Annotated in this window: 46 protein-coding genes and 1 pseudogene (1 of these 47 cut by a window edge); 25 read left to right on the top strand and 22 right to left on the bottom strand. The window is 69.6% G+C overall.

Translation table 11 applies throughout. From position 1 onward, the window contains the following. Nucleotides 1-352 precede the first annotated feature (352 nt). Nucleotides 353-988 (bottom strand): helix-turn-helix domain-containing protein, encoded by a 636-nt coding sequence (locus ABZ855_RS32850; protein ID WP_360813126.1) that lies wholly within the window; start codon nucleotides 986-988, stop codon nucleotides 353-355. A gap of 50 nt (nucleotides 989-1,038) precedes the next feature. Here ABZ855_RS32850 and ABZ855_RS32855 point away from each other — a divergent pair, with 50 nt between their 5' ends. After that, entirely contained in the window at nucleotides 1,039-2,262 is a 1,224-nt protein-coding gene (locus ABZ855_RS32855; protein ID WP_360813260.1) for a saccharopine dehydrogenase NADP-binding domain-containing protein, read from the top strand. Nucleotides 2,263-2,408: 146 nt separating this feature from the next. Continuing rightward, nucleotides 2,409-3,821 (top strand): dihydrolipoyl dehydrogenase, encoded by a 1,413-nt coding sequence (gene lpdA, locus ABZ855_RS32860; RefSeq protein WP_360813128.1) that lies wholly within the window; start codon nucleotides 2,409-2,411, stop codon nucleotides 3,819-3,821. A gap of 66 nt (nucleotides 3,822-3,887) precedes the next feature. Here lpdA and ABZ855_RS32865 read toward each other — a convergent pair whose 3' ends face one another. Next, entirely contained in the window at nucleotides 3,888-4,769 is an 882-nt protein-coding gene (locus ABZ855_RS32865; RefSeq protein ID WP_360813130.1) for a LysR substrate-binding domain-containing protein, read from the bottom strand. Nucleotides 4,770-4,840: 71 nt separating this feature from the next. Here ABZ855_RS32865 and ABZ855_RS32870 point away from each other — a divergent pair, with 71 nt between their 5' ends. The 4 genes from ABZ855_RS32870 (at nucleotide 4,841) to ABZ855_RS32885 (ending at nucleotide 9,745) form a co-directional block, all read left to right on the top strand. Next, nucleotides 4,841-6,046, top strand: a complete 1,206-nt coding sequence (locus ABZ855_RS32870; protein ID WP_360813132.1) for a thiolase family protein — start codon at nucleotides 4,841-4,843, stop codon at nucleotides 6,044-6,046. After that, nucleotides 6,043-6,738, top strand: a complete 696-nt coding sequence (locus tag ABZ855_RS32875) for a 3-oxoacid CoA-transferase subunit A (protein ID WP_360813134.1) — start codon at nucleotides 6,043-6,045, stop codon at nucleotides 6,736-6,738. The genes ABZ855_RS32870 and ABZ855_RS32875 overlap by 4 nt, the downstream gene beginning before the upstream one ends. Further along, nucleotides 6,735-7,418 (top strand): 3-oxoacid CoA-transferase subunit B, encoded by a 684-nt coding sequence (locus ABZ855_RS32880; protein WP_360813136.1) that lies wholly within the window; start codon nucleotides 6,735-6,737, stop codon nucleotides 7,416-7,418. Before ABZ855_RS32875 ends, ABZ855_RS32880 begins: the two co-directional genes overlap by 4 nt. 131 nt (nucleotides 7,419-7,549) lie before the next feature. Continuing rightward, nucleotides 7,550-9,745 carry a DUF4157 domain-containing protein gene (locus tag ABZ855_RS32885; RefSeq protein WP_360813138.1) on the top strand — a complete coding sequence of 732 codons (2,196 nt, stop codon included), beginning with the start codon at nucleotides 7,550-7,552 and terminating at the stop codon, nucleotides 9,743-9,745. Nucleotides 9,746-9,764: 19 nt separating this feature from the next. Here the strand turns inward: ABZ855_RS32885 and ABZ855_RS32890 are convergent, their stop codons facing one another. Continuing rightward, the gene (locus ABZ855_RS32890; RefSeq protein ID WP_360813140.1) at nucleotides 9,765-11,087 is read right to left on the bottom strand and encodes a HEAT repeat domain-containing protein; all 1,323 of its coding nucleotides are present in this window, start codon (nucleotides 11,085-11,087) and stop codon (nucleotides 9,765-9,767) included. A 222-nt stretch (nucleotides 11,088-11,309) separates the two neighbouring features. On the opposite strand from ABZ855_RS32890, the gene ABZ855_RS32895 reads away from it, so the two are divergent. Further along, nucleotides 11,310-12,449 carry a hypothetical protein gene (locus ABZ855_RS32895; RefSeq protein WP_360813142.1) on the top strand — a complete coding sequence of 380 codons (1,140 nt, stop codon included), beginning with the start codon at nucleotides 11,310-11,312 and terminating at the stop codon, nucleotides 12,447-12,449. A gap of 101 nt (nucleotides 12,450-12,550) precedes the next feature. Here ABZ855_RS32895 and ABZ855_RS32900 read toward each other — a convergent pair whose 3' ends face one another. Continuing rightward, nucleotides 12,551-13,519: an RIO1 family regulatory kinase/ATPase gene (locus ABZ855_RS32900; protein ID WP_360813144.1), complete on the bottom strand. Its 969-nt coding sequence runs from the start codon at nucleotides 13,517-13,519 to the stop codon at nucleotides 12,551-12,553. 264 nt (nucleotides 13,520-13,783) lie between these two features. Here ABZ855_RS32900 and ABZ855_RS32905 point away from each other — a divergent pair. Then, nucleotides 13,784-13,933, top strand: a pseudogene (locus tag ABZ855_RS32905) (VOC family protein); the annotation flags it as partial. 113 nt (nucleotides 13,934-14,046) lie between these two features. Here the strand turns inward: ABZ855_RS32905 and ABZ855_RS32910 are convergent. Beyond that, complete coding sequence (locus tag ABZ855_RS32910; RefSeq protein WP_360813146.1) at nucleotides 14,047-15,165, bottom strand: acyl-CoA desaturase; 1,119 nt, start codon at nucleotides 15,163-15,165, stop codon at nucleotides 14,047-14,049. Between the two features lie 7 nt (nucleotides 15,166-15,172). Then, a complete protein-coding gene (locus ABZ855_RS32915; protein WP_360813148.1) occupies nucleotides 15,173-16,228 on the bottom strand; it encodes a ferredoxin reductase in 1,056 nt (351 codons plus the stop codon). Nucleotides 16,229-16,314: 86 nt separating this feature from the next. Between ABZ855_RS32915 and ABZ855_RS32920 the strand changes: the two genes are divergently transcribed. Beyond that, nucleotides 16,315-17,454: a helix-turn-helix domain-containing protein gene (locus ABZ855_RS32920; protein WP_360813150.1), complete on the top strand. Its 1,140-nt coding sequence runs from the start codon at nucleotides 16,315-16,317 to the stop codon at nucleotides 17,452-17,454. A gap of 563 nt (nucleotides 17,455-18,017) precedes the next feature. Further along, nucleotides 18,018-19,796 carry a S8 family serine peptidase gene (locus ABZ855_RS32925; RefSeq protein ID WP_360813152.1) on the top strand — a complete coding sequence of 593 codons (1,779 nt, stop codon included), beginning with the start codon at nucleotides 18,018-18,020 and terminating at the stop codon, nucleotides 19,794-19,796. A 93-nt stretch (nucleotides 19,797-19,889) separates the two neighbouring features. Here ABZ855_RS32925 and ABZ855_RS32930 read toward each other — a convergent pair whose 3' ends face one another. Together ABZ855_RS32930 and ABZ855_RS32935 are read right to left on the bottom strand one after the other, a co-directional pair. After that, nucleotides 19,890-20,276 (bottom strand): hypothetical protein, encoded by a 387-nt coding sequence (locus ABZ855_RS32930; RefSeq protein WP_360813154.1) that lies wholly within the window; start codon nucleotides 20,274-20,276, stop codon nucleotides 19,890-19,892. Nucleotides 20,277-20,281: 5 nt separating this feature from the next. After that, nucleotides 20,282-20,770 (bottom strand): hypothetical protein, encoded by a 489-nt coding sequence (locus ABZ855_RS32935; protein WP_360813156.1) that lies wholly within the window; start codon nucleotides 20,768-20,770, stop codon nucleotides 20,282-20,284. Nucleotides 20,771-21,318: 548 nt separating this feature from the next. Here ABZ855_RS32935 and ABZ855_RS32940 point away from each other — a divergent pair. Next, nucleotides 21,319-21,786 (top strand): hypothetical protein, encoded by a 468-nt coding sequence (locus tag ABZ855_RS32940; RefSeq protein ID WP_360813158.1) that lies wholly within the window; start codon nucleotides 21,319-21,321, stop codon nucleotides 21,784-21,786. A 246-nt stretch (nucleotides 21,787-22,032) separates the two neighbouring features. Here ABZ855_RS32940 and ABZ855_RS32945 read toward each other — a convergent pair whose 3' ends face one another. Then, on the bottom strand, nucleotides 22,033-22,941 hold the full coding sequence (locus ABZ855_RS32945; protein ID WP_360813160.1) for an RNA polymerase sigma-70 factor: 909 nt from the start codon (nucleotides 22,939-22,941) through the stop codon (nucleotides 22,033-22,035). Between the two features lie 72 nt (nucleotides 22,942-23,013). Then, nucleotides 23,014-24,189 (bottom strand): FAD-dependent oxidoreductase, encoded by a 1,176-nt coding sequence (locus tag ABZ855_RS32950; protein ID WP_360813162.1) that lies wholly within the window; start codon nucleotides 24,187-24,189, stop codon nucleotides 23,014-23,016. A gap of 621 nt (nucleotides 24,190-24,810) precedes the next feature. Here ABZ855_RS32950 and ABZ855_RS32955 point away from each other — a divergent pair. Beyond that, entirely contained in the window at nucleotides 24,811-25,572 is a 762-nt protein-coding gene (locus ABZ855_RS32955) for a beta-glucanase (RefSeq protein ID WP_360813164.1), read from the top strand. Between the two features lie 284 nt (nucleotides 25,573-25,856). On the opposite strand, the gene ABZ855_RS32960 is transcribed toward ABZ855_RS32955, so the two are convergent. Continuing rightward, nucleotides 25,857-27,389, bottom strand: coding sequence for a hypothetical protein (locus ABZ855_RS32960; RefSeq protein WP_360813166.1), 1,533 nt, complete (start codon nucleotides 27,387-27,389; stop codon nucleotides 25,857-25,859). 479 nt (nucleotides 27,390-27,868) lie between these two features. Further along, nucleotides 27,869-28,822 carry an alpha/beta hydrolase gene (locus ABZ855_RS32965; protein ID WP_360813168.1) on the bottom strand — a complete coding sequence of 318 codons (954 nt, stop codon included), beginning with the start codon at nucleotides 28,820-28,822 and terminating at the stop codon, nucleotides 27,869-27,871. A 544-nt stretch (nucleotides 28,823-29,366) separates the two neighbouring features. Between ABZ855_RS32965 and ABZ855_RS32970 the strand changes: the two genes are divergently transcribed. From ABZ855_RS32970 to ABZ855_RS32985, 4 genes are all read left to right on the top strand, one after another. Next, on the top strand, nucleotides 29,367-30,011 hold the full coding sequence (locus ABZ855_RS32970; protein WP_360813170.1) for a (2Fe-2S)-binding protein: 645 nt from the start codon (nucleotides 29,367-29,369) through the stop codon (nucleotides 30,009-30,011). 13 nt (nucleotides 30,012-30,024) lie between these two features. Beyond that, nucleotides 30,025-31,005, top strand: a complete 981-nt coding sequence (locus ABZ855_RS32975; RefSeq protein WP_360813172.1) for a xanthine dehydrogenase family protein subunit M — start codon at nucleotides 30,025-30,027, stop codon at nucleotides 31,003-31,005. Further along, nucleotides 31,002-33,197 carry a xanthine dehydrogenase family protein molybdopterin-binding subunit gene (locus tag ABZ855_RS32980; protein WP_360813174.1) on the top strand — a complete coding sequence of 732 codons (2,196 nt, stop codon included), beginning with the start codon at nucleotides 31,002-31,004 and terminating at the stop codon, nucleotides 33,195-33,197. Before ABZ855_RS32975 ends, ABZ855_RS32980 begins: the two co-directional genes overlap by 4 nt. Nucleotides 33,198-33,313: 116 nt before the next feature. Beyond that, nucleotides 33,314-34,495 (top strand): XdhC/CoxI family protein, encoded by a 1,182-nt coding sequence (locus ABZ855_RS32985; protein ID WP_360813176.1) that lies wholly within the window; start codon nucleotides 33,314-33,316, stop codon nucleotides 34,493-34,495. Here ABZ855_RS32985 and ABZ855_RS32990 read toward each other — a convergent pair. Further along, the gene (locus tag ABZ855_RS32990) at nucleotides 34,468-35,136 is read right to left on the bottom strand and encodes a TetR/AcrR family transcriptional regulator (protein WP_360813178.1); all 669 of its coding nucleotides are present in this window, start codon (nucleotides 35,134-35,136) and stop codon (nucleotides 34,468-34,470) included. The genes ABZ855_RS32985 and ABZ855_RS32990 overlap by 28 nt on opposite strands. A gap of 328 nt (nucleotides 35,137-35,464) precedes the next feature. Between ABZ855_RS32990 and ABZ855_RS32995 the strand changes: the two genes are divergently transcribed. From ABZ855_RS32995 to ABZ855_RS33005, 3 genes are read left to right on the top strand one after another with little or no spacing between them, the layout of a single operon-like run. Beyond that, nucleotides 35,465-36,928, top strand: a complete 1,464-nt coding sequence (locus ABZ855_RS32995) for an APC family permease (RefSeq protein ID WP_360813180.1) — start codon at nucleotides 35,465-35,467, stop codon at nucleotides 36,926-36,928. 28 nt (nucleotides 36,929-36,956) lie between these two features. Beyond that, nucleotides 36,957-38,597 carry an amidohydrolase gene (locus ABZ855_RS33000; RefSeq protein ID WP_360813182.1) on the top strand — a complete coding sequence of 547 codons (1,641 nt, stop codon included), beginning with the start codon at nucleotides 36,957-36,959 and terminating at the stop codon, nucleotides 38,595-38,597. Nucleotides 38,598-38,642: 45 nt separating this feature from the next. Further along, nucleotides 38,643-39,764, top strand: a complete 1,122-nt coding sequence (locus ABZ855_RS33005; RefSeq protein WP_360813184.1) for an aromatic ring-hydroxylating dioxygenase subunit alpha — start codon at nucleotides 38,643-38,645, stop codon at nucleotides 39,762-39,764. A 139-nt stretch (nucleotides 39,765-39,903) separates the two neighbouring features. Here the strand turns inward: ABZ855_RS33005 and ABZ855_RS33010 are convergent, their stop codons facing one another. Both ABZ855_RS33010 and ABZ855_RS33015 read right to left on the bottom strand, forming a co-directional pair. Further along, nucleotides 39,904-40,479, bottom strand: coding sequence for an NADAR family protein (locus ABZ855_RS33010; RefSeq protein ID WP_360813186.1), 576 nt, complete (start codon nucleotides 40,477-40,479; stop codon nucleotides 39,904-39,906). Continuing rightward, entirely contained in the window at nucleotides 40,479-41,075 is a 597-nt protein-coding gene (locus tag ABZ855_RS33015; RefSeq protein WP_360813188.1) for an NUDIX hydrolase, read from the bottom strand. Before ABZ855_RS33015 ends, ABZ855_RS33010 begins: the two co-directional genes overlap by 1 nt. A gap of 1,068 nt (nucleotides 41,076-42,143) precedes the next feature. Between ABZ855_RS33015 and ABZ855_RS33020 the strand changes: the two genes are divergently transcribed. Continuing rightward, a complete protein-coding gene (locus tag ABZ855_RS33020; protein ID WP_360813190.1) occupies nucleotides 42,144-42,539 on the top strand; it encodes a hypothetical protein in 396 nt (131 codons plus the stop codon). A 268-nt stretch (nucleotides 42,540-42,807) separates the two neighbouring features. Here ABZ855_RS33020 and ABZ855_RS33025 read toward each other — a convergent pair whose 3' ends face one another. Beyond that, on the bottom strand, nucleotides 42,808-43,563 hold the full coding sequence (locus ABZ855_RS33025; protein ID WP_360813192.1) for a class I SAM-dependent methyltransferase: 756 nt from the start codon (nucleotides 43,561-43,563) through the stop codon (nucleotides 42,808-42,810). 74 nt (nucleotides 43,564-43,637) lie between these two features. On the opposite strand from ABZ855_RS33025, the gene ABZ855_RS33030 reads away from it, so the two are divergent. Both ABZ855_RS33030 and ABZ855_RS33035 read left to right on the top strand, forming a co-directional pair. Then, the gene (locus ABZ855_RS33030; RefSeq protein WP_360813194.1) at nucleotides 43,638-43,853 is read left to right on the top strand and encodes a hypothetical protein; all 216 of its coding nucleotides are present in this window, start codon (nucleotides 43,638-43,640) and stop codon (nucleotides 43,851-43,853) included. A 97-nt stretch (nucleotides 43,854-43,950) separates the two neighbouring features. Beyond that, on the top strand, nucleotides 43,951-45,282 hold the full coding sequence (locus tag ABZ855_RS33035; RefSeq protein WP_360813196.1) for a DUF6348 family protein: 1,332 nt from the start codon (nucleotides 43,951-43,953) through the stop codon (nucleotides 45,280-45,282). A gap of 207 nt (nucleotides 45,283-45,489) precedes the next feature. On the opposite strand, the gene ABZ855_RS33040 is transcribed toward ABZ855_RS33035, so the two are convergent. Genes ABZ855_RS33040 through ABZ855_RS33060 form a run of 5 tightly spaced genes read right to left on the bottom strand, consistent with a single transcriptional unit; the run spans nucleotide 45,490 to nucleotide 51,354 of the window. Further along, nucleotides 45,490-46,353, bottom strand: coding sequence for a dioxygenase (locus ABZ855_RS33040; protein WP_360813198.1), 864 nt, complete (start codon nucleotides 46,351-46,353; stop codon nucleotides 45,490-45,492). Between the two features lie 7 nt (nucleotides 46,354-46,360). After that, nucleotides 46,361-47,497, bottom strand: a complete 1,137-nt coding sequence (locus tag ABZ855_RS33045; protein ID WP_360813200.1) for a maleylacetate reductase — start codon at nucleotides 47,495-47,497, stop codon at nucleotides 46,361-46,363. Continuing rightward, the gene (locus tag ABZ855_RS33050) at nucleotides 47,494-48,786 is read right to left on the bottom strand and encodes an MFS transporter (RefSeq protein WP_360813202.1); all 1,293 of its coding nucleotides are present in this window, start codon (nucleotides 48,784-48,786) and stop codon (nucleotides 47,494-47,496) included. Before ABZ855_RS33050 ends, ABZ855_RS33045 begins: the two co-directional genes overlap by 4 nt. Next, nucleotides 48,783-50,333: a bifunctional 3-(3-hydroxy-phenyl)propionate/3-hydroxycinnamic acid hydroxylase gene (locus ABZ855_RS33055; RefSeq protein WP_360813204.1), complete on the bottom strand. Its 1,551-nt coding sequence runs from the start codon at nucleotides 50,331-50,333 to the stop codon at nucleotides 48,783-48,785. The genes ABZ855_RS33050 and ABZ855_RS33055 overlap by 4 nt, the downstream gene beginning before the upstream one ends. Nucleotides 50,334-50,349: 16 nt before the next feature. Continuing rightward, complete coding sequence (locus ABZ855_RS33060; protein WP_360813206.1) at nucleotides 50,350-51,354, bottom strand: amidohydrolase family protein; 1,005 nt, start codon at nucleotides 51,352-51,354, stop codon at nucleotides 50,350-50,352. 354 nt (nucleotides 51,355-51,708) lie between these two features. Between ABZ855_RS33060 and ABZ855_RS33065 the strand changes: the two genes are divergently transcribed. Then, entirely contained in the window at nucleotides 51,709-52,491 is a 783-nt protein-coding gene (locus ABZ855_RS33065) for an IclR family transcriptional regulator (RefSeq protein WP_360813208.1), read from the top strand. Nucleotides 52,492-52,529: 38 nt separating this feature from the next. On the opposite strand, the gene ABZ855_RS33070 is transcribed toward ABZ855_RS33065, so the two are convergent. Beyond that, nucleotides 52,530-53,339 carry a PaaX family transcriptional regulator C-terminal domain-containing protein gene (locus tag ABZ855_RS33070; protein WP_360813209.1) on the bottom strand — a complete coding sequence of 270 codons (810 nt, stop codon included), beginning with the start codon at nucleotides 53,337-53,339 and terminating at the stop codon, nucleotides 52,530-52,532. A 183-nt stretch (nucleotides 53,340-53,522) separates the two neighbouring features. On the opposite strand from ABZ855_RS33070, the gene ABZ855_RS33075 reads away from it, so the two are divergent. After that, nucleotides 53,523-55,040: an FAD-dependent monooxygenase gene (locus tag ABZ855_RS33075; RefSeq protein ID WP_360813211.1), complete on the top strand. Its 1,518-nt coding sequence runs from the start codon at nucleotides 53,523-53,525 to the stop codon at nucleotides 55,038-55,040. Further along, nucleotides 55,037-57,015, top strand: the 5' portion of a protein-coding gene (locus tag ABZ855_RS33080; protein ID WP_360813212.1) for an acetate--CoA ligase family protein. The gene runs 136 nt beyond the window's last position; only the first 1,979 of its 2,115 coding nucleotides appear in the window; it begins with the start codon at nucleotides 55,037-55,039; its stop codon lies beyond the right edge, outside the window. The genes ABZ855_RS33075 and ABZ855_RS33080 overlap by 4 nt, the downstream gene beginning before the upstream one ends.

Genomic DNA, 57,015 nt, shown 5'->3' on the forward strand with positions numbered 1-57,015 from the left:
GGGGTGGTCGACCGCGCCCGGGCGGGCTCAGCCGCGGAGGCTGCCGTCGGCCTCGGCCGTCGGGCCCGGCATCGGCAGGGTGATGGGACGGAAGGTCCTGGTCAGGGCGTCCTCGCTGCGCGGTAGGGAGTGGCCGTAGGTCCGAGGTGAACGGCCCAGCTGGGGGTGGTCGACCGCGCCCGGGCGGGCTCAGCCGCGGAGGCTGCCGTCGGCCTCGGCCGTCGGGCCCGGCATCGGCAGGGTGATGGGACGGAAGGTTCCTGGTCAGGGCGTCCTCGCTGCGCGGTAGGGAGTGGCCGTAGGTCCGAGGCGAACGGCCAAGTTGGGGGCGGTCGACCGCGCCCGGGCGGGCTCAGCCGCGGAGGCTGCCGCCGGCCTCGGCCGCCAGGCCCGACATCATCAGGGTGATCGCACGGAACGTCATGGTCAGGGCGTCCTCCCTGTCCGGTGCGGCGGCGATGATCTGGTTGCCCTCGCACAGGCCGGCCAGCAGCAGCCGGGCGACCGTGGTGATGGGCACCTCGGGTCGCAGTTCACCGCGTTCGGCCAGCGCGGTCAGCAGCCGTTCGATCGGTGGCTGGGCGACGGTGTCGTTGATGTGCCGGTACAGGCCGCCCAGGACCGAGGGTGCCTGAACCATCAGTTCCCGGTGCAGAGGGTCGTCGATGGTCCGCCTCAGGAAGGCGTGCGTGAGGTCGTCCACCGCGTCCATGGCGGGCACGCCGGGTGCCGCGGCACAGATCGTTTCGCGCGTCGCGTCGCCCAGGACGCCGACCTGCTCAAGCAGCTCGGTGTAGAGCTCGGCGAACATCGCCTTCTTGTCCGGGAAGTGGTGGTAGAAGGTGCCCTTGCTCACCAGCGCCGCCCCGGTGATCGCCTCGACCGACGTCTCGGCGAACCCGTTGTCCACGAACAGCTTCCGAGCGGCCGTCACCAGGTCCGCCCGGGTCTGCTCCGCGTACATCTGTCGTCGGTTTGGCCCTCGCATGCGCACCATCGTATATTCGATGACCTGAGGTCAGTGAATGACTCGAAGTCATTCGATGGACGTCGGACAGTGTCCTCCGGAAGACAGGCGAAGCCGTGGAGAAGCGCAGGATCGTGCTGCTGGGCGCGACGGGGTACACCGGGCAACGTGTGCTCCGGGAATTGCTCGCGCGAGGGGAGAAGCCGACCTTGGTCGGGCGGAGCCGGACCAGGATGCTGGCCCTGGCCGACCGCTTCGAGGCGGACCTGCCGGTGGCCGAGGTCGACGTCACGTCGACGGCCGACCTCACGCGCCTCCTGGAGCCCACCGATGTCGTGCTCTCCACGATCGGGCCCTTCATGCGGCTCGGCATGGCCACGGCCACGGCCGCCGCGCGGGCGGGGGCACACTATTTCGACTCGACGGGGGAGGGGAACTTCGCCCGCCGCGTGCTTTTCGAGCTGGACGCCGTCGCGTCCGTCCGTGGCGCGACCCTCGTGCCCGCGTTCGGGTACGACTACGTGCCGGGCAACCTCGCCGGCGCCCTCGCCCTGACCCGGGCGGGCGAGCGGGCACGCCACGTCGAGGCCGGCTATTTCATCACCCGTTCCGGACACGGGGACGAGCTGCTCTACCGCAGCACCCTGCGCGACTCCTTCACCCTGACCACGGGAGGCACCCGTCAGACGCTCGTCGGTGCGGCGGCCGAGGACGGGTTCGCCTTCCGCAGCCCGCGCCCCTGGGCCGCCGCCCGGGTGGTCGACGAGCGCACGGGCAAGCGGGTGCGGACCTTCCACTACGGCGGCGTGAAACGAACGGCGATGACCGTCCCGGGCACGGAGCATCTGGGACTGCCGGAGGTCTTCCCGCAGCTGGAGAGCGTCGAGGTGGGCCTCGGCTGGTTCGGGCGGTGGACCCGCCCGGTACAGCTCGCCGCCACGATCCAGGCACCCCTGCTGCGCTCGGCGAGGGTACGGGCGGCGCTGGCACGCTGGTCCGAGAAGCTCCCGGGATCGCAGCGCGAGCCCGACACCGACGGCCGTTCCCTGGTGATCGCCGTCGCCCGCGACGGCCACGGCCGGCCCCTGGCCGTGACGGCACTCACCGGACCCGATCCGTACGAGATGACGGGAGCGCTCCTGGCCTGGGGAGCCGTCCACGCGGCCAGCCCGGATACCGTCCTCAAGCCCGGTGCGCACGGCCCCGTCGCCGCTTTCGGGCTAGAGACCCTCAAGCTCGGCGCCGCCGAGGCCGGAGTGCACGAAGTCGACGGGGCGGCGGCCCACCGCCGATGATGGCTGAACGGGCATAGATCACGGCGCCGGGGCGCTGAAACGAACGCCCGGAGAACCGTTGTGCAGTTGGTTAACAGAGATTGTTCGATCGGGAGCGGGCCGGCCCCTCGCCGGGACCGGCCGCCCCAGCGGAAAGGAAGCCGTCCATGGACGAGCAGGGTGAGCGCTTCGACGTCGTCGTTCTCGGTGCGGGTCCCGGCGGGTACGTAGCCGCCATCCGGGCCGCCCAACTGGGCAAGCGCGTAGCGGTCGTCGAGGAGAAGTACTGGGGCGGCGTCTGTCTGAACGTGGGCTGTATCCCCACCAAGGCCCTGCTGCGCAACGCCGAGCTCGCGCACATCTTCACGCGCGAGGCGAAGACCTTCGGCATCAAGGTGGACGGGGAGGTCTCCTTCGACTATGGCGAGGCCTTCAGCCGCAGCCGGAAGGTCGCGGACGGCCGGGTCAAGGGCGTCCACTATCTGATGAAGAAGAACAAGATCACGGAGGTCAGCGGTCGCGGCACCTTCCTCGACCCGCACACCCTCCAGGTGGCCGACTACGAGGGCAACACCCGCACCATCGGCTTCGAGCACTGCATCATCGCCGCCGGAGCGACTCCCAAGCTGCTGCCCGGCACCCGCCGCACGTCGCGTGTGGTGACGTTCGAGGAGCAGATCCTCGCCGACGACCTCCCCCAGTCGATCGTGATCGCGGGTGCCGGGGCCATCGGTGTCGAGTTCGCCTACATCCTGCGCAACTACGGCGTGCAGGTCACCATCGTCGAGTTCCTGGACCGGATCGCCCCGCTGGAGGACGCCGAGGTCTCCGCCGAACTGGCCAAGCAGTACCGGAAGTTGGGCATCGACGTCCTCACCTCGACCCGCGTCGAGTCGATCGACGAGTCCGGCCCGCAGGTCCGGGTCACCGTCACCGGCAAGGACGGCGCCCAGCAGGTCCTGGAGGCCGACAAGGTCCTGCAGGCCATCGGCTTCGCCCCGAACATCACCGGCTACGGCCTGGAGAACACCGGCGTACGTGTCACCGAGCGCGGCGCGATCGACGTCGACGGCCGCTGCCGTACGTCCGTCCCGCACATCTACGCCATCGGCGACGTCACCGCGAAGCTGATGCTCGCCCACGCCGCCGAGGCGATGGGCATGGTCGCCGCCGAGACGATCGCGGACGCGGAGACCATGGAACTGGACTACGTGATGATCCCGCGCTCCACCTTCTGCCAGCCGCAGATCGCCAGCTTCGGCTACACCGAGGCGCAGGCGAGGGAGAAGGGCTACGACGTCCAGATCGCCAAGTTCCCCTTCACCGCGAACGCGAAGGCCCACGGCCTGGGCGACGCGACCGGCTTCGTGAAGCTGATCAGCGACGCCAAGTACGGCGAGCTCCTGGGCGGCCACCTCATCGGCCCGGACGTCACCGAACTCCTCCCCGAGCTGACCCTGGCCCAGCAGTGGGACCTCACGGTCCACGAACTCGCCCGCAACGTCCACGCCCACCCCACTCTCGGCGAAGCGGTCAAGGAAGCGCTCCACGGCCTCGCCGGCCACATGATCAACATGTAGCGCGAGGCCCCGGCCCCCGTGCGCACGGGGGCCGGGCGCCGGTGCCTCCTCACTGACGGCGATGTCTCACACCGTCGCGCGGATGATCCCCACGGTTCGGGCCAGGTGGGGCTCCGCACGGTCCGCGCGGTGGGCGACCGCCAGCTCCACGCGGGCGTCCGCCCCGGTCAGGGGGAGGTAGGCGACCCCGTCGAGCGCGAGCGCGGTCACGGGTTCGGGTACGACCGCTACGCCGAGTCCGCCGGCCACGAGCGTGACCAGCGTCGAGGTCTCGCCGACCTCGTGCCGGATGTGCGGCTCGACACCGGCGTCACGCAGGAGGCCCAGGACGACGTCGTACATCACCGACCGGCGGTCGGCGGAGTGCACGATCAGATCCGCACCCGCGAGGTCCGCGGCGCGCAGTCGTTTCCGGCGGGCCAGCGGATGGTCCACCGGTACGGCGACGACGAGCCGGTCCCGCCGCAGGGTGTGCACCGTGAGGGAGAGGTCGGCCGCGGGCGGACGCAGCAGCGCGACGTCGATCGCGCCGGTGCGCAGCGCCTCGACCTGGTCGGGCGCGAGCATCTCGCCGCGGAAGGCGAAGTCGACGCCGGGAAGCTCCTCCGAGAGCCGTCGGGAGAGCGCGGGCAGAAGGCTGTACGTCGCCGATCCCACGCACCCGATCGCGAGATGGCCGACCGTACCGGCGGCGACCCGGCGTGCGTGATGGGTGGCCTCGTCGATGTCGGCGAGGATCGCGCGCGCCCGCTCCAGGTACGCCCGCCCGGCCTCGGTGAGGTCGACGCGCCGGGTGGTTCGATGGAGCAGATCGACCCCGAGCTCGGCCTCCAGCTGGCGGATCTGCTGGGAGAGCGGCGGCTGGGCCATGTGGAGCCGCTCGGCGGCGCGACCGAAGTGGAGCTCCTCGGCCACCGCCACGAAGTACCGCAGGTGACGCAGATCCATATGTCGTCCGTATCAATCGGCGCAGATATGTGTACTTCAGAATATTGTGGCCCGGGGCTAGCGTCGTTGTCATGAGTGCTTTCATCTACGCCGCGACGCGAACCCCGTTCGGCCGCTTCAACGGCGCGCTGGCCGGTGTCCGACCCGACGACCTCGCCGCTGCCGCGATCACCTCGACGCTCGCCGGGGTCCCGGAACTGGACCCCGCCGCGATCGACGACGTGGTGTGGGGCAACGCCAACGGCGCCGGCGAGGAGAACCGCAACGTCGGCCGGATGGCCGCGCTGCTCGCCGGGCTCCCGGTGAGCGTGCCCGGCACCACGGTCAACCGGCTGTGCGGATCGAGCCTCGACGCGGCGATGGCGGCGAGCCGGACGATCGAGTCCGGCGACGCCGAGGTGGTGCTGACCGGCGGTGTGGAGTCGATGACACGGGCGCCTTGGGTGCTGCCCAAGTCGGCCAAGCCGTTCCCGGCCGGCGATGTCACCGCGGTCTCGACCACGCTCGGCTGGCGCCTGGTCAACCCACGCATGCCGAAGGAGTGGACGGTCGCCCTTGGCGAGGCCAACGAACAGCTCCAGGACCGCTTCGGGATCTCCCGCGAGCGCCAGGACGAGTTCGCCGCCCGCTCCCACCGACTCGCCCACGAGGCATGGGAATCGGGCTTCTACGACGATCTGGTGACACCGGTCGAAGGCGTCGCCCTGACCCGCGACGAGAGCATCCGAGCCGGATCCACACCCGACGTGCTCGCCGGTCTCAAGACCTCCTTCCGTACGCCGGAGCAGGGCGGCACGATCACGGCGGGCAACGCCAGCCCGCTCAACGACGGTGCGTCGGCGGTGCTGTTGGGCAGTGAGCGGGCCGCCGCCACGATCGGGGCCGAGCCGGTCGCCCGTATCGCTGGTCGCGGCGTGATGGCACTGGAGCCGCAGGCCTTCGGCTATGCCCCGGTCGAGGCCGCGAACCGTGCGCTGGCCAGGGCCGGGATCGGCTGGGACCAGGTGGGCGCGGTCGAGCTCAACGAGGCCTTCGCCGTCCAGTCGCTGGCCTGCGTCGACGCGTGGAAGATCGACCCGGGCATCGTGAACCAGAAGGGCGGTGCCATCGCGATCGGGCACCCGCTGGGCGCCTCGGGCGGCCGGATCCTCGCCACCCTCGCCAAGGTGCTGCGCGAGACAGGGCAGCGCTACGGCGTCGCCGCGATCTGCATCGGGGTCGGTCAGGGCCTGGCCGTCGTACTCGAGAACTGCGATGTCACCGGGGCGGGCCGATGAGCAGGGCGGAGATCGTCGAGAGCGCTGATGCGGCGGTCGCCGGGATCCAGGACGGCTCCACCGTCCTCGTCGGGGGCTTCGGCCTGGCCGGAATGCCGTTCGATCTGATCGACGCGCTCATCCGGCAGGGCGCGAAGGACCTCACCATCGTGTCCAACAACGCCGGCAACGGCGAGGTCGGACTGGCCGCGCTGCTGGCCGCCGGCCGGGTGCGCAAGGTGCTCTGCTCCTTTCCTCGACAGGCCGACTCGTATGTCTTCGACGGCCTCTACCGCGAGGGGAAGGTCGAGCTCGAAGTCGTGCCACAAGGCAACCTCGCCGAACGGCTGCGCGCGGCCGGCGCCGGCATCGGCGCGTTCTACTGCCCGACCGCGGTCGGCACACCGCTGGCCGAGGGCAAGGAGGAGCGGGAGATCGACGGCCGCAAGTACCTGCTGGAGTACCCCATCAAGGGCGACTACGCGCTGATCGGCGCGCATACGGCGGACACCCTGGGCAACCTCGTCTACCGCAGGACCGCCCGCAACTTCGGACCGGTCATGGCCACGGCCGCGACGACGACCGTCGTCCAGGTGGACAAGGTCGTCGAGCCCGGGACGCTCGACCCCGAGGCCGTCGTCACCCCGTCCATCTACGTCGACCGGGTCGTCCAGGTGAAGGCCCGTCACTACACCGTCCAGGGGGCACGATGACCACCACGTCGAGCGATCGCGCACACGCCGGGGCACCGACGAGCGCCGACCATCAGTTCTCCATGGACGAACTGGCCGCCGTCATCGCACGCGACATCCCGTCCGGTTCCTTCGTCAACCTCGGCATCGGACAGCCCACCAAGATCGCCGACCATCTGCCGGCCGGCTCCGGAGTGGTACTGCACACCGAGAACGGCATGCTCAACATGGGCCCGAAGGCCGAGGGCGACGAGGTCGACCCCGACCTGACCAACGCCGGCAAGGTACCGGTGACCGAGCTGCCGGGGGCGTCGTACTTCCATCACGCGGACTCCTTCGCGATGATGCGCGGCGGACACCTCGACGTCTGCGTCCTCGGGGCGTACCAGGTCGCTGTCAACGGCGACCTCGCCAACTGGCACACCGGCAGGCCCGACGACATCCCCGCCGTCGGCGGGGCCATGGACCTCGCCATCGGCGCCAAGGACGTCTACGTGATGATGACGCTCTTCACCCGCTCCGGTGAGCCCAAGCTCGTACCCCACTGCACCTACCCGCTCACCGGCGTGGGCTGCGTCAGCCGTGTCTACACGGACTGGGGCGTCTTCGACGTCGGCGCCGACGGCATGCGCATCCGGGAGACGTACGGCATCAGCGCCCGCGAACTCGCCGAGCGCCTGGGTATGGCGGACCTCGGCTGATCCGCGACTGACCGTTCGGGCAACGTGCGTTGGCCCGTGGTCCGGTCACTTTGCCCTTCCCTCCCGGCGGTTCCTGGGGCAGAGTCGCGTTCTGAGGCGATGTAAGAGATCTCGTTCGAACGGAATCCTCCATGCGGCGTACCACGGAGTCTCGACGGAACACGGCCCCCGACCGCGAACAGACCAAGCCACAGACCTCCGTTCGCAGCCCCGGCACGATTCCCGCCACGACCGCCACGACCGCCACCGGGCGCCGCAGACCGCTCCGGGCCGGTTCGCCCGGTGCCCTGCAACCAGCGATCGGGAACGCGGCCGTCGCACGCATGATCGCGCGCGAACAGGATGGCGTGGGCGCCGACCAGGGCCACAGCGCCGTGCAGGCTCTCGGAGGCGGTGACGCGAGCCGGCCCGGTGCCGTGCGGGAGGCAGCGAGAACGGCCGGGCGTGGCGGCAGCCGACTGCCGGACGGTGTCCGTACGACCATGGAGAAGGCCTTCGGTACCACGCTCGACCATGTCAGGGTCTCGGTCGACCAGCAGGCCGCCGCGAGCATCGACGCCAAGGCGTACACCGTCGGCAGCAACATAGTCGTCCAGAGCGCGAGCGTCCTGCGCGATGTCGAGACGATGGCCCACGAGATCCACCACACCACCCAGCGCGACGCCCCCGCGGGCCTCAGCGACCCGGACGGCAGCTGGGAGCGGGAGGCGTCCGACGTCGGCGCCCGGGTGGCCCGCGGCCAGAGCGTCCACCGCTGCGCCGCGGACGGCGGGGAGCACGAGGGCGACGGCGTCCACCGCGCGGCGATCCAGCGCCGAGTGGGCTTCGAGTTCGAGTCGCAGTGGCGTGTACGCGATCACAACAACCTGACTGCGGAGGACGAGCAGAACTACCAGAACGAGGTCTCGGAGCGCGACGCGGTCCGGGGCGCGCAGGTGTTGGCGACGATCGCCGACCGGCGATATCACGTCGAGCTCCTGGACGATACCGAAAAGGCCATGTCGGCAGCGGAGCTGAAGAGCAGGTGGCTCGCCCCCGTGGCCGGGGGCAACCCCGACGAGTACCAGCTCACCGCCGGGGGCAGGGTGCGGCTCGGACGGCTGCGGCAGGAGGCCTCCCATGAGTACGACCAGCTCATGACCGCCGTCGAACTCCCGCTGCTCGGCAAGAAGCTGATCCGGGAGACCCCCATCCGCGGCCGGGACGTCCCCAAGATGGGCAGTGTCGGCGGCGGCAGGAACTACCGGCTCACCTCGGACGTCAGCCCGACAGGCGGCTCGGCCCTGGAGTGGGTGACCGATCCGCTGAGCACGAGGGACGACGTCGTCGAGGTGATGGGCGCGATCACCCGGGTCTCGGCCGCCATGGACGCGCGGCAGAACGAGGAGTCCTTCCTGCTCGAGGACGTCCAGGTCGAAGGTTTCCAGGGGAGCCCCGGGTTCATGGTGTTCCCGCTGCGCGGCGCGCTCCTCTACGAGCCCCAGATGACCGGCGGTTTCAAGCTGGACGAGCTGCCCCGGCTGCTGGAGTACCTCCAGGTACCGGACAAGGCTCCCCACATCCTGGGGCGGTCCGCCCACGAACGGCGCAGGGAGGCCAAGCAGGATCTGCACCGGACCACCGTCGGCACCGCCAACAGCATCCGTCGGTCGGCCGAGGAAGAGGCCAAGAGGCTTCCGCAGGAAAGCACCCGGGGCGAGTCGACGGACGGGCTGGTCGGACTGATCACCCTGATCGGCAGCTATCTCTCCTACGGTGCCGATCTGGAGATCAATCCGAACTCCAAGTCGATCGCGGGCGGATTCATGTCCCGGACCTCCTTCGCCCACAACTTCACGCTGCTGCCCCATCCACTGCGCATGTACTTCCGCAAGGACCCGGACAAGTTCGCCGCGTTCGCCCTGAAGGCGAGCGGTTTCCCGGAGCACGGGAACGAGCAGCTGTACTCCGGGCCCGTCGAGCACGGGGACGCCGGCCATCGCGAGCAGCGGCAGATTCCGCTGACCCGCGCCGAATGGCTCAAGGGCATACCAGTCGGCAAGGACCTGCTGCGGAACTACAAGCATCTGACCGAGGCGGAGAAGAACCAGGTCGGCGACCGCAAGGACGACTGGGACCACATCCACGGCTCGCTCGGCGCGCTCGGTTCGGTGGACGACAGGGTGGGCAGGTCGGGCAAGGAGGAGGTCGCCCTGGTCGCCGAGCTGCGCAGGATGAAGGCGGACCTGCGCACCGCTGACCTCATGCCTCTCGCCCTCGCCGCCTACGACCTGATCCAGCGCCTGAACGAGGGAAAGCCCCTCAAGTACGAGAAGGGGAGGGGATAGCGCGCGCTGTGAACAGCGGCTAGCAGGGAGAGGCCCGGCCGAGGATCGCCCGGCGCGTGCCGAGAGCGGCGGCCAGCAGGCCTTCGTCCAGTCTCATCTCGGCGTCGCGGGTGGAGTCGTTGACGGGGATACGGGTACGCCGGTCGATCAGCACCGTCACGGCCGATAGCGCGGGGCGCGCGTGGGCGCCCAGCCGGGCGAGACCGGCCAGGTAGTACTCGCCGAACCCGTAGTCGGCCAGCTGCGGCGTCATGAGCGCGAGCACCCGGGGGCCCGCGGACGGACCGGCGTGCCGCAGCCACAACGGGGCGCACTCCGCTTGCGAGCGCCCGGGGTGACGAAAGGTCAGGTTGTACAACTGCGCCGCCTGCCGGAAGGACAGCGGACCGGCGTCCAGCAGGGCAGCGAAAATCTCGGGGGCGTGAGCGAGGCGGGTAATGCCCACAGGCTTGGCGGCGAGGAGCGCGGCGGCGGACGCATTGTCGTACACCGGCGCGGCGGACGGCCGGCGGCGGGCCCTCGGGGACGGCGCGCGGTGGACTTCGTTGAGGAGTGCGCCGTGCGTCCGCCTCGCTGCCTCGGAGATCGAGGCTGTCACGATCGCCGCGTCGAGAGCGGGCGTGGGCCTCTGGCGGTAGCAGCGGAGGAGGAGCGGCAGCAGCCTGGTCGGGGCCGCCCGCCAGCCGTGGCACGCCTCGCGGGCCAGCTCGGCGCCGATGTCCCGGGTGGCGGGATCGGCGAGGAGCCGGGCCACAAGGACGTACGTGTCCTGCTCGCGCCTCAGCCTGTACAGGGCCTGCCCCCAGAGCTGCCCGGCGTCCGCCAGGTGGTGGGCAGCCTCCCTGGCGTCGTGGAGGAGCGCGGCGTCCAGGGCGCGCCATCGCGTGGGTGGCGCCGACCGCAGAGTTTCCAGGTGCGCGAGGAAGCGGACCGACGCGAGGTCATCGTCCGTCAGGTGGGCGGCGGCCGGACCAAGTGCCCTGGCCAGGATGGTCCGTACGACAGGATCGGCGAGTTCGACGAGGGCCGACAGAACCGGGCCGGGCTGCCCGCAGCGACCGAAGATGCACGCGGCTCGGCGCCGCACCTCGTCGGCGGGGTCACTGAGCCGGGCCTCTGCCGCGTTGACCGCCTCTGGCCAGGGCCGCTCGCGGGCCATGGAGCCGAGGAGGTCCAGGGCCTCGCGGCGCACGAAGGGGCTGTCCGCGTGCGCGAGTTGGAGCAGCCGGGTGGCGACGGGGCCGGTGCGGTCGGCGCGTACGGCCTCGAAGAGCGCGACACGGGAAGGGTGGGCGGGCGCCGTGGCGGTACCGTCGGCCACGGCCTCGTCCGGCCATGTCATCGGGCGGGGCGGTGGTCGCCCTTCCGCGTTGAAGTTTCGATCATGCGGCCGATGATCCCACAATCTCCACCGGCCCTTCGTGCTTTTCAGCTGCCGTGCCGATTTACGCGTGCCGCTGATACAACCCTCCGGCCGAGCGGACGGTCTCATGAGTGAGCGGGCAGTGACGGGGGCGGCTCACAGGGTTCACGGGGGCACCCTCGCTGACAACGGGGAGCAGTCATGAAGACAGGCACCTATCTGAAGATCGCGGTCGTCTCGGCGCTCACGGGGGCGACCGTGACCGTCGCGCCGGCCGCCGTCTCCGCGGCGGACGTTCCGGCTTCCGTCGCACCACCCGCCGCCGCCCGGACCTCGGCTCCGGCTTGGCACACCTCTCTGGCAGGGACACTCAAGGAGTCCGCGCTCTTCGACATCGCATCCGTCGGCCCGAACGACGCCTGGGCGGTGGGAATCCAGTGGGTCAGCTCGGTCGGCCAGGGCGTGATCCTGCGCTGGAACGGCAGCTCCTGGCAGCGGGAGTCGACCCCCGGCGTGGGACAGACCGGCGTATGGCATGCCGTGGACGGAGTGTCCGCGCGCGATGTGTGGGCGTACGGCTGGGACCAGCAGGGCGAGACGCTGGCGCACTTCGACGGCAAGCAGTGGAAGGAGGCGCCGCTGCCCGAGGAGAAGGGCTACGGCAACGCGAAACTCGCCGCCGCCCCCGGCCGGGTCTGGCTCGTGAGCGACACCGCGATCAACACTTACGCCCACGGCGTCTGGCAGAGCACACCCCTCCCGGCCGGTCTCTTCATCAACGCCATCGAGGCGCGCACCTCCCACGACGCGTGGGCGGTCGGGCAGTTCGCGTACGCGGGCCGGCCCAGCCGGTCCGTGCTCATGCACTGGGACGGCCGGACGTGGACCGAGACCGCGCCCGCCGGCAACGACCTTCTGGCCACGGCCGTGTACCAGGAGTCCGCCCGCAGCGTCTGGGTCACCGCCCTGGCCCCGTACGTCGAGGACGAACCGCAGAAGACCCGCGTGCTGCACTGGAACGGCCGCACCTGGCGGGATGTCACCGGGCCGGTCGACGGACTGTGGGCCAATGCCATCACCGGCGACGGCAAGGGCACCGTCTGGGTCTCCGGCGACCCGTACGGCTACGAGGGCACTGCCCTCTACTGGCGCCTGCGCGGCGGCGTCTGGACCTCAGTGGCGGGTGACGCCGTCCCCGGCGGCCAGACCCAGGCGTACGACATCGAGGCCCTGGCGCCGACAGGCCGCGCCGGAAAGTTCTGGTCGGTCGGCAACTACTCACAGATCGTCGGAGAGTCCACCTCGGCCCAGTACGAACTGATCCAGCGTTCGACTCGCTGAACCCACGTTCCTGGAAAGCGAGTTGGCGGCCTCGTGGAGTGGCGCCGGCCTCGACCCGCAGTCGAGGCCGGTCGGCCACCCGACCTGCACCACGCCAGGGTTCAGAAGGCGTGCGCCATCAGCTCCGCGAACAGCGCTTCCTCGTCGACATCGAGGCCCCGCGAGCGGAACCAGCCGCAGATGTTGGCGCAGTCACGCTGGAGGAAGCCCATCCCGTTGAGATTGCCGACCAGGTCGACGATCTGCGGCAGGTCGATGACGACCAGCCGCTCACCCGCCGCCAGGATGTTGTACGCCGAGAGGTCGCCGTGCACGACCCCGTTCTGCACCATCGTCGCGAGCGCGTCGGTGAGCTGCTCGAAGTACGCCGCCAGCAGCTCGGGTGAGGGCCGGGTCTGGGCGAGTCGGGGTGCGGTTTGGACGGTGCCGTCCTCGTCGACGACGGTGATCCACTCCATCAGGATCTCGGTGCCGTCGATCTGGACCGGGTAGGGGACCGGCAACCCGAGATTCCAGAACCGCACCAGCGCACCCCACTCGGACACCGCCCACTCACCGGCCGCGACCTGCCGCCCGAAGGTGCTCTTGCGCTTGACGGCCCGCTCGTCCCGTGAGCGCTTCATCGAGCGGCCCTCGGTGTAGGACGCGGCGCGGTGGAAGCTGCGGTGCTCGGGGGAGCGGTACCGCTTGGCGGCCATGACCACGCCGGCAGCGGGGTCGAGCGGGTCGGAGCGCTCGACGAGGTGGACGTCGGCCTCCTTGCCGGTCTTGAGGACACCGAGCTCGGTGTCGATCGCGCCCTGCGAGGTCACCACCCAGTCCGGGAGAGGCTCGGGGCCGCGGCTGAGGGGTTCGACGCTGAGCCAGGTCGACCAGCGCTGGCCGTCCTCGAGCTCGTCGTCGTAGGCATGGAAGTCGAAGACGAACCGTGGGTCGACGTCGCTCAGGTCGTCCGACGGCGCGATGTGCCGGTGGCCGTCGCCGCCGAAGGCGTCAGGAAACGCCGGGTGTTCAGGGCGCTGAAGGTTCTGAAGGTGCTGCGGGTGCTGCGAGAGATTGTCGTGAGACATCGCTGGAGGTGCTCCATGAGGTGAGACGGAAGCGGTCTGCGGGCAGGCCGAGGACAGTCGTGGTCACGGTCGTGCCTCCTCTCGTGGAGCACCGGGCGGCTCCCGGTGTCGCGCCCATGGTGAGGGCCGGACACAAGGAACGGCAACTGAATAAAGCGGAAGGTGATTTACGGGCTCCAGCTCAGCCGACGCGCCTGAACCTGTTGAGGCCGCAGACAGTTCACTCCCGGTGGTGGCGTCTGGCCGGTGCGTCTGTTCCAGGGGGTCGACGACATCGAGGACACCGTTGCCCGACTGCGCCCTCATGGCGCCGAACTCCTCGGCGGGATCGCCCGGTTCGAGGACAGCTGTCTGCTCTGCTACGTCTGCGGACCGGAGGGCATCGTTGTCGGACTGGCCGAGCAACTGAGCTGAGCAGCCGGACGGTGAGCAGCCGGACGGTGACGGTGGGGAGACCGGGGCGTCGCCGCCGGTGGCGGCTTGTGCCGCCGCCGGCTCACCCCGGTGTACTTGTCGCGGTCCGGCTGTCAGGCCGCGACGAGCTCGCGCTCGCGGTCCGGCGTCGTCTCCTTGGGCTTCTTGTTCGGCAGCGAGAGCCGGAAGACCTTGTGCCACGCGGAGAACACCTGCTTGGGCAGCGGCCCGCTGACGTACTCCAGCTCGTACTTCTCGAACAACGCGCGCACCTTCACGGCGACCTCGGCGTACCGGTTGCTCGGCAGGTCCGGGAAGAGGTGGTGCTCGATCTGGTGGGACAGGTTGCCGGTCATGAAGTGCATGGCCTTGCTGCCGCTGATGTTCGCCGAGCCCATCATCTGGCGCAGGTACCACTGGCCGCGCGTCTCGCCCTTGATCGACCGGCGCTCGAAGACCTGCACGCCCTCGGGGAAGTGCCCGCACATGATCACCGAGTGGGACCAGACGTTGCGGACCAGGTTCGCCGTGAACGTGGCGGCGAGCGTGGGAAGGAACGACGGGCCCGACAGCAGCGGGTGGATCACGTAGTCCTTGAGCACCTGCTTGCGGATCTTGCGGCCCACGGCCCTGGCCCGCGCCCGGAACTCCGGGTTCTTGCGGCGGCTCTTGCGCAGGTTCTTGCCGAGTTCCAGGTCGTACGCGGCGATGCCGTACTCGAAGAAGCAGGCGTTGATGAAGTTCCACAGCGGCTGGCCGAGGTGGAACGGGTACCACCTCTGGTCCTCGTCGACGCGCATGATGCCGTAGCCGAGGTCGTTGTCCTTGCCGATCACGTTGGTGTACGTGTGGTGCAGCTCGTTGTGCGAGTGCTTCCACTGGTCGGCCGGCGAGACGTGATCCCATTCCCAGGCGGTGGAGTGGATCTTCGGGTCCCGCATCCAGTCCCACTGGCCGTGCAGGATGTTGTGGCCGATCTCCATGTTGTCCATGATCTTCGCCACGGACAGACCGGCGGTACCGATCAGCCACGCGGGCGGGAAGATCGAGAACAACAGGACACCCCTGCTGACCAGCTCGAGCTTGCGCTGCGCCGAGATGACCTTGCGGATGTAGGCGGCGTCCTTCTCACCACGGCTGGCGATCACCTCGTCGCGGATCGCGTCCAGCTCTCGGCCGAGTTCCTCGATCTGCTCCGCGGTCAGGTGGGCGGTGGGGTCGATGGCGGTCAAGGTGTTCCTACCGTTCGATGTCGCAGGGGCCCGCCGCGGCGGACACACAGGTCTGGATGAGGACGCCCGGCTCGGCCTCGGTGATCTCGCCGGTGCGCAGGTCGCGGACGGCGCCCGCCTTGAGCGGTGTGACGCAGCCGAAGCAGATGCCCATGCGGCACCCGGAGGGCATCAGCACCCCGGCCTCCTCGCCGACGTCCAGCAACGGCGTGGCGCCGTCCGCGTCGACGGTCTTGCCGGTGGTACTGAACGTGACCTCGCCACCGTCGCCGGTGGCGACGACGGTGGGGCGGAAGCGTTCGGTGTGCAGGCGCTCCGGGACGCCGTACTCGGCCCAGTGCTTTTCGGCGGCGTCGAGCAGGCCCGCGGGCCCGCAGGCCCAGGTCTCGCGCTCGGCCCAGTCGGGCACGAGTTCGTCGAGACGGGTGATGTCGAGCATGCCGTCGGTCTCGGTGTGCAGCTCTACGAGACGCAGCTTCCTGTCCGCGACCAGGTCGTGCAGATCGTGGCGGAAGATCACGTCCTGCGGCTGCGGCGCCGAGTGGATCATGACGGCGTCGTCGAACTCGTGGTCGCGCAGCATGCCCATCACCGGGGTGATACCGCTGCCGGCCGTCAGATAGAGCACCTTGGCGGGCTTCGCCTCCGGCAGTACGAAGTCCCCGGTCGCCTGGTCCAGGTGGATCAGCGTGCCCGGTCGCGCCCTGCGGACCAGGTAGTTGCTGACCTTGCCGTCCGGGATCGCCTTCACGGTGATCGTGACGCGGCCGTCCCGGCGGTTCGTCGGCGAGGTGAGCGAGTACGCACGCCACAGGCGCACGCCGTCCACGTCGACCCCGATCCGCACGTACTGACCGGCCGTGTGCCCGCGCCAGCCCCGTCCCGGTCTGATCACGATGGTCGCGGCGTCACGTGTCTCGGGGCGAACGGCCTCGATGCGCCCTCGCAGGTCGGCGCCCGCGCGCAGCGGGCTGACCAGGTCGAGGTAGTCCGACGGCAACAGCGGCGTCGTGACCATCTCCAGCAGTTTCCAGGCCCTGGTGCGGAGGGCTGTACTCGTCATGAGTCCAGCTTGCTGCGCCTCAGGGCGTAAAGTCCTGTCCGCAGGACGTGAATCTGGTCGGCCGAATTGTTCGCAGGGAACAAAAAATGAGCCATGTGATGCGAAGGGCCACCGAGCTGGCCCTGGATGAGACGACGGTCACCGTACTGCGGGCCGCGCTGAGGTCCACCGCCGACGAGATCGTCCAGGCGATCATCGACGAGGTCCCTCCCTACGCCAACGCACTCTCGGGCCGCATGGGCGCCACCATCCGCCGGGCCGTCCGCACCGCCCTGGGCCACTACCTGGACCTCGCCAGCGGGAACGCCACGGGCGGCGACGCGGGTGACGCCGCGTACGAGCTGGGCCGCGGTGAGGTGCGCGACGGCCGTTCGATGGACGCCCTGCTCAGCGCCTACCGGGTCGGCGCCCGCGTGGCCTGGCGATGCCTGGCCGCGGGTGCCGTTCCGGCGGGTCTGCCCGCCGCCGAGGTCGCCAAGTTCGCCGAGCTGACCTTCGCCTACATCGACGAGCTCTCCGCCGCGAGCGCCGCGGGCCACGCCGACGAGCTGGCCGCCAGGGGCCGGGCTCATGAGCGCCACCTGGAACAACTGGTCCGTGATCTCCTCACCGGCGCGAGCCCGGACGTGCTGCTGGCCTCCGTTCAACTGGCGGGGTGGCAGCCTCCGGTCTCACTGACCGCGGTCCTGCTGCCCGCCGCCCAGGCCCGGCCCGCCTACCGCACGCTCGACCCGGGCACCCTCGTCCTCGACGATCTGCCGGACGCCGTCGGCGTGCTGCTCGTCCCCGACGCCGACCGGCCACACCTCCTGAGGCAGCTGACCGACCGCAACGCCGTGGTCGGCCCGGCCCGTCCATGGACTCGTGCGGCCGCCTCGTACGCACGAGCCCTGCGCGCGCGCTCCCTCTCCTCCGACATCCGCGACACCGAGGACCACCTGCCCGAACTGGTGCTGAGCGCCGACATGGACGCGTTCGCAGATCTGCGTGCCCGAGCCCTCGCACCGCTGCGGACCCTGCCGGTGGCGACCGCGCGGCGGCTGGAGGAGACGTTGCGCGCGTGGCTGCTGCACCACGGCAGGCGGGACGAGGTGGCGGCGGCGCTGTTCGTCCATCCCCAGACCGTCCGCTACCGCATGTCACAGCTGCGGGAGCTGTTCCCGGATCTCGGGTCGCCGCAGCGGGTCCTTGAACTGACACTGGCGGTCGGTCTCCGGGCTGCCTGACGCGCTCCTCGACCGCTCGCGACCGCGTCCGCGGAATTCTCGAGAGGGCGGCCTGTGCGGCCGCGCGCAGGCTCTCCCCGGCCGGCTCCAGGCGACTGAGGCGTCGCGCCGAGGCCAGCACATACGTACTGTCGGTACGCTGCCGCCCGCCGGATTTCAGCAGCCCCGCCTCAGTCAGCCGCGTGAGCATCACCTGCGGCATCCGGTCCGCCGCATCACCTTCGACCAGACGAGCGCGGAAATCGCACAGGACCGCCCGTCGCAGAGACAGAGATGCCCGAACTCAGTCCCTTGGCCGCAACGACATCAGGCCCGCCTCGACCACGGCACCGCCGCGCTGCCTCCCGGGCGGATCCCGCCCCCCGGCGCCCGGTGTAGTCACTTTTCAGCCATGCCGCTATGACTTCCCTGCACGGAAAGGTACTTCCGTACAGGAGCATGCACCTGACATCTTGCATCCACCACTCGTTACGTACGGTCCGGCCGGTGCCACCAGCACGGCCGGGTCGTCTTCGGAGGACGCATTGATACCCCTCACATTCAGCCGATCCAGACGCACACTGGTGCTGGCGGCCACGCTCGGCGCCACCCTCGCGTTGGGCGCCCCGGGCGCCCTCGCGGGCACGCTCCCCGTCGCCCCCTCCGCCCCCGCCACCAAGGCTCCCGCGCCGGCCGCGAAGGCCCCCGCTCCGGCCGCAGTGGCGGCTCCCCAGAGTGCCGGCTGGGTGGCCGGCACGCGTGCCTACCTCGTGATCACCGCCCCCGGTGACAGTTCGGCGGTCCGCTCCGCGATCGAGGCCAACGGCGGCACCGTCTTCTCGAACTTCGACGCCATCGGCGTGATCGTCGCGCACTCCGCGACCAGCGGTTTCGCCGCCACCATGCGCGGCGTCGCCGGCGTGCAGCAGGTCGGTGCCACGCGCACCTCGGACGTCCCGGCCGCCGCCTACAACCCGGCGATCCCGGCCAGTCCGGCCCAGGCGACGACCCCGGCCGGGGAACCGGTCCGGGCCGACATGAGCCAGATCAAGGCCGACCAGGCCTGGGCCGTGAACCCGGGCTCCGCCTCCGTCAAGGTCGGCATCCTGGACACCGGAGTGGACGACCAGCACCAGGACCTGGCGCCCAACTTCGACGCGGCCGACTCGGTCTCCTGCGCCTACGGCAAGCCCGACACCCGAGCCGGCGCCTGGCGGGACGTCGACACGCACGGCACCCACGTGGCGGGCACCGTCGCAGCGGCCAAGAACGGCAAGGGCGTCGTCGGCGTGGCCCCCGGGGTGACGATCGCCGCGGTCCGGGTCGCCGAGCCGGGCACCTCCCTCTTCTTCGCCGAGAACACCGTCTGCGGCTTCGTCTGGGCCGGTGACCACGGCTTCAAGGTCACCAACAACAGCTATTACACGGACCCGTGGCAGTTCAACTGCCCGGACAACATCGACCAGGCCGCCATCATCGAGGGCGTCAAGCGCGCCCAGGAGTACGCCGAGAGCAAGGGCTCCCTCCAGATCGCCGCCGCGGGCAACGAGAACTACGACCTCGCCCACAAGACGACCGACTCCGCGAGCCCGAACGACTCGACGCCGGTCACCCGCACCATCACCAACGCCTGCCTCGACATCCCGACCGAGCTGCCGGGCGTGGTCACCGTCGCGGCCAACGGTACGGGCGTCACCAAGGCCTCGTTCTCCAACTACGGTCAGGGCGTCATCGACGTCGCGGCGCCGGGCAGCAGCGTGTACTCCACCGTCCCCGGCGGTGGCTACGGCAGCAAGAGCGGCACCTCCATGGCCACCCCGCACGTGGTCGGCGTGGCGGCGCTCATCGCCAGCGCAAACCCGGGCATCACCCCGGCGGAGATCCGCGCCAAGCTGGCCACGCAGGCCAATGACATCGCCTGCCCCTCGGACAGCCGCTGCACGGGTACGACGGCCAACAACGCCTTCTTCGGCGAGGGACAGGTCGACGCCCTCAAGGCCGTCGGGGCCACCCCGCCGCCCGGCAAGTACTTCGAGAACCTCGCGGACTTCACCATCGCCGACAACGCGACCGTGGAGAGCCCGATCGCCGTCACCGGCGTCACCGGCAACGCCCCGGCCACCCTCAAGGTGGGCGTGGACATCAAGCACACCTACATCGGTGACCTGAAGGTCGACCTGGTGGCACCGGACGGCACCGTCTACACGCTGCACAACCACACCGGCGGCAGCGCCGACAACATCGCCCAGACCTACACCGTGGACGCCTCCGCGGAGGTCGCGAACGGCACCTGGAAGCTGCGCGTCAACGACAACGCCGCCTCCGACACAGGCAAGATCGACGCCTGGAACCTGACCTTCTAGCGCATGCCATATGTGCCTCGGCAGCGATGTACACAGCTGCCGAGGCACATATGCCGGAGGTGTCCAGAAAAGGGATGTCGCCGTCAGCGTCACTCAGGGCAAGGCATGTTGGAGACTGGCGAGGAGGCTCTGAGCCAACTGTGCGGTCCCGCTGTTCACTCCGGCGGCGGCACCCGCCGAAGCGCCCGCCGCGACGGGCACCAGGACTGTCCGGATCCGCTCGAGCAGGCCGCGCAGGCGGCCGGCGTCCGGCTCCTGCCGAGCCGCTTCGTCCAGCGCCGCCTCCGCGTCCCGACGCACACCTCTCTCGTCATCTGCACGCAGGCCCAGGAGTCCCAGTGCGTCCAGGAGGGCGCCGACCGCTTCGGCCAGGTCGCCGACCTCGGTGCTCGCGGGCAGGTACTGGCTCTGTGAGACGTTGTGGTTGCCGATGGCGATCTGGCTTCCGTGGATTGAGCCGTGGAACTGCGGCCCGTTCATACCCGTCACGAGTCCTCACCCCGCTTCGGCGTACTCTGCCCCGCGCCCGGAGGCGGGACATCATCCTGTGGTGTCGGCGGCAGGCTCTTCTCCACGCGACTCAGCCCTGCGTTGATGGCCGTCACGTTGATAGGAGTGCTCTGCGCTGCGCGGCTCAGATCGTCGATGTCCTGTAGGAGAGTGCCTTCGGCCTTGCGACTCAAACCCAGCGCCGGCACGCGCGCCCGGAGACCGGCAAGCATGAGCGGCAGATAGAGGCGACAGAAGACTGTGGCGCTGATGCAGGGCTGCTGCGGGAGCGTTGCCGCCACTGGCTGCACGGCCGAACGGCGAGGTGGGGCGGGCGTTCCGGTCGGGGAGGCACACTCTGGTTCAGCGGGTGTGCGCGCCGTGCCCGGTATGTAGGTTTCCTTGAACTGGTTGACCTGCGTCTGTGTGACGGTACCGCTCTCGATCACCACCTGGCTGTGGGAGATCGCGCCGAAAAAGTACATGCGGACGTCCGGTGCCGGCGGCGCAGCATCGACACGTCCGCTGGGTTCCGGGTCCGCCGTCCTTGGTCGTGCCTGCTGCACCCGGCTCCGTTCCTGCCTCCGGCCCCGACCCCGCGTTGCGCATGCCGCGCAGGTCGACAGGCGGCCTGAGAGGTTTCAGGGCTCCGCCGCGGACGGTCTCTGCGGCCACCGGCCGAGCCGGGGCACTGGCCCCGCGCGCAGGCATGTCCGGGCGTGGTTGTGCCACTGGTGCCTGCGCACGAGGAGACGAGGAGTCCGTCGTCCGTCGAGTCCCAGAGGGAGGCCGGGAGGAGGCCGGATCAGGTTTCGGGGACGGGCTTTGTGGATTGACCTTCGGTCCGATCATGTGTTCCCCCGGTCTTGAGCCGACACCACTTCGAAGGTAGCGGAGGGCCCCGGCTGTCCGGTGCCGTGAGGGACTCATGAGGCAAGCAGGCACTGTCGGAAGGAAGTTGCCGCGGTGGCCGGGGAGGCGGCCGCGGGAACCATGGCTGTACGCGGGTGCGCCTGGGTGGTGAGATGCGGATATGGAGGCTGTGCTGGCGAGCTTGATCGCTGTTGCTGGAACGCTGCTCGGATCCGTCATCACTTTTACCTTCCAGCGCCGCTCCAGTGCGCAAGCGGAGGTTTTCGCCCGCTCCCTGCAACTGCGCCAGGAACGTTTGACGACCTACAGTGCCTACGCAGGAGCGGTAACGGCACTCAAGCAGGGGACAGTTGCCCTGTGGTTCAGCCTGCGAAGAGACCCCGACAGCCCCGAGACCCGACAAGCCTTCACCGAGTGCGACAGGCTTGGCGCCGCCACAGAAAACGCTCAGTTCAGAGTCCGGCTCCTCGCCGAAGACGACTCGCTTGTCAGGCTTGCCGCATCGGCCTCCGAGGCCATTGGCCCGATCCGTACGGCATCAACGAGAACCGAACTGGCTGAACGCGAACAAGAGTTGCAGGACGCTCTCAACGCCTTCGTGGTCGCCGCCGCCATCCAGATTCATTGATCGACAAGACGAGGTCGGCTGGGGAAGGGCACGAGGGTGTGCGCTGGTTGAGCATCAGGAGCAGGATCGCTCCACCGGGAGGCGGAAGCCGAGCAGGCCGCGTTGCCCTGTCAACTGGGGTCGATTCGCCCGCAGGTGAAGGGGTTCGGGGTAACTCGGCTCCGTCAAGGGCGTCTTCGGCGTCATAAAGCGACGGGAGCGCCCTTCCGGCGGCTCGTCTCGGCCCAGGGTGCCCTCGGTAATGCTTCAGAACTGACCGCTTCGGGGCAGCTCCAAGCTGTTGTCGAGGGTCAGGCCGCTGAGCTTCTCGGGGTTGACCTGGAAGCGCATGTTCTGGATGCGGCCGTCGACGAGGTCGAACGAGAGGGCGCCGACTGTGTGTCCGCCGAGGGTGGCCAGGACACCGAGCTCGCCGTTGATGACGGCCGGCTCCATGGTCAGGGCTGCCAGTTCGGGCTTGGCCAGGAACCCCACGAGCCAGCGCGCGACGTGGTCGGTGCCGTGGAGGGGGCGGCGGGCGGCGGTGACCTTGCCGCCGCCGTCGGACCAGGCGGTGACCTCGGGGGCGAGCAGTTCCATGACGGCGTTCAGGTCGCCACCTGCGCAGGCCTTCATGAACTGGGCGGTGACCTGCCGGCGCCGGGTCTGGTCGGTGTCGAAGCGGGGGCGGCGGGCCTGGACGTGCTCGCGTGCGCGGTGGGCGATCTGACGGACCGTCGGCTCGGGTCGCTCGAGGGTCTCGGCGATCTCGGAGTGCGAGTAGCCGAAGACTTCGCGGAGCAGGAAGACGGCGCGTTCGACGGGGCTGAGGGTTTCCAGGACGACCAGCATCGCGGTGGAGACGCTGTCGGCCAGCTCGGCATCCGCGGCGATGTCGGGCGAGGTCAGCAGCGGCTCGGGGAGCCACGGCCCGACGTAGGTTTCGCGGGTCGCCCGCGCGGAGGTGAGGCGGTTCAAGGAGATGTTCGTGACCGTGCGCACCAGGTACGCCTTGGGGTGGCGAACGCCGTCGCGGTCCGTGGTGCTCCAGCTCAGCCAGGTGTCCTGAAGGACGTCCTCGGCGTCGGTGACGCTGCCCAGCATGCGGTAGGCGGTGGCGAACAGCAGCCTGCGGTGTTCGATGTACGGATCCTGCTCGTCCCTGGCGTCGACCATCGGGTCATGCTGTCAGCACCGTGACCAGGGCGGCAAGGCCCGGGATCATGGCGCCGACAGCCGATGCGCGCGTCATGCCGCGGGCCTGCGGGTGGCGTGGCCGCCCTTGGAGACGATGGTGGTGACGTTCATACGCTTGCTGAGCCGGTAGGTCGTGAGCGGGCTGCCACTGACCGTCTCCTTGTACGCGACGGCGATCCGGCCGGTGAGGTGCATGCGGCGGGGGGTCTCGTCGGCCTTGGTGAACTGGATGACGGCGTCACGGCGGCCGAGGCTGACCGGCTGGTGGAAGTAGCCGAAGCGGAACGGCTTGACGGCCTTGCCGCGCACGAGCCGCGCGATGGTGTCGGCGGTGTACTGGGCGGTGGGCAGGCCGCTCTGGCAGGTGCCGTGGATCTGTCCCCAGGCCAGACGGACGGCGGCGTCGCCGATGGCGTGGATCTCCGGGTGGGAGACCGAACGCAGGGTGGCGTCGACCAGGATGAGGCCGCGGTCGTCGGTGGCGATTCCGGCGTCGGCGGCGAGCGGCGACACCCTGACGCCGGTGGTCCACAGGCAGGCGTCGGAGCGGACGAGCCGGCCGTCGGCCAGTTCGACGGCGTCGGGCAGCACCTTCGTGACGCGGGCGCCGGTCTCGAGAGTGACACCGAGGCGGTCCAGCGCACCGAAGAGGTAGGCGCGGGCCTTGGTGCCCATCATGCCGCCGGGCTCGTCCACGCTGATCAGCGTGACGTCCAGGCCGGGGTGGCTCTCGGCGATCTCGGTGGCTGCCTCGATGCCGGTCAAGCCGCCGCCACAGACGGTGACCGTGCCGCCGGCCGCGGCGACCTCGGTGAGTCGCACGGCGAACCGGCCGGCGATCTCCGGGTTGTCGAGGGTGAACGCGTGGGTGTCGGCGCCGGGCACCTTGCGGGTGTCGGCCGAGGAGCCCAGCGCGTAGACGAGCGTGTCGTACCCGAGTGTCCGGGCGCCGTCGACGGTGATCTGCCGGGCCTCGGGGTCGATCGCGGTGGCGGCGCCCTGGACGAACGTGACGCCGGTTCCGGCGAGCAGATCGGGGATCCGGTGGTCGGCCAGCTCCTGCCCGGCGGCGATCTGGTGCATCCGCAGCCGCTCGACGAACCGGCTGGAGGGGTTGACCAGGGTGATCTTCACGCCGGTCCGGCGAGTGCGGTGGGCCAGCCGGATTGCGGTGAACAAGCCCGTGTAGCCGGCGCCGATGACGACTGTGCGGTGGCTGTTGTTCATGGCATCTCCCAAGGTCGGGCACCGACTTCTTTGCCGGTGACGCCCATGGGACAAGCAACCCGCCCCGGACGTGACAGGCCGCCAATGTGAACCACGTCACACGCATGCACGGTTGGTTGAGGCCAAGACCCAGTCGGTATCGGAGTGGCTTGGGCCCGCTGGTTGGGATGCGCAGGTTCCCCTGCGCTCCGTCGGCACGGGCGGCCGCAAGAGCCGCTGGCCGCTTCACGGCTGAAGCCCGGCGGGCAGCGTTTTGTCGTCGGCGTCAGCCCTTACAGGGCACGGGCGGCTCAGCCGGTACATCCCGGACCGGGGCGGTGACGGTGTCGAGGTATTCCTTGGTCCGCCGGTCGCGGGAGAGATGGCCAATTGGGCCGGGCTCGCGGCGGTGAACAGAACCCGGGCCATCCCTCTCCCGGTGCGTAGCCGTCGAGGGAGGTGGTGAGTCGACGAGAAGCTCCGACATGGCGGTGTCCTTTCCTGGGGTGTCACAAGCTTGGACCGGCCGGAAGCCGCAAACTGGCCGGGGTTTGGCGACGCGGATTCACTCGTCCGAGTTGTCCCTTCTGTCGCTTAACCGGCATTTGCATGCCGAAGCCACATGCCGAGCAGTATCCGTGCATGGAGAATCCTGCATGCGACGGAACACCGTCGGCGGAGGGGATTTTGTCTGGACCGGAGATCGTCTTCACGGCGGACTTCGCGTCTACCAAACAATGGGTGGCAGGGCGTTCGTGGGCATATCCGAACGGCGGCCCCGTCAACCCGGGCGACAATAAACTGGATTACCTGACGGCGGACCCCGCGTACAGCCGCTCGGGTACTTTCCGTGCCACCCGCCGCAGAGACGGCCGGTGGGACGCGGGCCTGCTCACCACGGAGGGGAGCGAGGAGGCCTTCACCGTCCGGGCGGGGGATGTGCTCGAGGCGCGGGTCAGACTGCCGTACGAGACCGGGGCCTGGCCGGCCATCTGGACCTGGCGGGACGGCGGCCAGGAGATCGATGTCTTCGAGTACCACCCCGACAACCCCGACCTCCTGGAACTGACCAACCACGTCCGTGGCGGCAACCTCTACTACCGCGACGCGGCGATCGGCCCGGGCGCGTGGGTCGACCTTCGTGTTGAGTTCGGCCCGAGGTCCGTGGTCTGGTGGGTGAACGGCAGCCGGGTGTTCGCCGACCGCCGAGGCGTGGGGCGTGCCTGGCACGCCTATCTCATCGTCAACCTTTCGGTGTGTGCGGGCCGTTATCACCCGCCACCGGCTCCCGGCGTCAAGGAGATGTCGTACGAGGTCCAGCACCTCGTGGTGCGGCGGCCGGCCGCGCTTGTGGAGGCACTGTCCGACGAGTCCGAGGCGCTGGCCGACAGCGACGGACCGTGAGCCTGTGGGTGACGGCGATACTCCGCAGCCCAGAAGCGGCGGACGCGGGGGCTGTTACGCACTTTCAGGTGGCGGTGTTGCGACGTCCGGGCGGTGTCGGCCCGCCCTCTGGCAAGCAGGATGCCGCCGCCCTCCACCACGTCGTGCTCCTCGCCCGCTGGTGGCCGTCGACAGCAGGCGCGAAGCATGCGGCACTGACAGCCCTCCTCTCCACGACCGACGAGAGGGGAGGGCGGGGGAGGAGGACTGTCCGAGCGTGCTCTCGCCGAGGCGTGAGGCCGTTGTCAGCTCACCGCGTACGCGTTGTACACCGTGGTCGTCGCGCTGTCGCCGTGGGTGTCGGTGACCGTTGAGCGCAGGCCGACTCGGCCGGCGGACGCCGGGTTGTGGACGCTGGTGGTCCAACGGCCGCCCGACAGCTTCGTCGCGGAAGCGTGCCAGTGGGCTCCGTTGTCCGTGGTGTACCAGGCGTGAACCGACTTCACACTGTCCGACAGCCGGCCCACCGTGCTGTCGCCGGTGGCGTTGCGCTGCATGCCCAGGACGACGGTGGTGGTCGCCCCGGGCGGCGCCTGGTTCCTGCTGTTGAGCGAGTTGGGCCAGAACCGGGTGATGTAGTCCCGGATCTGCTGGTTCTTGCCGGTGTCCGCGTAGAAGCGCAGGCTGAGACTGGAGCTGGTCGACAGGGAACCCGCCGGGAGACCGCGCCGGCCGGTCTCGGCAAGCGTGTACCAGCCCGTGCCGGGGATCCGGAGATGCGAGCCCATGTCGTCCCCGTGCGTGTAGTCGCGCGAGTAGAGCGTCTTGCCCGCGTGGGTCAGTTTCACGCTGCCGGCGGCCAGCGTTCCGCCGTTCGGGAGGGTGGGGTCGGCGAACATGTCGACGCTTCCGAAGTACAGCTGGTGGTACCACGTGTACGGCAGCTGTCCGCTGGGTCCCCAGACCGCGTGGCCGATGTTCAGCGTGGTCGTCCTCCCGGCCGCGTACGCGTGGAACGAGTTGTAGACGAGGTCGTGGCTGTCCTGGCTCACGTTCCACTGACCGGGTGGGACGTGGACAGCGAAGGAGTTGGGCAGCTCGCGCTGGAACTGGAGCGAGTTGGTGAACATCGGGCAGGCGTCGACGCCCGTCGACTGGTTGCCGAACGAGAACCGCGCCTGTCCGCTGTCCGGGCCGGAACGGGCGGACACCTTGAGTGTGGTCAGCCCGGTCCTCCTGATCGTCGCGGACACGCCGGACGGCACGCCGCCCCGGTGCGCGGCGGACGCAAGCCAGAAGTCGCCGCCGGTCGCCGACCGGGGCTCATAGGTGGTGGCGTAGGACAGCTCGTACGCCTTGCTGCTCGTCGGGATGACGTACAGATGGCCCGACTCTGTCGAAAAGCCCATGGATGCGGGGCTGTTGTCGGTGGTGCAGACGTACGCGCTGACCGTGTGGTCGTATGCGCTGCCCGGGTTCGGGCTGAGCGAGACATTGACCTGGTGGCCTGTCCTGGCGTCGAACGTGGTCTTCGTGGCGCCGGAGACCTTCACGCTGTGGCCGCCGACGGTGGCTCCGTCGCCCTGGGCGTCGGTGAAGGACGTGGCGAGTTCGTAGCTGCCGTTGGGCAGTGACGCCGCCTTGTTGCTCTCGATGTAGCGGAAGTCGGACGTCGTCGTGTTGTAGACCGCCACCTGCGCGTAGACCGGCTTGCCGCTGCGGTCCAGCGTTCTGACGGTGAGCGACCCCTTGGTCGCGGCCGACGCGGTGGAAGCGCCGGTCAGGAGAAACGGCGCGAGTACGGTGACGACACCCGCGACCACGGCGGTTCGCCGCATGAAGCCCCCCAGGCTGTGTGGATGAGGCGAACCGGTGTTGGGTCCGCGATCCTCAAACTTCCTTACGGCAGGCCCGGTTTGGTTCACAGTCGAGTCGCCCATGGATAAAGAATCAGCCACGCCACCGCAAAGACCGTGCGGATGCCGGGGAGCGCCTCCGTCGTGGAGTTTGGCGGGGTGCCTCGGACCACTGGCGCAGTCGGTGCTGAGCGCGGGATGTCACCCACCATCCCGTTCTCGCAGGCCTTCAAGGTCCATGTGCCGAGGCCGGATCGGGCCATGGGCGGGTTCCCATGCCCGGCCGGGTCACCAGCGTGAGCGGCGGTCAGCCACGCTGCCGTGCCAGGTTCGGTGACCGCAACGAACTCCTGCCGGCCCTGCTGGACGACGTCGAGGCCGAGTTCTTCGATGCGTACACCTCAGGACCGCCGATCACGCCATACTCGCTCTTGCCCTTGCCCTTGCCCGCTGCCCGATGATCAGGCGAGGTTCTTGGTGAAGAACTCCTCCAGTTTGTCGAACGGGATCAGGTCCGTCCTGTCGTACAGGTCCACGTGGCCGGCGTTCGGGACGGAAAAGAGCTCCTTGGGCTCGGCCGCGAGGTCATGGGCGTCCTCGCTGAAGTAGCGGGAGTGGGCGTGCTCACCGGTGACGAACAGGATGGGCCGCGGCGAGATCGACTTGATGTGGGTGAGCAGCTCGAAGTTCATCATCGACATGCTGCTGGTCATGGTGAACTGGGTGAGGGAGTTGGGGTGATAACCCCGAGGGGTGGAGTAGAACTCGCCGAACTCGCGGGCGATCGGGTCGGTGTTCTCGTCGAAGCCGATCGGCGCTCCACGCGAGGTCAGCGTGGCCTCCTTGCCCTCGAACTCCGCGTACCGCTGCTCCGCGAGGGCGTCCAGGATCGCGTTGCGCTCATCCTCGGTCTGCGCGTCCTTCCAGCCCTTCGACTGGGCGCGGGTGATGTCGTACATGACGATCGTGGCGACCGCCTTGATACGGCGGTCCACCTGGGCGGCGCTGAGTGCGAACCCGCCACTGCCGCACATCCCGATCACGCCGATGCGCTCCCGGTCGACGTAGGCCCGCGTGCCGAGATGGTCGACGGCCGCATGGAAGTCCTCGACGAAGACGTCGGGGGAGGAGATGTGGCGCGGCTCGCCACCGCTGTAACCGTTGTACGAGGGGTCGAAGGTGAGGGCGACGAAGCCGCGCAGGGCGAGGTTCTGGGCGTAGATGCCGGCGCCCTGCTCCTTCACGCCGCCGTAGGGCGAGCCGACGATGATCGCCGGGTGCTCCCGGGAGGCGTCGAAGTCCTTGGGCAGGTAGAGGTCCGCCGCGATGCTGATCCCGAACCTGGTCCTGTACGACACCGGCGTACGGATGACGTTCTTGTCCAGGTCGAAGATGTAGTTGTCCGCGAGAGGCATGAGTCCGGCTTTCTTCCTGAGGGTGTGTCGGTGCGGGCGCTGCACAGGCAGGGCTGCACGTGGCCGAGTGCCGGGCGCGCGGTGGCGACCAGGCAGCTGATCACCGCGTGCACGAGCCGGGCTCGCGCCCAGGCCGGCGTCTTGCGCAGAGCCGACCGCGGTCGGCGAGGCAGCGCCACGTCACCCAGGTAACCGCCCTCTTCGGCCGCGGAGAAGGTCGCGTTTATGGGGGGCATAACCTCAACCTCCCTGGCCGGGAGTCGAGCAGTCACTGTGCGTGACAGGGCCCACTGGCGCACCACCGCACCGGCATCCAACACGTCCTGTCAGGCCAACTAGCCGTCTCCGCTGGGGGGTTGAGGTTATGCCCCCCATAGACACAACCTTCCTCGGACGTGGCGAGGTCGGTTGAGTGGGATCGACCGCCTGAACCCGACCCGTTGTGGAGTTGGACGTAGTCAGCAACCCGGCCACCTGAAGCATCGCGGATGTCGGCAGGCAGTACGAGGAAGCCCCGATCGCCTTCGGCAGCCCAGGAGTACCCATGTCCACTGAATCCGTGTCTCCCGTTCCACCCCCCACCGAACCTGACGAGTCCCCCTCGGCGCCCACCCGGCGGACCTTCATCGCCACCACGACCGCGGTCGGCGGTGTGGCCGTCGCGGGTGGCGTGATCGGGGGGTCCGTCCTCGTCGGTGCGGAGGAAGCGGCGGCCGCCGTGGCGCCCGCCAGCCGTGTCTCCCTGACGGTGAACGGCACCCGGCGGACCGTGACGGTGGACAACCGCACCTCGCTGCTGGACCTGCTGCGCGAGCACTTGGACCTCACCGGCTCCAAGAAGGGCTGCAACGCAGGGGCTTGCGGGGCGTGCACGGTTCTGGTCGACGGGCAGCGGCACAACGCCTGCCTGACGCTCGCGGTGCGTCTGGAGGGCGCAGAGGTCACCACGATCGAGGGCCTGGCGGACGGCGACCGACTGCACCCGCTCCAGCAGGCGTTCATCGACGAGGACGCCTTCCAGTGCGGCTACTGCACCCCCGGCCAGATCATGTCGGGCGTCGGCTGCATCGAGGAGGGCCGCACCGGCTCCCCGGAGGAGATCCGGGAGTGGATGAGCGGCAACATCTGCCGCTGCGGCTGTTACGTGAAAATCGCGCGCGCGGTCCAACAGACCGCCGGCCGGAAGTAGAGGTACGGCGATCATGTTCCCCTTCTCCTACACCCGCGCCTCCGACACGCGCGAAGCCCTCGACGCCGGTCGCCGCGGCGGCCGTTACATCGCCGGGGGCACCACCCTCGTCGACCTGATGCGCGAGACAGTGGAACGCCCCGAGAGCCTGGTCGACATCAGGGGCCTGCCGCTCGACAAGGTCACCGTCACCGAACGTGGGGGCCTGCGCATCGGCGCGCTGGTGACCATGTCCGAGGCTGCCGCACACCCCAAGGTGCGCGCCCTGTACCCCGTCGTCTCCCAGGCGCTGGAAATGAGCGCGTCCGCCCAGCTGCGCAACATGGCCACCATCGGCGGCAACATCATGCAGCGCACCCGCTGCACGTACTTCCGCGACGTGACCGCCGCCTGCAACAAGCGCGAACCGGGATCGGGTTGCGCCGCGCTGAAGGGCCACAACCGCACCCACGCCATCCTCGGCACCTCGGACGCCTGCGTGGCCACGCACCCCTCCGACGTCGCCGTGGCCTTCGCCGCCCTGGAGGCGACCGTCCATCTGCTGGGCCCGAACGGGGAACGCCGTATCCGCTTCGCCGACTTCCTGCTCCGCCCCGGCAGCACCCCCAACCGCGAACAGGCCATCCGACAGGGCGAGTTGATCACCGCCGTCGATATCCCGGCACTTCCGCGTCCGCTGAAGTCGGGCTACCTGAAGGTACGCGACCGGCAGTCCTACGAGTTCGCCCTGACCTCGGCGGCCGTCGCCCTGCACGTGCGCGGCGGGGTGATCCGCGAGGCGCGGGTCGCCGCCGGGGGAGTGGGCACCGTGCCCTGGAAACTGCCCGCCGTGGAACGGCACCTGGTCGGCGAACGCCCCTCCGCAGCCCTCTGGGCAGCCGCCGCGGCGAAGGCGGACAACGGGGCACGGCCCCTCCAGCACAACCGGTTCAAGCCCGAGTTGCTCAAGCGGACGATCGAGCGTCAGCTGCGCGTCGTGGGAGGTACGAAATGAGTCCCCAGCCCCAGGCCGCCGTCGGCGCCCCGATGTCCCGCGTGGACGGACGGCTCAAGGTCACCGGCAAGGCCCTGTACGCCGCCGAGCACGACATCGAGGGTGTCCTGCACGCGGTCGTCGTCGACAGCAGCATCGGCGTCGGCCGCATCACGTCCATCGACACCGGCGCCGCCGAAAAGCACCCGGGCGTGCTGCGGGTGATCCATCACCGCAACGCGCCGAAGCTGCCGTACCTCGACAACCCTGGCTCGAACAACCCGCAGGGCCGGCGGCTGCGGGTCTTCCAGGACGACAAGGTCCTCTTCCACGGCCAGCCGGTCGCCGTCGTCGTCGCCACCACCCTGGAGGCCGCGCAGCACGGCGCGAGCCTGGTGAAGGTCGGCTACGACGCGAAGAAACCCTCGACCGACATGGCGCAGGCGAAGCCGGACGAGCCGACCACGTACGCGCGCGGTGACGCCGCCGCCGGGCTGCGCGACGCGCCGGTGCGCATGGACCTGGACTACCGCATGGCGCGCAACCACCAGAACCCGATGGAACCGCACGCCACCATCGCCCGCTGGAACGGCGGCAAGCTGACCGTCTGGGACAAGACCCAGTGGGTTGTGGGCACCCAGACCGAACTCTCCACGGTGTTCGACCTGCCCCTGAAGTCCGTGCGGGTCATCTCTCCGTTCGTCGGGGGCGGCTTCGGCAGCGGGCTTCGCTGCTGGCCGCACACCGTGGTCGCCGCGCTCGCCGCCCGTGAGATGAAACGTCCCGTCAAGGTCGTCCTGAGCCGCCGTCAGATGTACTTCGGCACCGGCTTCAGGCCCGCCTACGACTACCGCCTGCGCCTCGGCAGCGACCGGCGGGGCCGGCTGACCGCCATGGTCCACGAGATGGACGCCGAGACCTCGTCGTACGAGAAGTTCGAAGAGGCCGTCATGCTCGCCGGCCAGATGTTCTACAGCACGCCCAACGTCCGCCAGGCATACCGGAAGGTGCCCCTGGACGTGAACACCCCGATCTGGATGCGCGGTCCGGGGTTCGCCAACGCGTCCTTCGCCATCGAGTCCGCCATGGACGAACTCGCGAACCGGCTCGGTATCGACCCGATCGAACTGCGCCTGCGCAACGAGCCGGCCGAGGACGAGTCGAACGGCCTGCCCTGGTCCACCCGTCGGCTGCGCGAGTGCTACACCGTCGGCGCCCGGGAGTTCGGCTGGGACCGGCGCAACCCGAGGCCCCGCTCGACACGGGACGGCGACTGGCTGGTGGGGCTGGGTATGGCAGCCGCCGTGTACGACCCCGGGCGTTTCCCCGCGCAGGCCCGGGTCCGCCTGGACGCGGACGGTACGGCCGTCGCCGAGGCGGCCTCCAGCGACATGGGTCCGGGGACCTACACCTCCCAGACGCAGGTCGCCGCCGACGCGCTCGGACTCACCATGCGTACGGTCACCTTCCGCCTCGGCGACTCCCTCTACCCGCCGACCCCGCCGCACGGCGGCTCGATGACCATGACCGTCGTCGGCTCCGCCGTCCTCGACGCCTGCGACAAGGTCCGCGGCCAGGCCGTCAAGCTGGCCGTCGAGGACGAGGAGTCGCCGCTGTACGGCGTCGACGCCGAGGACATCGTCGTACGCGGCGGCCGGCTGCACGTACAGAGCAACCCCACCCGCGGCGAGACCTACCAGCGGCTGCTGACCCGCAACAAGCTCACCCACCTCGAAGCCGACGGCGCGTACGCCGGGGCGCCGGAGCCCGCGCGTCACTCGTACTTCTCCTATGGCGCGGTCTTCACCGAGGTGGGCGTCGACGCCACGCTCGGCCTGGTCCGGGTACGGCGGATGCTCGGGGTCTACGACGTGGGCCGCATCGTCAGTCCCAAGCTGGCGGACAGCCAGGCGCTCGGCGGCATGGTCGGCGGCATCGGCCAAGCGCTGCTGGAACACACGGTCACCGACCACCGCGACGGCCGGATCGTCAACGCGAGCCTCGCCGACTACCTTGTCCCGGTCAACGCCGACATCCCCGAGCTGAAGGCCATCTACCTGGAGGGCGAGGACCCGCAGGCCAATGTGCTCGGCGTGAAGGGGATCGGCGAGATCGTCCAGGTCGGAGTGGCGGCGGCCATCGCCAACGCGGTCTACAACGCCACCGGCCGCCGGGTCCGCGAACTGCCCATCACCGCGGAGGCGTTGATCTGAGCCGGGGTGCCCCGGGCCACGGAGGAGGAGCCCGGTGCCCAGGGCACTCCATACCCGTCCGGCAGCCGGTCCCTCGTCGGCGGCCCTCGCCCACACCCACGCAGACAGGCAGGCCCATGTTGAACATCGCGGACACACTGCGCCTCTGGTGCCGCGAAGCACGTCCCTTCGCCCTGGCCACCGTCGTCGACGTCCACGGCAGCGCACCCCTGCCGGCCGGTACGTCGGTCGCGGTGGACAGGGACGGCAACGCGGCCGGCAGCATCTCCGGCGGCTGCGTCGAGGGCGCCGTGTACGAGCTGTGCCGACAGGTGCTCGAGGACGGGGGCGCGCCCCAGCGGGCCTGGTTCGGCTACTCCGACGACGACGCCTTCGCCGTGGGCCTGACCTGCGGCGGCGAGCTCGACGTCCTGGTCCAGCGCATCGACACCGTAGCCCAACCCCACCTGGCCGCCGCCTTCGAGGAGGTCGCGTCGGGCCGGTCCGCAGCCGTGGCACAGATCGTCGACGGCCCCGAGGAACTCCTCGGCCGCACGTGGTGTGTCTTCGGTGACGGCGAGACGGCCCACGGAACCCTGGACGACGGCGGCGAGGTGGACCGGGCGGTGACGGCCCAGGCCGATGCCCTCCTACGGACCGGACGCACCGCCCGCGTCGAGATCGGCGGCGACGCGGACACCTGCCCCGAGAAGCTGTCGGTCCTCGTCCATGTCCACGCGTCCCGGCCGCGCATGCTGATCTTCGGCGCCGTCGACTTCGCCGCCGCCCTCAGCCGGATCGGACACTTCCTGGGCTACCGGGTCACCGTGTGCGACGCACGCCCCGTCTTCGCCACGGCCGCCCGCTTTCCGGAGGCGGACGAGGTCGTGGTCGACTGGCCCCACCGGTACCTGGAACGAACCGAGGTCGACGCCCGTACCGCGATCTGCGTCCTCACCCACGACGCCAAGTTCGACATCCCCCTCCTGCGACTGGCCCTCGGCCTGCCCGTCGGCTACGTCGGCGCGATGGGATCCCGGCGCACCCACGACGAACGGCAGCGCCGTCTGCGCGAGGCCGGTGTGCCCGAGGCCCGACTGGCCCGACTGCGCTCACCGATCGGGCTCGACCTCGGCGCACGTACTCCCGAGGAGACGGCCGTCTCCATCACCGCGGAGATCATCTCCCATGCCAACGACACCACCGGCCTGCCTCTGTCCCACGGCACGGGCCCGATCCACGAACCGTTCGTCCGGCGCCGGTCCGGCGGTCCGCTGCGGACTGGCAGGGGTCAGTCGCGGACCTCGTCTGCGTCGTGACTCGGCGCAGCTGAACTGGACGGCGAGGGCAGGGGCGTGTCCCGCGCGGCCGTGCCGTCCGGAGCCCAGCACTGGAGGAAGTCCCGCACCTCCTGCTCCAGTCGGGCGGGGGAGTAGGTGGCCGGGTCCAGGGCGGTCATGACGCCGAGGCCGTCGACGAATGTGGCCAGGGTCGAGGCCGCGCGGGCCGCCTCCCAGGGCGGGACAAGGATTCCTTCCTCGACGCAGGACTCGACCAGTTGCCGTATCCGGCCGTGGTAGTCCTTGTGCTCCTCCAGTACCGCCTCGGCGAGCGGCGGATGGTCCGCCACCCGTCCCATGAACCCGAGCCAGATTTTGAAGTCCAGCCGGGACTGGGCATCCACGGGGAGCGCGCGGAGAAGAACGCCGATGAGGCGTTCCAGCGCGGGTGTCTCGGTCGTAGGGCCCAGCTCCTGCTCGCGCTGGAGAGCCAGCCTGTAGGCGAAGAGGAGCAAGTCGTCACGGTCGCGGAAGTAGTGGGCGATCACGCCCCGCGTCCACCCTGCCTCCGCGGCCACGGAACGGATCGTGGCCCCCTCGACACCCTCGCGTTCCACCACCGCCCACAGTGCGCGGGCCAGATCCTTCTTGCGCTCGTCGTGGTCGACGATCTTGGGCACGCTTCCTCCCGTGTTACGCCTGACTCGGCGGCTGTCGCGACTTCCCCGCTCCGGTGCTGGTCAGGTCCGTGCCGGAGTTCGGTGGTCGCCATTTTTGCATTCACCCTCTTGACGCCGACCCGGCACCGGGTTTTTTATGACGTTGTCATTTTAAGCGCGGGTCGTCGTCACGCCTAGTAGTCTCCGCAGCCCGCATGCCGTCACCCCACTGCCCTTGCGCGGCCGTCCCGCCGTCATCAGCAGGCACAGCCGGACACCGGGTGGACCGCACCCCGTCACTTGCTCTGCCTTCCGGTTTGTCCGCCTACCTGCCCGAAGGGAACCCCCGATGCCACCAACCGCCGACGGCACCATCGAAACGAACTCCGAGCGAGGAAGCACGGACAGCCACGCCCACACCCTCAAGCCGGGTGTGCTCGGAGTGACCGCGGTGGCCTTCCTCGTCGTCTCGGCCGCCGCACCGCTGAATCTCCTGGCCGGCTACGGCCCCCTGGGCTACATGGTCGGCGGGCTCGGTGCCCCGGTCGGGTTCGTGCTCGCCGGCCTGGTGCTCGCCACGTTCGTCGCCGGTTTCATGGCGATGAGCCGGTACATGCACCGCCCGGGTACGTTCTACGCCTACGTCGAGCGCGGACTGGGCAAGGACCTGGGCCGCGGGGCCGCCGCGGTGGCGCTGATCTCCTACCTGGCGATCCAGGTGGGCGCGATGGGCATTCTGGCCACGGTCTCCCAGTCACTGATCGACAACTTCTTCGGCCTCCACGTCCACTGGGCGATCATCGCTGTCGTCCTCCAGGCGATCATCTGGTACCTGGGGCGGCGGGGCATCGACATCGGCACGAAGGTCCTGGGGGTCCTGCTGTTCGCCGAGATCGGCATCCTCGCCGTCATCGCCGTGTGCGTCCTGGTCAAGGGAGGCAGCAGCGAGGGCATCCACGCCGGTTCGTTCGCCCCGTCGAACGTCTTCACCTCCGGCATGGCGGCGTCGTCCGTCGTCTGGTTCGGCGCCTTCCTCGGTATCGAGTACACCGCGATCTACCGGGCGGAGACCAGAGACCCCGAGCGCACCCTTCCCCGCGCCGCATACGTCTCCCTGATCTTTCTGGCCGTCTTCTACTGCTTCGTCAGCTGGGCCATCGTCCAGGCTTTCGGCGACTCGGCCATCGCGACGGCGGCCGGTGACCACCCGACGGACATGGTCTACCTGGTCGCCGAACGCTACGTCGGCACCTGGGCGGGCGACCTGACGCAGATCCTGATGGTCACCAGCAGCATCGCCTCCGGCCTGGCCTACTTCAACGCCATCAGCCGCTACGGGCACAGCATGGCCGGCGAGGGCATGCTGCCCAAGAGGATGTCGCGCGTGCATCCCGTGTACCGCTCCCCGAACAACGGCAACCTGCAGGCCGTCATCACCGTCGGCGCGGTCTTCCTGTTCACCGTGGCCGGCCTCGACCCGTATTCGAACATGGTGGTCTGGATGAGCACGCCCGGTGTCCTCGGCATCATCGTGCTGATGACCCTGACCGCGGTGGCCGTCGTCTCCTTCTTCTGGCGCCGGCAGCAGTCCTCGCACGACCGCTGGATCATTGCGGTGTCCACCGTCTCCGCACTCCTGCTCGGGACGGTGACGTATCTGCTCATCGACAATGTCGCGCTCATGACCGGCAGCACGGGAGCCGTCAACACCTTCGCCGTCACGCTGCCGTTCGCCGCCTTGCTCCTCGTGGCGGTCGTCAGCCGCCTTCGAGGCGGGCGCGGTGCCGTCGCGGCCATCGACACCGACGCCTGACCCCGAGAACCGAAGGGAGCAACACCGCATGCACGCGCAAACCGTCTTCCTCGGAGGCCCCGTCCACACCGTGGACGCCGCCCGTCCCTGGTGCACCGCGGTGGCGGTCGTCGAGGGCCGCGTCGCCGCCGTCGGCCAGGAGCACGATGTACGGGATTTCATCGGACCGCGGACCGAAGTCGTCGACCTCCAGGGCAAGCTCCTGCTTCCCGGCTTCCAGGACGCCCACGTCCACCCCGTCTTCGCCGGCCTCCAACTCCTCGACTGCGACCTGGGCTCCGCGCGAAGCGCCGACGACTACCTCGCGGTCGTCGCGGACTACGCGGCGAGCCACCCCGAACGGTCCTGGATCAGGGGTGGAGGCTGGACCTTCACCGCCTTCGGCATGGCCATGCCCACCAGGGAGCAGCTGGACAGCGTGGTCAGCGACAGGCCGGTCTATCTCTCCGTACGGGACGTCCACAGCGCCTGGGTCAACAGCCGTGCCCTGGAACTGGCCGGCATCGACGAACGCACCGACGATCCCGCGGGCGGCCGGATCGAACGCGACGCGAACGGCCGCCCCAGCGGAGTCCTCCACGAGCAGGCCATGGAGCTGGTGGCACGGTTTCTCCCGGAGCCGACCATGGACGACCTCCGGGCCGCCCTCACCACCGCGCAGCGCCACCTCCATTCCCTGGGCATCACCGCCTGGCAGGACGCCCTCGTCGGTTCGTACGGAGGCCAGCCCGACCCACTCGACACATACCTCGACGGGGCACGCTCCGGCCTGCTGACCGCCCGGGTACGCGGCGCCCTCGGGTGGGACCCGGACCAGGGCCTCGAGCAGATCGGCTCGCTGCTCGAGCGCAGGGAACGCGGCCGAGCCGGCCGGTTCACGGCGGCCACCGTCAAGATCATCCAGGACGGCATCCCCGAGAACGGGACGGCAGCGCTCACCGACCCCTACCTCGACAAGTGCGGCTGCCCCACGGACAACCGCGGCCACTCCATGGTGGAGCCCGAACGCCTCAAACGTGCCGTCACGCAACTCGACGCCCACGGATTCCAGCTGCACTTCCACGCCATCGGAGACCGGGCGCTCACCGAGATCCTCGACGCCCTGGAACACGCCCGGAAGACCAACGGCGACACCGGGCTGCGTCACCACATCGCCCACCTCCAGGTCGTACGGCCCGAAGACGTCTCCCGCTTCCGAGCACTGGACGTCACCGCCAACATTCAGCCCCTCTGGGCCGCCCACGACGACCAGATGGACGACCTGTGCATCCCGGTCCTGGGCGAGCAACGCGCCGCCTGGCAGTTCCCCTTCGGGGATCTCCGGCGCGCCGGCGTCACCCTCGCCGCCGGCAGCGACTGGGGTGTCACCTCGGCCGACCCCCTCCTGGGCATCCACGTCGCGGTCAACCGCGTCCTGCCCGACGTACACGGCAAGCGTGAGGTGTTCCTCCCCGAGCAGCGTCTCGACCTGGCCGCCGCGATCCGCGCCTACACAGCAGGCAGCGCCTACGCCAACCACCTGGACGACACGGGCTCCATCACCGTCGGCAACCGCGCCGACCTGGTGTTCCTCGACCGCGACCCCTTCGACGGACCACCCGAGCACATCGCTCACACGCGAGTCCTGCGCACCTACATCGAGGGCACCCTCGTGCACGCCGTCGACTGACCCGCAGATCAACACCGCACTCCAACACATCGAGGTAGATTTTTTATGGCCCCCGCCATTCGTCCCCCCGAGACCGCCCAGGCATTGCCCCGTGAGGCGTACCTGTCGCAGGAGCACTTCCAGAAGGAACTAAAAAAGATCTTCTACTCGACGTGGCAGTACGCCGGACACGTCTCGGAGTTCCCGACGACCGGTTCCTACAAGCGCTTCGCCGTCGGCGACGTAGACCTCCTTCTGGTCCGTGCCGGCGACGGCGCGATCAACGCACTGCACAACGTGTGCCGTCACCGCGGGTCACAACTCGTCTCTGACGAGACCGGAACCTGCAAACGCGCCCTGACCTGCAACTACCACGGCTGGGCCTACAACCACGACGGCAGCCTCCGGGGCGCTCCCAAGATGGGCGAGGCCTTCGACAAGACCCAGTTCGGTCTGAAGCGCGCCCACACGGAGATCTGGAACGGCTGCGTCTTCGTCCACCTCGGCGACGAGACCCCCACCCCTGTCCACGCAACCCTCGCCGAGGTCGTCTGGCCCTACGCCGACCTCGACCGGGCCAAGGTCGCCGAGGTCGCCACCTACGAGGTGGAGACCAACTGGAAGATCTGCTGGGAGAACGCCCTCGAGTGCTACCACTGCGCGATCAACCACCCCGAACTCGTGCGCGTCTTCGACCAGGACGGCGACGCCGGCGGCGCCGACGGAGGCGAGGACTACGTCTACTTCGTCAACCCGCTCCTCGGCGACTCGCTCTCGGTGACGCGCTCGGGCCGGCTGGAGAGCAAGGTGCTCTTCGAGTGCACCACCCCCCTGGACGAGGCACGCGGCTTCTTCCAGTGGCACACGTCAACATTCGAGATGGTCGCCAGCCCGGACTGCGTCGCCGTGATGACCTACACGCCGCTGGCCCCCAACCGCACTCGCATCACCCAGACCTTCCTCGTACCCGAGAAGGCCGAAGCCGGCACGGACTACGACCCCGCCACACTCTTCGAACTGCACAAGCTGGCACGCGAACAGGACAACCAGCTCTGCACCTCGGTACAGAGGGGAGTCACCAACCCCGCCTACGTCCCAGGCCCCTTCAACGACATCTATGAGGTCGAGAACCTCCGCTTCCTGGACGTCTACTGGAAACTCATGGGCGACATCTCCAGCAGCGACTGACCGACAGGTTGAGAAGTCGTTTCTGAGGTCCGGGTGGCGCTGGGTGAGTGCGTTGCGCGGGACGCCGGCTTCCTGGGCCAGGGCGACGAGCGAGCGACGCCGGCTTCCTGCCTATGGGCCCCCACGCACGGTTCCCGGATCACTGCCTCGGACGGCGGCCGTCGGTGTCGGGAGTTTTGGTGAGTTCGGCGCGCAACTGGCTACGGGTGCGCACCAGAATCCGCCCGAGCATGTTCTTGCCGTTCCCGGTCCTGCCGCGACCCCAGTAGTGATCGGTGGTGGTGTCTTCGACGATCTCTTCGTCACCTGTGGACAGCAGAACGTCACAGATATCAGCATGCGCCCGGAACTTGGCTGCCACCGCACGGCGCATCACGTCGTCTTTGACCCGCTCCCAGTCCCTCCGCAGAGGTTGGGACGAGTCCCGCCCCAACTCCGCTGCCCGCAGCGGCGTGCGCGCCCGCCGGACGAGATCCGCATGGCGAGTGCCCTTGAACTTCTGCGCCTGGAAATAGTGCTCCGATGTTGGCCACCAGAGCCCGTCGAGGTCGAAGCCGTGATCGGAGAAGTTCGAGAAGCACCCGTAAGGGACTTCATCTGCGCCATAGAAGTAAATCGTCACACGAACCTCACGGGTGTTACGGAAACCCGCACCTTGCCAGGCATGCCCCAGCCCCGGCAACCAGTTTTCTTCGCCAGGGCCGCCCTTCACCACTACCTGGTGGGAGGCGGCCGGAGCGGAAGGGACGATCTGGGTAAAGATCGAACGCAGTACGGCGTACCTCCGGATCCGCGTTCACGCCCGTCACCCCATGCCTGCGCGTGTTCCATCAGGAGAAGCGCTATGACGCTCCCGGCCTCGGTGATCCGGCCGATTCGGACGGCCGTGGCGGCGGCGTCCAGCGTCCACCACTTCACCGTCATACCCGTCTCTGTGCCCTCCCGTTGAACTGTTCCCGGACGCAGATTGGTGGCCACGACCAGGTGCGTCCTCGCGCGGGTCGTCGCGGGCAGCGGATCGACAGTCGCCAGCAGACGCAGGTCACCAGCGACCTGCCCGGTCTCTTCCTCAAGCTCCCGCCGGGCCGCGTCAAGCGGGTCCTGTCCCGCGCAGCCGCCGCCCGGCAGGTGGAGTACACGCCGCTGCTGGAGGTAGAAGTCGTCCTCGACCAGAACGACCCGGCCCTCGTCATCCAGGGCAACCACGCGCACGCTGTCCTCGACGACCACGTGCTCGTAGACGCCGGCGACACCGTCCGGGCGCAGCACTTCGTCCCGGTGCAGCGAGAAGAACGGTCCTTCGTGCACCACCTCTGTCGATGTCCGTATCCATCCCCTCGACACCCCGGCCTCCCCTGACTCGCTGCGGCTGATCGCCTGAACACACCCACAGGGACCTGCTGATGATGCCCGGCACTCTTCTTGAGTCTTGAGCCAGATCCTCGAGCCCGGAGGCGTCAAGGCCGCGCAGGCCGCGCTGAAGGACCTCGCCACCATGTCTTGGTGGGACTATCCCTTGCCCTGCGCGGCTGTTTCGCCCTCATTGAGGAACGAGGCTACGCCGGACAGGGGCGCCGGGACGGTGGAGACGGTTGGCTACGGGAGATCCGCAGCAGGCAAAGCCGTACGCACTGCTGGGCAGGACTGGGAGCCGCCCGCTGTGGACGGTGTCCCTCGGGCACGGACGGCTGGCCTGTGTCGTGGGGCCGCTGCGAGCTCCGACGCACCGGTCACTCAGTCGGCAAGTCGTGGTGGTCCGCGCCGCTAGACCTCTGCACGGCTGAGGATCGGGTAACTGGTGGAGACGGCGACGCCCCACGGATGCCTGCGCTGCATTATGTGTCCGATGACGTAGTCGCTCTCGTCGATGCGGGGGAGGCTGCGGGCGAAGGGCTCGATGAGGACACCTACGTCACCCGTGTCCAGAGGACGTAGAGGGCCTACAGGGCACGCTGGGTCGTACCCGTGTACTAGGCGCTCCGGACTTCGCGCCGTCGATATCAGACGGTACGGGTGTCTCGTCGAAGGTCGGATACACCATTGGCGGTTGGGACACGGCGACAGATGCGCCTCTCGCGGATTACACGGGCGTTCGCATCGACGCATACAGCGACTCTCAGGTGTATGACCTGGACGGGTGCGGGCCGCCGATCAGTTCGCCGTTCCTCGAGTCGCCCAACGGTGAACACGCGGTCGCTGGAGCGCTTTTCACCTCAGGAAGCTCCGCGCAGTGTGTAGGAGGCGAGGGGCAGAAAACCGTGACGCTGCAAGCTGTTGCGGACGACGGCACTGCCGTTCCGGCGAACCTGTGCCAGGCAACGGCGAGACTGCACAGGGGTACAGGTTCCGAAGGCACATCGAATATTGCATGATCGACCCGTGCTGATCGAACTGGTGAAGGTCGCGAAGTTTCCCGGAACCTCCTGGCTGGCGGATGTCAGAACCGCGTTTGGCCACACTGCGGTCCGCTGGTGCGGGGACCGCACGGCAGAGCCTGGCGAATACCACGTCGAGTGGACCATCGACGAGGACATCGTCTGGGGGCGGAACGCCAAGTCGGCTGCTGGTATCGGCCCCGGGCTCCGGACCGGCGGGCACTGCGTTGTGGTGCGGGGCCGGTTGAGCCTCACAGAGGACGGTGCTGCCATGCTGGACCTGAACGGCGCAACTGTCCTGTTGGACCTCGCCGATCCGCTACCCGACGGTGTTGCCGGCACCTGGGTCGAGCTCTTCATCGAGCGCGAGAAGATCGCTGTCCATCCCTACGAACTCTGACCAGATAGATCATGGCGGGCGGCCTTGGGATCCATGCGAACGCGGGATCCACCAGCTCACCGCGCTGTTCGACGAGATCCTGCTCATTGATCTGGATGCGACCAGGAAACAGCGACACGCCGTCACCCGGGATCTACCGCCGTTCAGTCGACGAGCACTCCTCGTCCGAGGCCGTGCGTTGACCACTTGAACCCGCACCGATGAGAGGCGCAAGCGTCCTGCGAGCAACCGCGCGGTCGGGCCAGGAACTGAGAGTCCGGTGTCGCCGTCATACCTTGCTCGCGACCACCATGTAGTTCTCGGCCTCAAGATCGAACGTGCTCAGTTCGGTCTGGAGTCCGACCCGGTGCAGATCGACTTCGAGTTCCTCGTACCGGTAGGGCCAGCAGGACAGCACTTCCGAGCGGACAAGAACCAACCCGGTCGCATCAACTTGCGCGATCGCAATCTCGATGTGGTGCTCCTCCGTCCAATGCGGCGCAATCTCCCAGCGGTAGACCACCATGGCATCGCGACCGTTCCGGCGGACGAGTCGGTCACTGATCTCCAGCCGGGAACCTCTGGCCCTCACGAGTTCCCAAGTGCGGGATGTGAGTACCAAGCGCCCGCCGGGGCGCAGAAGCCGTGACATCGACTCCAGAGCAGCCCGCCTGCCTGTCGCGCCCGTGGCATGGTGAAGCGAGTTGCCAACGCAGAACACCATGTCGAACGTGTTGTCCTGGAAATGCTCGGGCAGCTCTTCCCAGTTCGCCCGTACGGCCCGGACGGATGCCCCGAACTTCTCAGCCAACTCTGCGGTCCGACGAACCATCGCCTCGCTGGCGTCAGTTGCGACAACCTGCATGTCACGGCCGGCCAGGCCAACCGCCAACTGTCCTGTTCCGCAAGAACAGTCGAGGACGTGAGCGTTCGACGGCAGAAGATTGAGGACGTCGTCGAACGACGCAGCGAACTCGGCTGGAGGCAACTTCGCATCCGAGATGAGCCATTCGTACACCTCGGCAAGCACGTCATAGCCTGTCACAACCACTACCTCCGTCACGCGGCAGACTCACGGTAGGACGTCAGTCCATCAGCGTGGAAGCTGAAAATTCTGCGGTGTTCATCGAGCAGTCGCACCTGGCCGGCGCCGAAGCCGCAGCCGAAGACGAGGTCGACTTCGGCGAGGTCGCGGTCCGCCCACAGGAGAGCCTGCGGCACATCGCCGACAGGAAACAGCAAGTCGAAGCCTGCGAACCCAAACCGAACGAGGTGAAGACGGGGTTACCGCCCTTGGTTAGGCGATCACGCCGCCGCGATGGTCTGGCCCTTTAGCCATCCCCCGGTCTGGAAGCCCTGTCCAAGCACCCGGCACCTCCGGAGCCACAAGCCCGAGCGCTGCCCGGTTGTCCGGCCTCAGTACCATCCACGGGTGTCTTGGATACGACGTCGTAAGCGCAAAGAGGAATCACCGGCGAACCGGCTGCCCGACCTGGAGTTCCTCGCGCTGGTGAGACGCGGGCTCGAAGAGCTCGCGCCCGGCGTGACGCAGGGCGCCCAGCTCAAGGGGAACTCGTTGAGCAGCCCGCATGGTTGGGCCGTGGGCGTAGCCCCGCCGCATCACGGGGGCGGCCACCACTACGACCTCGTCGCGCTACCGGACGTCGGTCTTCAGCCGGACGTGCCGTGTTTCATGGACTGCGTTGTGTCGATGTCTGCCGATCCCCAGGATGCAGCGAACACGTGGGTGCAGACGGCAGGCGCGTGTCTGCTGGAACTCCTCGACCGCCGCGAGCGTTTCGCGGACCACGCGGGCCCCGACGACGAGCGTGGCGTGCCCGGCTGGCACGTGATCACGTCGGGCGCGGTCGGTCTCGGACACGATGTCGACGAGAACCGGCGGCTTCAGGGCGCGCTGTTGGAAGCGAACCTGCTGCACCGGATCGCGGACTCGTTCACCGCGGACCTGGAATCGCCATTCTTCAACGGAGTCAAGGTCTTCTATGGCGGCAGCCCTGGCGCTATGCAGGCTGAGATCCGCGTGAACGGTGAGCGTCACGAGGCCGCATCGGCAGCGATGGCGGCGCTCGGACTGCCCGAGCCAACAACGTTCACAGCGGTTCGGTTCTATGCGTTGCTGCTGCCGGTATTGGCGGGCAGCGGCGAGCCGAGCTATCCGACGGTCCGGCTCGATCTCGCTTCCGCCTCCGCGCACGCCAATGCCAATGCCCACAGCCATGGCGCCGCCTGCGTCTGCGCCTGCGCCTGCGATTGCGGCGGCCACCTCGACCCGGAGCACCCCGGCTTCGACCTGGCCCTGCCTCACCTGGTGGCCGAGCTCTCGGAAGAAGAACGTAGGCGCCGCGTGAAGTCGGACACGGGCATGATCATCATCGCGGAGGGCGTTGGCAACTTCCTCAAGGTCCGCCTCCCGATCCGTCTGGACGACGGACGCACGGTGGTCTACCTCGCCTGGGTCTACCTCGAGGCAGCCGTGATCGAAGACTTCGTGCAGCGGGTCCACAACGACGACCTGGCCGGTCACCGCTTCGAGGGCCTGCTGTGCAATGCCATCGGCCCCTGGGGCGAGGGCGTCCTGCGAGCCCCCGTCGTCCTCGGCGGCCAACGGATCAACGAGGACGGCTCGGTCCGCCCCAGCGAGGTTCTGGAGTCCACCGACCCCCTGCTCAGCAAGGTACTGAGCGAGAGCTGGCCCGCCGAGTTCGTCCTCGGCGACCGCTTCCGCCGCTCGCCGTCAAGCTAAGGGGTTGGCAGGGGAAGGCCTTGGGCGTTGTGCTGGCACGGCAAGAAGCCGCCGCCATGAGCCCTCGCCGCCGGATGAGTGAACAGGCCACCGAAGCCGCCGTCGACCAGGCATGCCGGGTCCTGCGACTGCCCCCAGAACACCAACTACCCAGATCAGATGCCCTCTTTGAGCTGTCACCCCCGCCCCCTGCGTCTCTGACCGCCCCTACCCCTCCTTCCTGAGGACGATGTCGAAGCTTGCCGATGTCCACGACCCTTCCAGCCGGCGGCCGCCCGGTGTCGGCGTTCCCGGCTGGTGGCGGTCGAAGGGGCGGACGAGTGACTCCTTCACGCCGAATACCGAGTCGCCGGCCAAGCCGGGATCGCCCGCGACGAAGATGTGCGTGGTGAGCGGGTGGAAGCCGGGTGCGGTCACCTTGAAGTGGAGGTGCGAGGCCCGCATCGGTGAGCGGCCGGCGTGCTGGAGGAGCCGGCCGACGGGGCCGTCGTCGGGGATCGGGTAGGGCGTGGGTGTGAGCGCCCAGAACCGGTAGCCGCCCTCGGCGTCGGCGAACAGGTGCGCTCGTCCGGCCAGGGCACCGTCGTCGTACTGGACGTCGTACATGCCGTCGTCGTCGGCTTCCCACACCTCGATGCGGGCCCCGGGGACGGGGGTGCCGTCGGTGTCCGTGACCGTGCCGGTGACCCACGACGGCTCGCCCTTCGCACCGCCCGCGATGTCTCCGCCGAGTTCGATCTCGGGCGAGTCCTGGACGAAGAAGGGGCCGAGGACCGTGGACTCCGTCGCCTCGCCGTGGTCCGGTTCGTTCACCGCGACCGTGAGCATGGAGATGCCGAGGACGTCGGAGAGGAGGACGAACTCCTGTCGGGTGTCGGTCGTGATGTGACCGGACGCGGTCAGGAACTCGATCGCCGCGCCCCATTCGGCTTCGGTGAGCCGGGTCTCGCGCACGAACGCGTGGGCGTGCCGTACGAGCGCCTGCATGACCTCGCGGAACCGTTCGTCCTTCGCGGTGTCGAAGCTCGCGACGACCTGGTCGGTGAGTTGCTGTTCCGTAGTCTCAGGCATGTCAGTCTCAGTCCTCATGGTTGCTCTTGGTGCCACGGGCGGTGACCGGTACCGGCACCGGGGTGTCGCCCCGGTACGCGCGGCCGAGCAGCTCGCGCATCTCGTCGCGGTCGACCGGGCGCGGGTTGGAGTGGGGCACTTGGGCCATGACCAGGTCGGCGGCCCGGTCGAGATCCGTTTCGGGCAGGCCCAACTCGTGGAGTGAGGAAGGGGGTTCGAGCCGCGCGTACAGGGCCAGCAACGCGCCGAAGGGGTCGGTGCGTTCGTCGAGTGCGGCTCCGAGGTGGCTGGCCGCTTCGGGCGCCGCCGCCAGGTTGAGGCCGACCACGTGCGGCAGGACCACCGAGTGGAGGGCGGCGTGTTCGAGGTCGTACGCGCCCCCGAGGACGTGACACACCTTGTGGTGCAGCCCGGAGCCGGCTCCCGCGAAGGCGACCGCGCCGAGGTAGGTGCCGAAGAGGATCTCGCGGCGGGCCGCGACATCCTGGCCGTCGGCGACGATGCGCGGCAATGCGGATGCCAGCGAGCGGACGCCCTCGACGGCCAGCGCGGAGCTGATCGGATTGTGGCGGGGCGCCCACCACGCGTCGACACAGTGGGCGAGGGCGTTGAGGCCGGACGTCACCGACAGCCTCGTCGGCAGGGACAGCATGAGTGTGGCGTCGTAGACGACGACCCGGGGGAGCACCTTCGGGTCGACGCCGGTGCGCTTGTGGCCGTCCTCGGTGAGGCCCCACACGGGGGTGGCCTCGGAACCGGCGTAGGTCGTCGGGACGGCGAGGATCGGCAGCCCGGTGGTGAGTGCCGCGGCCTTGGCGGTGCCCGTCGTCGACCCTCCGCCGACGCTCAGCAGCAGGTCGGCCCGGTGCTCGTGGACCGCGGACCGCACGGCCTGCGCCACCTCGGCCGGCACGTGCGGCCGGACGCCGCCGAAGACCGCCACGACCGGGATGCCCTTGCAGATGTCCTCGGCCAGGGCCCGTTCCCCCTCGGCCGAGATCACCAGGACCCGGCTCGCGCCGAGCCCGGCGACCGCGGCGGCCACGTCCTCGCGGACCGTGCCCGAGCCGAAGACGACCCGCTGGCCCCAGGATTCGTAGACGACCGGCGATTCATAGACGACCGGCGAAGCGGCGTCGGTCACGCCTGCACCGTCCGCGCCCGGGGTACGGCGCCCGCCGCGAACGCCCCGACGAGCGCGGGGACGGCGAAGGCGTAGAAGGCCCATTCGACGTCCGCGCCCGAGCCGAGGACGAACGCGCCCAGGGACGGGCCGGCGATCGCGCCGAAGCGGCCGATGGACAGGGCCCACGCGAGGCCGTTGCCGCGGACGGCGTCCGGGTACCGGGTCACGATGAACGCGTTGCCGAGGATCTGCGAACCGATGAACCCGAACCCGCTGATGAACATGAGGACGAACATGACGGGCGTCGGCGGGCGGGTGCTCATCGCGATCAGGCTCACCGTGCCGACGAGGAACGCGACGACCACGACACGCTTGGCGCCGAGCGCGTCCGCGACCCGTCCGCCGACTATGGCCCCGACACCGACGCCCAGCCACATCGCCGCCGTCTGCAGCAGCGCCGAGCCGAGGGAGAAGCCGGCGGCCTGCATGATGCTGGGCAGCCAGGTGCTGATGCCGAAAACGAGCAGGAGCCCGCAGAAGGACATGGCCCAGAACAGCAGGGTCGACACCGCGAGGCCGCCCGTGAGCAGCGATCCGAGGCCGAGCATGCGGCCGGGGTCCGACGTCGGCGCGACGACCGACGGGGCGAGGCCGAGCCGCTCCTCCACCGCTCTCGCCTCGGCCGCGCGGCCCGTGCGGTGGAGGTGGAACGGGCTTTCCGGGAGCCGGAGGACGAGCGGTACGGCCAGGAACACGGGGAGCACGCCGATCACGTACAGCCAGCGGTACGAGACGTCGGGGAGCAGAGCGGTGCCGAGCAGCGGGGAGAGCAGGGCGCCTGCCGCGTAGCCGCTCATGACCAGGGTGACGTTGCGGCTGCGGCGGCCCGGCTCGCTGAGGTCGGCGACGTAGGCGTTGATGGTCGGCAGTACGACGCCGAGGCCGAGGCCGACGACGAGGCGTCCGGCGCCGAACGACGGGACGCCACCGGCGAAGGTGCAGACCGCCATCCCGAGCGAGAACACGGTGCTGCCGACGAGCAGGAGCCGGCGTGGGCCGGTGCGGTGGAGCAGGGCTCCGGCGAGGGCCGCGCCGATCAGCATCCCGATGCCGACGAGGGAGCCGATCGTGCCTGCCTCGGCCTTGTCGATGCCGAGTGCGGGGTCGCCGAGGATCGCGGGGACGGTGACGCCGTACACGGCGAGGTCGTAGCCCTCGAGGGACGCGACGACCCAGGCGGCGATCAGCATGAACGTGCTCGCGGACACTCTGTGGACCTGCGGGCGGACGGCGGCGGGTGCGGTCATGGCCGGATCCCTTCTCCAGCTGTGGCAGGAGCCTGTACCGGCTCGACTGCTGAGGCAAGTGTGGTCAGGAGCGCCGGGACGTCGGAGAGGACGCCCACGGTGCCGAGGATGTAGAAGTCGGGCCGCCACAGCACGGCTGCGCGGCCGGTCTCGTCGAACCAGCGTCCGTAGACGCCGCCGACGTCGGTGATCCCCTCCGTGGTGAGGCGGCGGTCGGGGAGGTGATGGACGGCCACGCCGAGACGGGCGGCCGCTTCCGTGGTCGAGGCGTCGAGCGAGGCGCCGGCCCGGCCGTCGACGAGGAGCACGAATCCGCGCCCGAGAACCTCGTCGAAGAGCCCTTCGGCGCCGTGCGACTCCACCCGGCCCTGCGGCATCAGGTGCCCGGCCTGCGGCGACCCGTCGTGCAGGCCGGGGCCGAGGCCCGGGAAGCGCATCCTCTCGGGGCGCCCGTCCGCCTCGCGAAGCGCGATCAGGCGGGCGTCCCGCTCGGCGGCGGCCACCGGATCGCGCATGGTCTGTACCCGGCCCAGTTCGATGCCCTTGGCGATGATGGCCCGCACATGCGGCTCGCGTTCGCTCTGGTAGGTGTCCAGGAGCGTGTCGTCGGCGCCGCGCAGCACGGCGTCGAGCTTGAAGGCGATGTTCTGGGCGTCACGGATGCCCGAGCACATGCCCTGTCCGAGGAACGGCGGCATCTGATGGGCCGCGTCCCCGGCGAGCAGGACCCGGTCGCTGCGCCAGCGCTCCGCGACGAGCGAGCGGAACGTGTACGTGGCGACGCGGACGAGTTCGGCCTGGGAGCGGCCGACGTGGTCGGCGACCCGTGCCCACACCCGGTCGGGCTCCCGCTCGACGGGGAAGGAGTCCGCCGAGTCGAGCATGAAACTGAACCGGTGGTGCCGGGGGCCCAGCGAGATGATCGACACCGGCTGCTTCGGGTCGCACACCTGACGGGCCTTGGGAAGGTCAGTGGGACCGGTCAGTCGGAAGTCGCAGACCATCCACGGCTCGGAGAACCCGTAGTCCTCCTGCCCGACGCCGAGCCAGGTGCGGGTGAAGCTGTTGCCGCCGTCGCAGGCGACGACGTACCGGGCCGAGACGGCCGTGTCGCTTCCCTCGACCTGGATGTCCACGCCGTGGTGCGTGCTTCGCAGGCCGCTGACCCGGGAGTCCATGCGGATCTCGACGTTTGCGAGGCCGCGGACCAGGCCGTCGAGGGTGTCCTCCAGATAGGGCTGGTACATCATGTACCACTCCGCCCAGCCCTGGCCGCCGACGGCGGCGAAGTCGTGCTCGATGAGGAGCTCGCCCGCGCCGTTGCGCCACTCGTAGTTGCGCTGGACGTGCAGGGTGGGCAGCAGATCGCGGGAGATTCCGAGGCGGTCGAAGGTCCGCATCGTCTCGTCGTCGAAGATGGCGGCGCGCGGAAGGTTGTAGAGGGTCGGGTAGCGCTCCAGGACGACCACGTCGTGGCCCGCCTGGCCGAGCAGCGCCGCGGTGACCATGCCGACGGGCCCGTAACCGATGACGGCGACGTCGTACACGTGCGTTCCCTTCCGCTCAGACACCCGCGAGTGCGGGCGTGGTGGTCGTGGTGGTCGTGGTGGTGAGGCCGAGGAGCTTCTCGGCGTTCCGGTGGCCGATCTTGAGCCGGTCGGCGTCGCTGATCGGGGCGTCCCGCAGGAACGTCGTCGCCGTCTCCATGTCCTCGAAGGGGTAGTCGGTGCCGAAGAGGATGTGGTCGGCGCCCATCGACAGCAGGGCGGTGATCAGCGGGGCGGGGGAGCAGACGCCGCTGGTGGTGATGTAGAGGTTGTGCCGGATGTACTCCGAGGGGCGCCCGCGCTCGAGCTCGATGCCGTGGTGCGCGTGGAACTCCCAGCGGGAGTCCATGCGCCACATCACGTAGGGCAGTCCCTCTCCCATGTGGCCGAGGAGCAGCTTGGCGTTCGGGAAGTCGTCGAAGACGCCGCCGAAGATCAGTCGCAGGGCGTGGGTGGCGGTGTCGATTCCCCAGCTCCACATCGGTCCGACGAGTTCGGGGTGACCGGAGAGCACGTGCGCGGTGTCGACGCCGTTGGCGGGGTGCAGATAGAGCGGTACGTCGAGGTGCTCGGCGCGCTCCCAGACGACGCGCAGGGCGGGGTCGTCCAGGTACCTGCCGTGGGTGTGCGCGTTGACGAGGGCGCCGCGCAGTCCGAGTTGGGTGACCGCGCGTTCCAGTTCGTCGGCGGCGGCCTTGGGGTCCTGGAGGGGGAGAGCGGCGAAGCCGGAAAAGCGGTCGGGGTGCTCGGCGATGACACCGGTGAGGAAGTCGTTGACGGTGATCGCCTGGCGTACGGCGGAGGCCGGGTCCTTCTCCGCCTGCAGACCGGGTGAGTTCAGTGAGAGCACCTGCATGTCCAGGCCCGCGGCGTCCATGCCGGCGAGGCGTTCCTCGGTGAGGTCGAGTAGCCGCCGGGAGGCCTCGGCCCACGCTTGGGGCTGGGCGATGGAGGCGGTGGAGGCGCCGTGGCCCACCAGGTCAGGGGTCACGAAGTGTTCTTCGAGGCCGATCAGCTTCATCGCGGAGTTCTCCTCGGAGGGATCTTGTATGCCGGATCTCGTACGCGGGATCTCGTACGCGGGCCTCGTTCTGCCGTTGAGGTCCCGGGGGCAAGGCGGGGTGCGGCGGCGCCGGGCTCGGTGTGAGTGGCCGGGCGGATGGGATGCGCGGGTGTGTGCGCCGGAGGACGAGTGGCTCCGGGCGGCTGCGAGACGGGCCGCCGGTGGGGCGGGGAGGTCGGGGGAGGTGACCGCCACCGCTCCCGCAGTTCACCAGAACGTAACGCGTTCCGCAATAGTGAATGTAGATCGATTGTATCGGCCGCCTCGATAGGCTGACCGCGTTCATGCACCGGCAGGGGAGAAGGCTGCGCTGTGACCACGACAGACCCCAGGGAGAACGGGGAGCGGCAGGGCATCCAGTCCGTCGAGATGGCGATGAAAGTCCTGCTGGCGCTGGAGAGCGGCGGCGGTGCGCTGAGCCTGTCGGCGATCGCACAGGCGAGCGGCATGCAGCCCAGCAAGGTGCACCGCTACCTCGTCAGCCTCGGCCGTATCGGTCTGACCTCGCAGGATCCCGCCTCGGGCCTCTACGACTTTGGGGCCGCGATGCGTCGCATGGGCGCCGAGTCGCTGCGCCGCACCAACGAGGTTGCGGTGGTGAGCGGCCACGCGGTACAGCTCCGCGACCGCACGGGCCACTCGGTGAACCTCGCGGTGTGGGGGGACCGCGGCCCCATCGTGGTGAGCTGGGCGTACGGCACCCGCCCGCTGCCCCTGACGGTGCGCGTCGGCGCCACGCTTCCCCTGCTCACGTCGTCCGTGGGCCAGGTCTTCCTGGCGCACCTGCCCGAGAGTCTCACGGACGAGGTGCTGAGCGGAGAGCTCCAGGGCCGGGAGGCGGAGTGGACTAGCGAGCGCCTCGCCGCCACCCGGGCGCGGATCCGAGGCGAGGGACACGTCGTGACGCACAGCGGCGTGATCCCGGGCATCATCTCGGTCGCCGCGCCGGTCTTCGCGGCAGGCGACCCGCTGCCGCTCGCCGTCTCCGTCGTCCTGCCCGAAAGCCTGGGCACACCGGACCACCTGGCCGAGGTGACCGAGGAACTGCGCGACACCGTGGCCGCGGCCTCGCACGAGCTGGGGTATCTGCCGTAGAGACCCTTACGGGTAGAGAGCCCTACGGGTAGAGGGCCCTACGTGAGGGGACGCGGGCCGGCCACCTCGTCGTAGTAGGACTCGGCGGCGGGGCCGAGGACCTCGTGGGCCTCCAGGAACATCTCGTGCGCCTCGTGGCCCACCCAGCCCGCGGGAAGGAGATCGGTCGGCAGGTCCGGGTCGCGGAAGGGGAACTTGCGGTAGTCGTAGGTCAGCCGCATGCGCTCGACCATCGCCTCCTCGGGGCTCAGGTGCCCGGCCCGGTACGACGGCATCCGGCTGCGGTAGGTGCGCAGCAGCTCCCGGTAGTCCTCGTTGAGGGCGGCGAGGTCCCAGCCGCGCGCCGCCATCTCGCGGTCCACGGGCAGACCGCCCGACTGGCAGCGCAGGGTGTCCAGGCGTACCGCCGGCTCGTCCGCGAACTTCTCCCGGACCTGCTGGAGCCGGTCGTGCGGGGAGACGTAGGTGGACGGGGCCAGGGGGCCGAAGCCCAGCCAGGCCAGCTCCTTGCGGATGCGGTCGCGTACGCCGCGCTCGGTCTCGGGGACCGAGTAGATGACCATGTGCCAGTGCCGGTCCCAGTCGGACGGGGCCCGGTCGAAGATGCGTGCGCGGCCCTCGTCGAGGAGCTGGAGGCTGCGCCTGTTGAGCGTGTAGACCGTCTCCCTGCCCTCGCGCCGGACGTCGAACCAGTCCTCCTTGCGCAGCCGCGCGAGGACCACCCGCACCGTGCTCTCGCCGACACCGAAGCAGCCCATCAGCGCGCTGAGGGTACGCAGCCGAGCGGCGCCGCCGCGGTAGCGGACGTAGTCGCCGAACAGGTCGAAGACGATCGATCGAGGCTTCACGGAACCGACTATGCCACAGGGACGACCGTCACAAGGACCAACCGTCGGGCTGGACAGAGGCTTGGTTTCGCTGGAGAAACAGCCCCTCTGAAGCGCAACAAATTATTCACGCCCGTGCATCCATTGACACGAGATGTGTCCGGGCCTGAGTCTGGGCCTGTACTCGACGTGGAGGCAGAAGCCATGGTTACTCGGATCGCTTGCGTGGGAGGCGGCCCCGGTGGGCTGTTCTTCGCAGCGCTCATCAAGCAGGCCGATCCGTCGGTCGAGGTGACGGTCTTCGAACGCAACCGCGCGGAGGACACCTTCGGCTTCGGCGTGGTGTTCTCGGACGCGACCCTGGCCTCGATCCACGCGGCCGACCCCGTGCTGCGCACGGCTCTCGCGGACCACGGCCGGCACTGGGACGACATCGAGGTGCGGCTGAAGGGGCAGCGGATCCGGTGCGGTGGCAACGGCATGGCCGCCATCACCCGCAGGACCCTGCTCCACCTGCTGCACCGGCGGGCCGAGGAGGTCGGGGTCGAGCTCCGGTTCAGCCACGAGGTTCCCGCCGATCCGGCCGAGCTGGCCGACTACGACGTGATCGTGGCCGCCGACGGGGCGAACTCCCGGCTGCGCGACCGCCTCGCCGACGTGCTGGTGCCGGAGGTGGAGGTCGCGACCGCGAAGTTCATCTGGTTCGGCACGGACTATCTCTTCGACGGCCTGACCTTCGTCCACGAACACGGCCCGCACGGCACATTCGCCGTGCACGGCTACCCGATCAGCGACAGCGTGAGCACCTTCATCGTCGAGACGGACGAGGAGTCCTGGCGCAGGGCGGGCCTGGACGAGTTCGACACAGCGGTGCCGCCCGGCCCGAGTGACGAAAAGAGCAAGGCGTACCTGGAGAAGCTCTTCGCCGAACAGATCGACGGGCACGAACTGCTGGTCAACAACTCCCGCTGGGGCAACTTCCGCACCCGGCGCACCAAGCGCTGGCACAGCGGCAATGTCGTCCTGCTCGGCGACGCCGCGCACACCGCGCACTTCTCCGTCGGCTCCGGTACGAAGATGGCCCTGGAGGACGCCGTCGCCCTCGCCGACAGCCTCATCGCGCACCGCGACGACCTGCCGAGCGCCCTGGAGGCGTACGAGGCGGCCCGGCGCCCCTCGGTGGAGAAGATCCAGGGCTCCGCCCGGCCGAGCCTGTCCTGGTGGGAGCACTTCGGGCGCTACCACGACGCGTTCGAACCGACGCAGTTCGCCTTCCACTTCATCTCCCGCAGCATCGGCAAGGGACGCATCGCGCGCCGCGACCCCGAGTTCATCGACCAGGTCGTACGGGACTGGCGGGCGGCGCACGACGGACGCGACCCCCTGGACACCCCCTTCAGGGAGTTCGGCGGACGGCGGCTGACCTCCCAGGAGGTCACGGCGCTGCGCTCCAGCGGATGCCGGTGGCTCACCGCACCCGAGGATGAGACGCAACTCCCTGAGATCTACGCCGAGTTGGCCGACACCCCGAGTGGTGACGATCCGCCGGACCTGGTCGCCGTACAGGGCGGAACCCCGTTCACCCGGTCGCTGCTCGCCGAGCAGGCCCGGCTAGTGCACGGCGTCCCCGTACTGATCGTGGAGGACGCGATGGACGACGATCGCGCGGAGACGTTGCTGCTGTCCGGGCGCGCCGACCTGGTGGCGGGAGAGCGGGCATGAGCACCGATCTGACGCCGCTCTTCGCGCCCGAGGGCGTGGTCGTGATCGGCGCCTCCCGGCAGAGCGGAAAGCTGGGCGCCGCCATGGCCCGCTCGCTGGCCCCCTTCCCCGGCGCCCGCGCCCTGGTCAACGCACGGCGCCCGGAGCCCGGCGAGGGCGTGTACGCGTCGGTCGCCGAAGCAGCCGCACACACCGCCGGACGGCTCGACCTGGCCGTGCTGTGCGTGCCCGCCGCCGGCTGCGCCGACGCACTGGCCGAAGCGGCCGCCGCCGGCTGCCGGGCAGCGCTGGTCTGCGCCGGCGGTTTCGGTGAGGCGGGCCCGGAGGGCGAGGCACACGCGGACGCACTGCGCCTCGTCGCCCAGGAGACCGGGATCCGGCTGCTCGGACCGAACACCTCCGGATTCTTCGCCCCCCACCTGGGCCTGACGGCCAGCTTCGTGCCCGCGGCGGGGCAGCTCCCGGCCGGGGACATCGCGGTGGTCGCTGCCAGCGGAGGCGTCAACCACGCGCTTTCCTTCGACCTGGTCGCCGCCGGCAACGGCATCAGCCTCGGCGTCGGCATCGGAGCAGGCCTCGGCGTCACCGCCGCCGACGTCCTGGCCCACCTCGCGGGAGACAGCCGTACGACGGCCGTGGCGCTGCATCTGGAGACGGTGCCGGACGGGCGAGAGCTGGTGGAGGCCGTACGGCTGGCGGCAGGCGTCAAGCCGGTCGTGGCCCTGGTCGTCGGCCGCAGCGACGTCGGTGACTTCGCCCGGTCGCACACCGGAGCGCTCGCCACCTCCTGGCGTACGACGCGGGCCGCGCTGCGGCAGGCCGGGGCCGTGGTCGTGGACGACGAACGGGAGATGGTGGACGCGCTCACCGCGCTGTCCCGCATCCAGTTGCGTCCCCATCCGGACCCCGGACTCGCCGTCGTGACCGCCCAGGCCGGGCCGGGGCTGCTGCTGGCGGACCGGGCGGGCGCCGACGGCGTCCGGATGCCGGAGCTGGCCGGGACCACGCAGCGGGCGCTGGGTGAACTGCTGCCCCCGCTCACCTATCAGCGCAACCCGGTCGACACGGGACGGCCCGCCGAGACCTTCGCGCGCGTGCTGGAGACGACGGCCACGGATCCGGCGGTGGACCTGCTCGCCGTCTACGCCCTCACCGAGCCCGACAGCGTCGACCTCGCCTCGGCCGCCCAGGACGCCGGACTCGGTACCGACTCCCCGGCCGTGGTGGTCGTCGGCGGCCTGCCCGAGGACGTAGCCGAACAGCGGGCGCGGCTGCACAAGGCGGGAATTCCGGCGCTGACCGGACCCGCTTCCGCCGCCAACGCCGTACGGGCGCTGGTGACGCATGCCCGACAGCGTGCCGTGCCCACAGGCAAGGCCATCGACAAGGCCATCGGCAAGGCCACCGACGGGTTGCGGCAGGAGCCGGCCCCCAGCGTGCCGCCCGGCCCGCTGGACGAGGACGCCGCCAAGACGTTCCTCGCCTCGCTCGGCATCCGCACCCCCAAGCGCCTCGCCTGCGACACCCGTGCCGATGCCCACCACGCCCTGCGCCTGCTGGGCGGGCCCGTCGCGGTCAAGGTGCTCGACGCCGCGGTCCTCCACAAGACGGAGATCGGCGGAGTCCACCTGGGCGTGCGCACCCCCGACGAACTCGACGCGGCCCTGGACGCCATCGGACCCGACCGCCGCTACCTGGTCGAGGCCATGGCCCCGGCCGGCGTCGACCTCGTGCTCGGCGCGCGCCGCGACCCCGTGTTCGGGCCGGTCGTCCTCGCCGGGCTGGGCGGCACGGCCGCCGAGGCGCTGGCCGACGTGGCGATCCGGCTCGCCCCGCTCTCCGTCGCCGAGGCCGCTCAGATGCCCGGCGACCTGGCCGCCCGCGCCCTGCTCGACGGCTGGCGCGGCGGGCCGGTGCTCGATCGCGCCGAGTTCGGGCGGGTCGTCTCGGCACTTGGCGCCTGCCTCGCCGCGAG

This window comes from Streptomyces sp. NPDC047042, assembly GCF_040644035.1.
In the GTDB taxonomy this organism is placed as follows: Bacteria; Actinomycetota; Actinomycetes; order Streptomycetales; family Streptomycetaceae; genus Streptomyces.

What these genes read in the sequence shown, in the direction of transcription:
- ABZ855_RS32850 (WP_360813126.1), bottom strand. Translation starts at nt 988, where the DNA reads ATGCGAGGGCCAAACCGACGACAGATGTACGCGGAGCAGACCCGGGCG.
- lpdA (WP_360813128.1), top strand. Translation starts at nt 2,409, where the DNA reads ATGGACGAGCAGGGTGAGCGCTTCGACGTCGTCGTTCTCGGTGCGGGT.
- ABZ855_RS32865 (WP_360813130.1), bottom strand. Translation starts at nt 4,769, where the DNA reads ATGGATCTGCGTCACCTGCGGTACTTCGTGGCGGTGGCCGAGGAGCTC.
- ABZ855_RS32870 (WP_360813132.1), top strand. Translation starts at nt 4,841, where the DNA reads ATGAGTGCTTTCATCTACGCCGCGACGCGAACCCCGTTCGGCCGCTTC.
- ABZ855_RS32875 (WP_360813134.1), top strand. Translation starts at nt 6,043, where the DNA reads ATGAGCAGGGCGGAGATCGTCGAGAGCGCTGATGCGGCGGTCGCCGGG.
- ABZ855_RS32880 (WP_360813136.1), top strand. Translation starts at nt 6,735, where the DNA reads ATGACCACCACGTCGAGCGATCGCGCACACGCCGGGGCACCGACGAGC.
- ABZ855_RS32885 (WP_360813138.1), top strand. Translation starts at nt 7,550, where the DNA reads ATGCGGCGTACCACGGAGTCTCGACGGAACACGGCCCCCGACCGCGAA.
- ABZ855_RS32890 (WP_360813140.1), bottom strand. Translation starts at nt 11,087, where the DNA reads ATGACATGGCCGGACGAGGCCGTGGCCGACGGTACCGCCACGGCGCCC.
- ABZ855_RS32895 (WP_360813142.1), top strand. Translation starts at nt 11,310, where the DNA reads ATGAAGACAGGCACCTATCTGAAGATCGCGGTCGTCTCGGCGCTCACG.
- ABZ855_RS32900 (WP_360813144.1), bottom strand. Translation starts at nt 13,519, where the DNA reads ATGTCTCACGACAATCTCTCGCAGCACCCGCAGCACCTTCAGAACCTT.
- ABZ855_RS32915 (WP_360813148.1), bottom strand. Translation starts at nt 16,228, where the DNA reads ATGACGAGTACAGCCCTCCGCACCAGGGCCTGGAAACTGCTGGAGATG.
- ABZ855_RS32920 (WP_360813150.1), top strand. Translation starts at nt 16,315, where the DNA reads ATGAGCCATGTGATGCGAAGGGCCACCGAGCTGGCCCTGGATGAGACG.
- ABZ855_RS32930 (WP_360813154.1), bottom strand. Translation starts at nt 20,276, where the DNA reads ATGAACGGGCCGCAGTTCCACGGCTCAATCCACGGAAGCCAGATCGCC.
- ABZ855_RS32935 (WP_360813156.1), bottom strand. Translation starts at nt 20,770, where the DNA reads ATGTACTTTTTCGGCGCGATCTCCCACAGCCAGGTGGTGATCGAGAGC.
- ABZ855_RS32940 (WP_360813158.1), top strand. Translation starts at nt 21,319, where the DNA reads ATGGAGGCTGTGCTGGCGAGCTTGATCGCTGTTGCTGGAACGCTGCTC.
- ABZ855_RS32945 (WP_360813160.1), bottom strand. Translation starts at nt 22,941, where the DNA reads ATGGTCGACGCCAGGGACGAGCAGGATCCGTACATCGAACACCGCAGG.
- ABZ855_RS32950 (WP_360813162.1), bottom strand. Translation starts at nt 24,189, where the DNA reads ATGAACAACAGCCACCGCACAGTCGTCATCGGCGCCGGCTACACGGGC.
- ABZ855_RS32955 (WP_360813164.1), top strand. Translation starts at nt 24,811, where the DNA reads ATGGAGAATCCTGCATGCGACGGAACACCGTCGGCGGAGGGGATTTTG.
- ABZ855_RS32960 (WP_360813166.1), bottom strand. Translation starts at nt 27,389, where the DNA reads ATGCGGCGAACCGCCGTGGTCGCGGGTGTCGTCACCGTACTCGCGCCG.
- ABZ855_RS32965 (WP_360813168.1), bottom strand. Translation starts at nt 28,822, where the DNA reads ATGCCTCTCGCGGACAACTACATCTTCGACCTGGACAAGAACGTCATC.
- ABZ855_RS32970 (WP_360813170.1), top strand. Translation starts at nt 29,367, where the DNA reads ATGTCCACTGAATCCGTGTCTCCCGTTCCACCCCCCACCGAACCTGAC.
- ABZ855_RS32975 (WP_360813172.1), top strand. Translation starts at nt 30,025, where the DNA reads ATGTTCCCCTTCTCCTACACCCGCGCCTCCGACACGCGCGAAGCCCTC.
- ABZ855_RS32980 (WP_360813174.1), top strand. Translation starts at nt 31,002, where the DNA reads ATGAGTCCCCAGCCCCAGGCCGCCGTCGGCGCCCCGATGTCCCGCGTG.
- ABZ855_RS32985 (WP_360813176.1), top strand. Translation starts at nt 33,314, where the DNA reads ATGTTGAACATCGCGGACACACTGCGCCTCTGGTGCCGCGAAGCACGT.
- ABZ855_RS32995 (WP_360813180.1), top strand. Translation starts at nt 35,465, where the DNA reads ATGCCACCAACCGCCGACGGCACCATCGAAACGAACTCCGAGCGAGGA.
- ABZ855_RS33000 (WP_360813182.1), top strand. Translation starts at nt 36,957, where the DNA reads ATGCACGCGCAAACCGTCTTCCTCGGAGGCCCCGTCCACACCGTGGAC.
- ABZ855_RS33005 (WP_360813184.1), top strand. Translation starts at nt 38,643, where the DNA reads ATGGCCCCCGCCATTCGTCCCCCCGAGACCGCCCAGGCATTGCCCCGT.
- ABZ855_RS33040 (WP_360813198.1), bottom strand. Translation starts at nt 46,353, where the DNA reads ATGCCTGAGACTACGGAACAGCAACTCACCGACCAGGTCGTCGCGAGC.
- ABZ855_RS33050 (WP_360813202.1), bottom strand. Translation starts at nt 48,786, where the DNA reads ATGACCGCACCCGCCGCCGTCCGCCCGCAGGTCCACAGAGTGTCCGCG.
- ABZ855_RS33060 (WP_360813206.1), bottom strand. Translation starts at nt 51,354, where the DNA reads ATGAAGCTGATCGGCCTCGAAGAACACTTCGTGACCCCTGACCTGGTG.
- ABZ855_RS33075 (WP_360813211.1), top strand. Translation starts at nt 53,523, where the DNA reads ATGGTTACTCGGATCGCTTGCGTGGGAGGCGGCCCCGGTGGGCTGTTC.